This window comes from Pantoea agglomerans (genome assembly GCF_021397715.1).
Taxonomy (GTDB): domain Bacteria; phylum Pseudomonadota; class Gammaproteobacteria; order Enterobacterales; family Enterobacteriaceae; genus Pantoea; species Pantoea astica.
In genome coordinates, this window is record NZ_CP090207.1 from 1 (window position 1) to 57,181 (window position 57,181).

Annotated in this window: 53 protein-coding genes and 2 pseudogenes (1 of these 55 cut by a window edge); 24 read left to right on the plus strand and 31 right to left on the minus strand. The window is 57.5% G+C overall.

Translation table 11 applies throughout. The features are described from left to right. Positions 1-43: 43 nt before the first annotated feature. The 12 genes and pseudogenes from dnaA to LZU96_RS00060 form a co-directional block, all read left to right on the plus strand. Positions 44-1,410 (plus strand): annotated as a pseudogene (gene dnaA, locus LZU96_RS00005) (chromosomal replication initiator protein DnaA); the annotation flags it as partial. Between the two features lie 7 nt (positions 1,411-1,417). Further along, a complete protein-coding gene (gene dnaN, locus LZU96_RS00010) occupies positions 1,418-2,518 on the plus strand; it encodes a DNA polymerase III subunit beta (RefSeq protein WP_233985737.1) in 1,101 nt (366 codons plus the stop codon). A gap of 229 nt (positions 2,519-2,747) precedes the next feature. Beyond that, a complete protein-coding gene (recF, locus tag LZU96_RS00015; protein WP_233985738.1) occupies positions 2,748-3,833 on the plus strand; it encodes a DNA replication/repair protein RecF in 1,086 nt (361 codons plus the stop codon). An 18-nt stretch (positions 3,834-3,851) separates the two neighbouring features. Next, positions 3,852-6,260: a DNA topoisomerase (ATP-hydrolyzing) subunit B gene (gene gyrB, locus LZU96_RS00020; protein WP_233985739.1), complete on the plus strand. Its 2,409-nt coding sequence runs from the start codon at positions 3,852-3,854 to the stop codon at positions 6,258-6,260. A gap of 195 nt (positions 6,261-6,455) precedes the next feature. Beyond that, positions 6,456-6,935 carry a YhcH/YjgK/YiaL family protein gene (locus tag LZU96_RS00025; RefSeq protein ID WP_233985740.1) on the plus strand — a complete coding sequence of 160 codons (480 nt, stop codon included), beginning with the start codon at positions 6,456-6,458 and terminating at the stop codon, positions 6,933-6,935. Positions 6,936-7,035: 100 nt separating this feature from the next. Beyond that, positions 7,036-7,845 (plus strand): sugar-phosphatase, encoded by an 810-nt coding sequence (gene yidA / locus LZU96_RS00030; RefSeq protein ID WP_233985741.1) that lies wholly within the window; start codon positions 7,036-7,038, stop codon positions 7,843-7,845. 131 nt (positions 7,846-7,976) lie between these two features. After that, entirely contained in the window at positions 7,977-8,675 is a 699-nt protein-coding gene (locus LZU96_RS00035; RefSeq protein WP_233985742.1) for a FadR/GntR family transcriptional regulator, read from the plus strand. Further along, complete coding sequence (locus tag LZU96_RS00040; RefSeq protein WP_233985743.1) at positions 8,672-9,547, plus strand: 2-dehydro-3-deoxygalactonokinase; 876 nt, start codon at positions 8,672-8,674, stop codon at positions 9,545-9,547. The genes LZU96_RS00035 and LZU96_RS00040 overlap by 4 nt, the downstream gene beginning before the upstream one ends. Continuing rightward, positions 9,531-10,148: a 2-dehydro-3-deoxy-6-phosphogalactonate aldolase gene (locus LZU96_RS00045; RefSeq protein WP_233985744.1), complete on the plus strand. Its 618-nt coding sequence runs from the start codon at positions 9,531-9,533 to the stop codon at positions 10,146-10,148. The genes LZU96_RS00040 and LZU96_RS00045 overlap by 17 nt, the downstream gene beginning before the upstream one ends. Continuing rightward, positions 10,145-11,293: a galactonate dehydratase gene (dgoD, locus tag LZU96_RS00050; protein WP_233985745.1), complete on the plus strand. Its 1,149-nt coding sequence runs from the start codon at positions 10,145-10,147 to the stop codon at positions 11,291-11,293. The genes LZU96_RS00045 and dgoD overlap by 4 nt, the downstream gene beginning before the upstream one ends. A 113-nt stretch (positions 11,294-11,406) precedes the next feature. After that, positions 11,407-12,729: an MFS transporter gene (locus LZU96_RS00055; RefSeq protein WP_233985746.1), complete on the plus strand. Its 1,323-nt coding sequence runs from the start codon at positions 11,407-11,409 to the stop codon at positions 12,727-12,729. Positions 12,730-12,776: 47 nt separating this feature from the next. Next, positions 12,777-14,039 carry a DUF3748 domain-containing protein gene (locus tag LZU96_RS00060; RefSeq protein ID WP_233985747.1) on the plus strand — a complete coding sequence of 421 codons (1,263 nt, stop codon included), beginning with the start codon at positions 12,777-12,779 and terminating at the stop codon, positions 14,037-14,039. On the opposite strand, the gene LZU96_RS00065 is transcribed toward LZU96_RS00060, so the two are convergent. After that, positions 14,011-14,382 (minus strand): YceK/YidQ family lipoprotein, encoded by a 372-nt coding sequence (locus LZU96_RS00065; RefSeq protein ID WP_233985748.1) that lies wholly within the window; start codon positions 14,380-14,382, stop codon positions 14,011-14,013. The genes LZU96_RS00060 and LZU96_RS00065 overlap by 29 nt on opposite strands. A gap of 290 nt (positions 14,383-14,672) precedes the next feature. Between LZU96_RS00065 and ibpA the strand changes: the two genes are divergently transcribed. Beyond that, entirely contained in the window at positions 14,673-15,089 is a 417-nt protein-coding gene (gene ibpA / locus LZU96_RS00070; RefSeq protein ID WP_046289498.1) for a small heat shock chaperone IbpA, read from the plus strand. Between the two features lie 45 nt (positions 15,090-15,134). Here ibpA and LZU96_RS00075 read toward each other — a convergent pair whose 3' ends face one another. Genes LZU96_RS00075 through LZU96_RS00100 form a run of 6 tightly spaced genes read right to left on the minus strand, consistent with a single transcriptional unit; the run spans position 15,135 to position 20,856 of the window. After that, positions 15,135-16,046: an EamA family transporter gene (locus LZU96_RS00075; protein WP_233985749.1), complete on the minus strand. Its 912-nt coding sequence runs from the start codon at positions 16,044-16,046 to the stop codon at positions 15,135-15,137. A gap of 20 nt (positions 16,047-16,066) precedes the next feature. After that, a complete protein-coding gene (locus tag LZU96_RS00080) occupies positions 16,067-16,567 on the minus strand; it encodes a YbaK/EbsC family protein (RefSeq protein ID WP_233985750.1) in 501 nt (166 codons plus the stop codon). 29 nt (positions 16,568-16,596) lie between these two features. Beyond that, positions 16,597-17,397: a 2OG-Fe(II) oxygenase gene (locus tag LZU96_RS00085; RefSeq protein WP_233985751.1), complete on the minus strand. Its 801-nt coding sequence runs from the start codon at positions 17,395-17,397 to the stop codon at positions 16,597-16,599. Positions 17,398-17,402: 5 nt separating this feature from the next. After that, positions 17,403-18,110 carry a class II glutamine amidotransferase gene (locus LZU96_RS00090; RefSeq protein ID WP_233985752.1) on the minus strand — a complete coding sequence of 236 codons (708 nt, stop codon included), beginning with the start codon at positions 18,108-18,110 and terminating at the stop codon, positions 17,403-17,405. Further along, positions 18,098-19,372 carry an ATP-grasp domain-containing protein gene (locus tag LZU96_RS00095; protein ID WP_233985753.1) on the minus strand — a complete coding sequence of 425 codons (1,275 nt, stop codon included), beginning with the start codon at positions 19,370-19,372 and terminating at the stop codon, positions 18,098-18,100. Before LZU96_RS00095 ends, LZU96_RS00090 begins: the two co-directional genes overlap by 13 nt. Before the next feature lie 17 nt (positions 19,373-19,389). Next, positions 19,390-20,856 (minus strand): hypothetical protein, encoded by a 1,467-nt coding sequence (locus LZU96_RS00100; protein ID WP_233985754.1) that lies wholly within the window; start codon positions 20,854-20,856, stop codon positions 19,390-19,392. Between the two features lie 227 nt (positions 20,857-21,083). Between LZU96_RS00100 and LZU96_RS00105 the strand changes: the two genes are divergently transcribed. Further along, a complete protein-coding gene (locus tag LZU96_RS00105; protein ID WP_233985755.1) occupies positions 21,084-22,535 on the plus strand; it encodes a PLP-dependent aminotransferase family protein in 1,452 nt (483 codons plus the stop codon). Here the strand turns inward: LZU96_RS00105 and LZU96_RS00110 are convergent. The 9 genes from LZU96_RS00110 to LZU96_RS00150 all read right to left on the minus strand — a co-directional run bounded on the left by LZU96_RS00110 (position 22,532) and on the right by LZU96_RS00150 (position 31,670). After that, positions 22,532-23,782 (minus strand): valine--pyruvate transaminase, encoded by a 1,251-nt coding sequence (locus tag LZU96_RS00110; protein ID WP_233985756.1) that lies wholly within the window; start codon positions 23,780-23,782, stop codon positions 22,532-22,534. The two genes, LZU96_RS00105 and LZU96_RS00110, sit on opposite strands and share 4 nt — an antisense overlap. 81 nt (positions 23,783-23,863) lie before the next feature. Next, complete coding sequence (gene ghrB, locus LZU96_RS00115; RefSeq protein WP_233985757.1) at positions 23,864-24,838, minus strand: glyoxylate/hydroxypyruvate reductase GhrB; 975 nt, start codon at positions 24,836-24,838, stop codon at positions 23,864-23,866. Between the two features lie 83 nt (positions 24,839-24,921). Next, the gene (locus LZU96_RS00120; protein ID WP_233985758.1) at positions 24,922-26,205 is read right to left on the minus strand and encodes an MFS transporter; all 1,284 of its coding nucleotides are present in this window, start codon (positions 26,203-26,205) and stop codon (positions 24,922-24,924) included. A 33-nt stretch (positions 26,206-26,238) separates the two neighbouring features. After that, positions 26,239-27,204, minus strand: coding sequence for a sugar kinase (locus LZU96_RS00125; protein ID WP_233985759.1), 966 nt, complete (start codon positions 27,202-27,204; stop codon positions 26,239-26,241). Between the two features lie 9 nt (positions 27,205-27,213). Further along, on the minus strand, positions 27,214-27,960 hold the full coding sequence (locus LZU96_RS00130; RefSeq protein ID WP_233985760.1) for a sugar phosphate isomerase/epimerase family protein: 747 nt from the start codon (positions 27,958-27,960) through the stop codon (positions 27,214-27,216). 143 nt (positions 27,961-28,103) lie between these two features. Continuing rightward, positions 28,104-29,129: a LacI family DNA-binding transcriptional regulator gene (locus LZU96_RS00135; protein ID WP_233985761.1), complete on the minus strand. Its 1,026-nt coding sequence runs from the start codon at positions 29,127-29,129 to the stop codon at positions 28,104-28,106. Between the two features lie 72 nt (positions 29,130-29,201). Next, positions 29,202-30,182, minus strand: coding sequence for a LacI family DNA-binding transcriptional regulator (locus LZU96_RS00140; RefSeq protein WP_233985762.1), 981 nt, complete (start codon positions 30,180-30,182; stop codon positions 29,202-29,204). A gap of 148 nt (positions 30,183-30,330) precedes the next feature. Further along, positions 30,331-30,993 carry an OmpA family lipoprotein gene (locus LZU96_RS00145; protein WP_233985763.1) on the minus strand — a complete coding sequence of 221 codons (663 nt, stop codon included), beginning with the start codon at positions 30,991-30,993 and terminating at the stop codon, positions 30,331-30,333. A gap of 116 nt (positions 30,994-31,109) precedes the next feature. Continuing rightward, positions 31,110-31,670, minus strand: coding sequence for a DNA-3-methyladenine glycosylase I (locus LZU96_RS00150; RefSeq protein WP_233985764.1), 561 nt, complete (start codon positions 31,668-31,670; stop codon positions 31,110-31,112). 253 nt (positions 31,671-31,923) lie between these two features. On the opposite strand from LZU96_RS00150, the gene LZU96_RS00155 reads away from it, so the two are divergent. The 6 genes from LZU96_RS00155 (at position 31,924) to LZU96_RS00180 (ending at position 37,618) form a co-directional block, all read left to right on the plus strand. Further along, entirely contained in the window at positions 31,924-32,553 is a 630-nt protein-coding gene (locus LZU96_RS00155; RefSeq protein WP_233985765.1) for an autotransporter, read from the plus strand. Positions 32,554-32,628: 75 nt separating this feature from the next. Continuing rightward, on the plus strand, positions 32,629-33,303 hold the full coding sequence (locus LZU96_RS00160) for a hypothetical protein (protein WP_233985766.1): 675 nt from the start codon (positions 32,629-32,631) through the stop codon (positions 33,301-33,303). Between the two features lie 110 nt (positions 33,304-33,413). Continuing rightward, complete coding sequence (dnaT, locus tag LZU96_RS00165) at positions 33,414-33,950, plus strand: primosomal protein DnaT (protein WP_233985767.1); 537 nt, start codon at positions 33,414-33,416, stop codon at positions 33,948-33,950. Next, entirely contained in the window at positions 33,950-34,690 is a 741-nt protein-coding gene (gene dnaC, locus LZU96_RS00170; RefSeq protein ID WP_233985768.1) for a DNA replication protein DnaC, read from the plus strand. The genes dnaT and dnaC overlap by 1 nt, the downstream gene beginning before the upstream one ends. Positions 34,691-34,845: 155 nt before the next feature. Further along, positions 34,846-36,357, plus strand: a complete 1,512-nt coding sequence (locus tag LZU96_RS00175; RefSeq protein ID WP_233985769.1) for a sodium:solute symporter family protein — start codon at positions 34,846-34,848, stop codon at positions 36,355-36,357. 127 nt (positions 36,358-36,484) lie between these two features. Next, a complete protein-coding gene (locus tag LZU96_RS00180) occupies positions 36,485-37,618 on the plus strand; it encodes an ROK family protein (RefSeq protein WP_233985770.1) in 1,134 nt (377 codons plus the stop codon). Positions 37,619-37,650: 32 nt separating this feature from the next. Here LZU96_RS00180 and LZU96_RS00185 read toward each other — a convergent pair whose 3' ends face one another. After that, entirely contained in the window at positions 37,651-39,102 is a 1,452-nt protein-coding gene (locus LZU96_RS00185) for a sugar porter family MFS transporter (protein WP_233985771.1), read from the minus strand. Positions 39,103-39,373: 271 nt separating this feature from the next. Between LZU96_RS00185 and LZU96_RS00190 the strand changes: the two genes are divergently transcribed. Then, entirely contained in the window at positions 39,374-39,571 is a 198-nt protein-coding gene (locus tag LZU96_RS00190; protein ID WP_233985772.1) for a hypothetical protein, read from the plus strand. Between the two features lie 88 nt (positions 39,572-39,659). Here the strand turns inward: LZU96_RS00190 and LZU96_RS00195 are convergent, their stop codons facing one another. The 7 genes from LZU96_RS00195 to xylF form a co-directional block, all read right to left on the minus strand. After that, the gene (locus LZU96_RS00195; RefSeq protein ID WP_233985773.1) at positions 39,660-40,121 is read right to left on the minus strand and encodes a hypothetical protein; all 462 of its coding nucleotides are present in this window, start codon (positions 40,119-40,121) and stop codon (positions 39,660-39,662) included. After that, complete coding sequence (locus LZU96_RS00200) at positions 40,066-40,392, minus strand: polymorphic toxin type 44 domain-containing protein (RefSeq protein WP_313188811.1); 327 nt, start codon at positions 40,390-40,392, stop codon at positions 40,066-40,068. The genes LZU96_RS00195 and LZU96_RS00200 overlap by 56 nt, the downstream gene beginning before the upstream one ends. Before the next feature lie 83 nt (positions 40,393-40,475). Further along, on the minus strand, positions 40,476-40,967 hold the full coding sequence (locus tag LZU96_RS00205; protein ID WP_233985774.1) for an Hcp family type VI secretion system effector: 492 nt from the start codon (positions 40,965-40,967) through the stop codon (positions 40,476-40,478). Positions 40,968-41,199: 232 nt separating this feature from the next. Further along, positions 41,200-42,378 carry a D-xylose utilization transcriptional activator XylR gene (gene xylR, locus LZU96_RS00210; RefSeq protein ID WP_233985775.1) on the minus strand — a complete coding sequence of 393 codons (1,179 nt, stop codon included), beginning with the start codon at positions 42,376-42,378 and terminating at the stop codon, positions 41,200-41,202. A 94-nt stretch (positions 42,379-42,472) separates the two neighbouring features. Beyond that, complete coding sequence (xylH, locus tag LZU96_RS00215; protein ID WP_233985776.1) at positions 42,473-43,657, minus strand: xylose ABC transporter permease XylH; 1,185 nt, start codon at positions 43,655-43,657, stop codon at positions 42,473-42,475. Then, positions 43,650-45,170, minus strand: coding sequence for a xylose ABC transporter ATP-binding protein (locus tag LZU96_RS00220; RefSeq protein WP_233985777.1), 1,521 nt, complete (start codon positions 45,168-45,170; stop codon positions 43,650-43,652). The genes xylH and LZU96_RS00220 overlap by 8 nt, the downstream gene beginning before the upstream one ends. Before the next feature lie 28 nt (positions 45,171-45,198). After that, a complete protein-coding gene (gene xylF / locus LZU96_RS00225) occupies positions 45,199-46,191 on the minus strand; it encodes a D-xylose ABC transporter substrate-binding protein (protein ID WP_233985778.1) in 993 nt (330 codons plus the stop codon). Positions 46,192-46,531: 340 nt separating this feature from the next. Between xylF and xylA the strand changes: the two genes are divergently transcribed. The 3 genes from xylA (at position 46,532) to LZU96_RS00240 (ending at position 49,984) form a co-directional block, all read left to right on the plus strand. After that, on the plus strand, positions 46,532-47,854 hold the full coding sequence (xylA, locus tag LZU96_RS00230) for a xylose isomerase (protein ID WP_233985779.1): 1,323 nt from the start codon (positions 46,532-46,534) through the stop codon (positions 47,852-47,854). 17 nt (positions 47,855-47,871) lie between these two features. Beyond that, positions 47,872-49,314 carry a xylulokinase gene (xylB, locus tag LZU96_RS00235; RefSeq protein ID WP_233985780.1) on the plus strand — a complete coding sequence of 481 codons (1,443 nt, stop codon included), beginning with the start codon at positions 47,872-47,874 and terminating at the stop codon, positions 49,312-49,314. A 421-nt stretch (positions 49,315-49,735) separates the two neighbouring features. Then, entirely contained in the window at positions 49,736-49,984 is a 249-nt protein-coding gene (locus tag LZU96_RS00240; RefSeq protein ID WP_233985781.1) for a hypothetical protein, read from the plus strand. A gap of 383 nt (positions 49,985-50,367) precedes the next feature. Here the strand turns inward: LZU96_RS00240 and LZU96_RS00245 are convergent, their stop codons facing one another. From LZU96_RS00245 to LZU96_RS00275, 7 genes and pseudogenes are all read right to left on the minus strand, one after another. After that, complete coding sequence (locus LZU96_RS00245) at positions 50,368-51,606, minus strand: MFS transporter (RefSeq protein WP_233985782.1); 1,239 nt, start codon at positions 51,604-51,606, stop codon at positions 50,368-50,370. Positions 51,607-51,713: 107 nt separating this feature from the next. After that, positions 51,714-52,448, minus strand: a complete 735-nt coding sequence (gene phoU / locus LZU96_RS00250; RefSeq protein ID WP_003849553.1) for a phosphate signaling complex protein PhoU — start codon at positions 52,446-52,448, stop codon at positions 51,714-51,716. Between the two features lie 17 nt (positions 52,449-52,465). Next, the gene (pstB, locus tag LZU96_RS00255; protein WP_233985783.1) at positions 52,466-53,239 is read right to left on the minus strand and encodes a phosphate ABC transporter ATP-binding protein PstB; all 774 of its coding nucleotides are present in this window, start codon (positions 53,237-53,239) and stop codon (positions 52,466-52,468) included. Positions 53,240-53,283: 44 nt separating this feature from the next. Then, a complete protein-coding gene (gene pstA, locus LZU96_RS00260; RefSeq protein ID WP_031376161.1) occupies positions 53,284-54,174 on the minus strand; it encodes a phosphate ABC transporter permease PstA in 891 nt (296 codons plus the stop codon). Continuing rightward, positions 54,171-55,133 carry a phosphate ABC transporter permease PstC gene (pstC, locus tag LZU96_RS00265; protein ID WP_031376162.1) on the minus strand — a complete coding sequence of 321 codons (963 nt, stop codon included), beginning with the start codon at positions 55,131-55,133 and terminating at the stop codon, positions 54,171-54,173. Before pstC ends, pstA begins: the two co-directional genes overlap by 4 nt. Before the next feature lie 87 nt (positions 55,134-55,220). Next, positions 55,221-56,264, minus strand: coding sequence for a phosphate ABC transporter substrate-binding protein PstS (gene pstS, locus LZU96_RS00270; RefSeq protein WP_233985784.1), 1,044 nt, complete (start codon positions 56,262-56,264; stop codon positions 55,221-55,223). A gap of 668 nt (positions 56,265-56,932) precedes the next feature. Next, positions 56,933-57,181: pseudogene (locus LZU96_RS00275) on the minus strand (S1C family serine protease); its annotated part runs 651 nt beyond the window's last position; the annotation flags it as partial.

Consider the following 57,181-nt stretch of genomic DNA (forward strand, 5'->3'; position numbering starts at 1 on the left):
GTGTCACTTACGCTTTGGCAACAGTGTCTTGCCCGTTTGCAGGATGAGCTTCCTGCCACCGAATTCAGCATGTGGATTCGTCCACTACAGGCTGAGTTAAACGACAATACGCTTGCCTTGTATGCTCCAAATCGCTTCGTACTCGACTGGGTTCGGGACAAATACCTCAACAGCATTAACGCATTACTGAATGAATTCTGCGGGCCAAACGTACCGTTATTGCGTTTTGAAGTGGGGACACGCCCGGTTCAGCAAACGGCCGCTGTCAGCCAGCCGGTGATGGCCAGCGTGAGCGCGCCTGCTATTCCGGTACAGAGCCACATCCGTCCGGCCCCGACGCAGATCATGCGTCCAAGCTGGGATAACGTGCCGGCGCCCGCTGATGTGACCTATCGCTCGAATGTGAATAACCGCCATAACTTCGATAACTTCGTTGAAGGTAAATCTAACCAGCTGGCGCGCGCGGCGGCACGTCAGGTGGCCGATAATCCAGGCGGCGCGTATAACCCGTTGTTCCTCTATGGCGGCACCGGTCTGGGGAAAACTCACCTGCTGCACGCGGTGGGTAACGGCATTATTGCGCGTAAACCCAATGCCAAAGTGGTTTACATGCACTCCGAGCGCTTCGTCCAGGACATGGTCAAGGCGCTGCAGAACAACGCGATCGAAGAGTTTAAGCGCTACTACCGTTCGGTCGATGCGCTGCTGATCGATGATATTCAGTTCTTCGCCAATAAAGAGCGCTCGCAGGAAGAGTTCTTCCACACCTTTAATGCCTTATTAGAAGGCAATCAGCAGATCATCCTGACCTCGGATCGTTATCCAAAAGAGATCAACGGGGTGGAAGATCGTCTGAAGTCACGTTTTGGCTGGGGGTTAACGGTGGCGATCGAGCCGCCTGAACTGGAAACGCGCGTGGCGATCCTGATGAAGAAAGCGGATGAGAATGACATTCGTCTGCCTGGCGAAGTGGCCTTCTTTATTGCTAAGCGGTTACGCTCCAACGTGCGTGAACTGGAAGGCGCACTGAATCGCGTGATCGCCAACGCCAACTTTACCGGTCGGGCGATCACCATCGACTTCGTGCGCGAAGCGCTGCGCGATCTGCTGGCGCTGCAGGAAAAGCTGGTCACCATTGATAATATTCAGAAGACCGTGGCTGAGTACTACAAAATTAAGGTCGCGGATCTGCTGTCCAAGCGCCGCTCGCGTTCCGTGGCGCGTCCGCGCCAGATGGCGATGGCGATGGCTAAGGAACTGACCAACCACAGCTTGCCAGAAATTGGTGATGCCTTTGGCGGTCGCGACCACACGACGGTGCTTCATGCCTGCCGCAAGATAGAGCAGCTGCGTGAAGAGAGCCACGATATTAAAGAAGATTTCTCTAATCTCATCAGAACATTATCTTCCTGACGCTATGAAATTTATTGTTGAACGTGAGCAGTTACTGAAGCCGCTGCAACAGGTAAGCGGCCCGCTAGGCGGTCGCCCGACGCTGCCGATCCTTGGAAACCTGCTGTTGCAGGTGACGGAAGGAACGCTGTTGCTGACCGGTACCGATTTAGAAATGGAGATGGTGGCGCGGGTTGCCCTGACGCAGGCGCATGAGCCTGGCGCAACCACCGTGCCGGCACGGAAATTCCTCGATATCTGTCGCGGATTGCCGGAAGGCGCGGAGATCACCCTGGCGCTGGAAGGCGATCGCATGTTAGTGCGTTCCGGCCGCAGCCGTTTCTCGCTGTCGACCCTGCCCGCCAGCGATTTCCCGAATCTCGACGACTGGCAGAGTGAAGTTGAATTTACCCTGCCGCAGGCGACGCTGAAACGGCTGATCGAAGCGACCCAGTTTTCCATGGCGCATCAGGATGTTCGCTACTACCTCAACGGGATGATGTTTGAAACCGAAGGGGAAGAGCTGCGCACCGTAGCCACCGACGGTCACCGTCTGGCGGTCTGCTCAATGCCGATCGGCCAGGCGCTGCCGAGTCATTCGGTAATTGTGCCGCGTAAAGGAGTGATTGAGCTGCTGCGTCTGCTGGATGGCGGCGATAACCCGCTGCAGGTCCAGATTGGCGGCAGCAATATCCGGGCGCACGTCGGTGACTTTATCTTCACATCGAAGCTGGTTGATGGTCGTTTCCCTGATTATCGCCGCGTATTGCCGAAGAATCCCGATAAAGCGCTGGAAGCGGGCTGCGATCTGTTGAAGCAGGCCTTTGCCCGCGCGGCGATCCTGTCGAATGAAAAATTCCGCGGCGTTCGCCTCTATATCACCGAAAATCAGCTGAAAATCACCGCCAATAACCCTGAACAGGAAGAAGCGGAAGAGATGCTGGACGTCAGCTACAACGGCACCGAACTGGAGATTGGCTTCAACGTCAGTTACGTGCTGGATGTACTGAACGCACTGAAGTGCGAAAACGTTCGTCTGCTGCTGACCGACTCGGTATCGAGCGTGCAGATTGAGGATGTGGCGAGTCCGGCGGCGGCCTATGTCGTGATGCCCATGCGCTTGTAGAATATATCGGCCTGGCTTACTTGCCATTCTGATTCCGGGCAGTGCTCGTCCCTGGTCACATACTTCAGTATGCTCCCAGGGCCTGCGCGCTGGCCGGAACCAGACTGGCTGCGACGCCGACGGCCTGGTGACTGGGATACCGGGCAAACTGGCTTCGACGTTAACGCCCTGGATCGGCAGGTCAAATCCCAGGCCCAAAACTTTATTGCCCTTCACGCTGGACTGATTCATGGCTTTAACCCGCCTCCTTATCAAAGATTTTCGTAATATCGAACAGGCTGACCTGGCGTTAGCGCCCGGCTTCAATTTTCTGGTCGGCGCCAATGGCAGCGGTAAAACCAGCGTATTAGAGGCGATTTACACCCTGGGCCACGGCCGGGCGTTTCGCAGCCTGCAGGCGGGCCGCGTGATCCGTCATGATGAGGCAGCGTTTGTGCTGCATGGCCGGCTGGAAGGTAAAGAGCGGGAAATCGCTGTCGGACTGACCAAAAACCGCGCCGGTGACAGCAAAGTACGTATCGACGGCAGCGATGGTCACAAAGTAGCTGAACTGGCGCAGCTGTTGCCGATGCAGTTAATCACTCCCGAAGGGTTTACTTTGCTCAACGGTGGCCCCAAATACCGTAGAGCCTATGTCGACTGGGGCTGTTTCCATAATACGCCCGGTTTTTTCAACGCCTGGAGCAACCTGCGCCGCCTGTTAAAACAGCGTAACGCCGCGCTGCGCCAGGTGTCACGCTACAGTCAGATCCGTCCCTGGGATCAGGAGCTGGTGCCGCTGGCGGAACAGATCAGCCTGTGGCGCGCCGAATACAGTGCGGCGATTTCGGCGGAGATTACCGCCACCTGCAGCCAGTTCCTGCCTGAATTTGATCTGCGCTTTTCGTTTCAGCGCGGCTGGGATAAAGAGAGCGATTACGGCGAGTTACTGGAACGTAACTTTGAGCGCGATCGCGCCCTGACCTATACCGCCAGCGGTCCTCATAAAGCCGATTTTCGTATTCGGGCTGAAGGGACGCCGGTGGAAGATTTACTCTCACGCGGGCAGTTAAAACTGCTGATGTGTGCATTGCGTCTGGCACAGGGCGAGTTCCTGACAAGCCAGAGCGGACGCCGCTGTGTTTACCTGATTGATGACTTTGCCTCGGAACTGGATGACAGCCGTCGACGCCTGCTGGCGGAGCGGTTAAAAGCGACCCAGGCACAGGTGTTTGTCAGCGCAATTTCTGCCGAGCATGTAATCGACATGACCGATGAAAAGGGCAAGATGTTCCGCGTGGAACAGGGTAAAATAGCGGTTCAACCTGAAGATTAAAATGAGCGAGAAACGTTGATGTCGAATTCTTATGACTCCTCAAGTATCAAAGTCCTGAAGGGGCTTGATGCGGTACGCAAACGCCCGGGCATGTATATCGGCGATACCGATGACGGTACCGGTCTGCATCACATGGTATTCGAGGTCGTGGATAACGCAATCGACGAAGCGCTCGCTGGTCACTGTAGTGACATCGTGGTTACCATTCATGCGGATAACTCCGTTTCGGTGCAGGATGATGGACGCGGCATTCCAACCGGTATTCACGAAGAAGAGGGCATTTCCGCCGCTGAAGTGATCATGACCGTGCTGCATGCCGGCGGTAAGTTCGACGATAACTCCTATAAAGTCTCCGGCGGTCTGCATGGCGTCGGTGTCTCGGTGGTGAACGCCCTGTCACAGAAGCTGGAGCTGACCATTCGTCGCGAAGGCAAAGTACACCAGCAGGTCTACGTCCATGGCGTGCCGCAGGCACCGCTGTCGGTGACCGGCGAGACCGATTTGACCGGTACCCGTGTGCGCTTCTGGCCAAGCCACGAAACCTTTACCAACGTGCGCGATTTTGAGTATGACATTCTGGCGAAACGCCTGCGTGAACTCTCATTCCTCAACTCAGGCGTGTCGATTCGTCTGGAAGATAAGCGTGATGGCAAGTCTGACCATTTCCATTATGAAGGCGGCATCCGGGCGTTTGTTGAGTACCTCAACAAAAACAAAACCCCGATTCACCCAACCGTGTTCTATTTCTCTACCGAGAAAGATGGCATCGGTGTGGAGGTGGCGCTGCAGTGGAACGACGGCTTCCAGGAAAACATCTACTGCTTTACCAACAACATTCCACAGCGCGACGGCGGTACCCACCTTGCCGGTTTCCGTGCTGCGATGACCCGTACCCTGAACGCCTACATGGATAAAGAGGGTTACAGTAAGAAAGCCAAAGTCAGCGCCACCGGTGACGATGCGCGTGAAGGCCTGATCGCCGTGGTTTCGGTAAAAGTACCGGACCCCAAATTCTCTTCACAGACCAAAGATAAACTGGTCTCGTCTGAGGTGAAATCGGCGGTTGAGCAGCAGATGAACGAACTGCTGGCGGAGTATCTGCTGGAAAACCCGTCAGACGCCAAAATCGTGGTCGGCAAAATCATCGACGCTGCCCGTGCGCGTGAAGCCGCGCGTCGTGCGCGTGAAATGACCCGTCGTAAAGGCGCGCTGGACCTGGCGGGTCTGCCAGGCAAACTGGCGGATTGCCAGGAGCGCGACCCGGCGCTGTCAGAAATTTACCTGGTGGAGGGTGACTCCGCTGGCGGCTCGGCTAAACAGGGCCGTAACCGTAAGAACCAGGCGATTCTGCCGCTGAAAGGTAAGATCCTCAACGTTGAGAAAGCGCGCTTCGACAAAATGCTCGCCTCGCAGGAAGTGGCTACGCTGATCACCGCGCTCGGTTGCGGCATTGGTCGCGACGAGTACAACCCGGACAAGTTGCGCTATCACAGCATCATCATCATGACCGATGCCGATGTCGATGGTTCGCACATCCGTACGCTGCTGCTGACCTTCTTCTATCGTCAGATGCCGGAAATTATTGAGCGCGGCCACGTTTATATCGCGCAGCCGCCGCTGTATAAAGTGAAGAAAGGCAAGCAGGAGCAGTACATCAAAGATGATGACGCGATGGATCAATACCAGATCGCTATCGCGCTTGATGGTGCCACGCTGCACACCAATGCCAGCGCCCCGGCGCTGGCCGGTGAGCCGCTGGAGACGCTGGTCTCTGACTTCAACAGCACCCAGAAGATGATCAAGCGTATGGAGCGCCGTTATCCGCTGGCCCTGCTGCGCGCGCTGATTTATCACGATACGCTGAGCGATCTGAGCAATGAAGCGGAAGTAACCGGCTGGCTGAACAGTCTGGTGAGCTACCTCACCGAGCGCGAAGCGCACGGCAGCACCTACCTGGCGCAGGTGCGTGAAAACCGCGAGCTGAACCTGTTCGAACCGGTGCTGCGCGTCCGTACCCACGGTGTGGATACCGACTATCCGCTGGAAGCCGATTTCATTCAGGGTCCTGAGTACCGCAAAATCTGCGGCCTCGGCGGCAAGCTGCGTGGACTGCTGGAAGAGGATGCTTACATTGAACGTGGTGAGCGTCGTCAACCGGTGGCCAGCTTCGAGCAGGCGATTGAGTGGCTGGTTAAAGAGTCACGTCGTGGCCTCTCAGTACAGCGCTACAAAGGTCTGGGCGAGATGAACCCGGAGCAGCTGTGGGAAACCACCATGGACCCGGATAGCCGTCGTATGCTGCGCGTGACCATTAAAGATGCGATTGGCGCTGACCAGCTGTTTACTACCCTGATGGGCGATGCGGTTGAACCGCGCCGCGCCTTCATCGAAGAGAATGCGCTGAAAGCCGCCAACATCGATATCTAATCGGCTGCTGACGTAACAGGCCATCACGCGAGTGATGGCCTTTTTTTTTGCGCAGCCGTCTGAAAACCACGGCGATTGCCCCATGTTGCCTGCAGGCTGCGATCGCGATCACTTTTTAGCCTGCGTCCCTCTCTTACTCTTGTCTCTCTTTGCGCCTCTGTGGCGCACTATTCTGTTCTGACAGGGAGTTAAACCATGATTATTTGCGATCGTCGCGACTGGGCCAGAGAACGTCACGCCTTTCATCCGGTGGTTGACCAGGCGATAAGCTGGATTGCTGAGACCGATTTCAGCCAGCTCGAAACCGGCAAATATGCCATTCTGCCCGACGATAAAATGTTCTGTCTGGTGCAGGAGATGATGACCGAGCCGGCCAGTGCGCGTAAGGCTGAGTCCCATTTTAGCTACATCGATATCCAGTATCTGCTTGAAGGCACTGAAAATATCGGCGTGGCCCGGGCGCATCCGGATCAGCAGGTGACCGAAGATTTTGCCCAGCAGCGCGACGTGGTTTTTTATCAGCAGACGCTGAACGAATCGATGTTCACCCTGACGCCCGGTATGTTTGCGCTGTTTTTCCCGCACGACGTGCATCGTCCCTGCTGCGCGCCCGCCGAACCGGCCCGCATCCGAAAAGCCGTGATCAAAATCCACCGCGATCTCTTTACCGGCTAAGCTCCGGGTGTCAGTCATTTGTCATCGCTTGCCACTAAACTGGTCAATGTGAGCTGAATCGCGCTAGCATTGAGTAAAACCCAGACGCAACGAGGACCCTATGGCTATTAAATTGATCGCTATCGACATGGATGGCACCCTGCTTAATCCGCAACACGAAATCACGCCGGGCGTGAAATCCGCCCTGGATCGCGCCCGCCAGCAAGGGGTTTCGATTGTACTGACCACCGGCCGGCCGTTTGTCGGTATCCAGCGCTATCTGATGGAGCTGGATATGCAGGCGCCGGGTCAGTATGCGATCAGTAACAACGGTGCGCTGGTCCATCAGGCCGAAGACGGTGAATGCGTGGCGGAAGTGACGCTGACCTTTGACGACTATCTCTACATTGAGCAGCTGGCGCGTGAGCTGGGCGTACATTTCCAGGCCTTCGACAAATCTCACCTCTATACGCCGAACAAAGACATCAGTGAATACACCATCCACGAAGCGAGCCTGACCGGGATTCCGGTGCGCTACCGCGCCGTTGACGAGATGGATCGCGCCACCCGTTTTCCCAAACTGATGATGATCGATCGCCCTGCTCTGCTGGACGCGGCGATTGCTCGTCTGCCTGAACAGGCGCGCCAGACCTACACCATCCTGAAGAGTGCGCCTTACTACCTCGAAATTCTTGATCGCCGGGTCAACAAGGGCCAGGGCGTAAAAATGCTGGCGGAGAAACTTGGGCTGAAGCAGGAAGAAGTGATGGCGATTGGCGATCAGGAAAACGATCTGGCGATGATTGAGTATGCCGGCACCGGAGTAGCGATGGGTAATGCCATTGATTCGGTTAAGAAAATCGCCCAGTTCGTGACCAAAACCAATATGGAAGATGGCGTCGCACACGCGATTGAAGAGCTGGTATTGTAAATCGTCCGTTTTGTTGCTGACAGGCTACAGCGCAACAGATTGTCTGTTTTGTGATCAGGATTGTAGTACAACCTTGATAGGTGGTACTACAATTTTTGCTCAGGCATGGGCCGGGCAAAGGAACACAGACAGTGGAAAAGCAGGATGTCAGCAAAACCGATCGGATTCTTTTAACGCTGGGCGAAGAGATTGTCTCCGGCCAGTTTGCGGCAGGCCAGCCGTTGCCCGCCGAGGCGGACCTGTGCGAACGGTTCGCTACCTCCCGTAATATCATCCGCGAAGTCTATCGCTCCCTGACCGCGAAACGCCTGATTGAAATTAAGCGTTACCGCGGCGCCTTTGTCACTCCGCATCAGCAGTGGAACTTCCTCGACAGCGACGTGCTGCAATGGTCGTTAAAGCACAATCACGACCCGAAGCTCATCGCCGCGATGAACGATGTGCGGGTGCTGGTCGAGCCACAGCTGGCGCGCTGGTCAGCCGAACGCGCGACCTCACAGGATTTAGCCGGTATCGAGCAGGCGCTCAACGATATGATCGCCTGGCACGACGATCGTGATGCCTTTAACGAGGCCGATATGCGCTACCACGAGGCGCTGCTGGCCTCTGTGCACAATCCCATTCTGCAACAGCTCAGCATCGCGCTGGTTCAGCTACAGAAAGCAGTGTTTGCCCGCACCTACCGCGCCGATCGCGACAACATGCCGCAAACCCTGCGTGAACATCAGAACCTGTTCGATGCCATTCGTCATCAGGATGCTGACGCCGCAGAAGCAGCGGCACGCGCCATGATCGCCAGTTCAACCCAACGCCTGAAGGAGATCGTGTGAGTCACTATATCGCGCTTGACTGGGGCTCGACCAACCTGCGCGCCTGGTATTACCGCGACGGAGAGTGTATGGATAGCCGACAATCTGAATCAGGCGTGACGCGCTTAAACGGCCGCAGCCACCAGCAGGTATTTGACGAAATCACTCAGCACTGGCCGGTGGATGCGGTGCCGGTAGTGATGGCGGGCATGGTGGGCAGCAACGCCGGCTGGCTGCCCGCGCCTTATCTTTCCTGCCCACAGGCGCTGGACACCCTCGCGGCGCAGCTGACCGTGGCCGGTGAAAAGCGCTGGATCGTGCCGGGATTAAGCGTCAGCCGCCGCGATAATCACAACGTGATGCGCGGTGAAGAGACCCAGCTGCTGGGGGCGCAAACGCTGGCACCGGCGGAACTGATCGTGATGCCCGGCACCCATTCCAAATGGGTGCAATGTGAAGGACGTTACGTCACCGATTTCCGCACTCTGATGACCGGCGAACTGCATCATCTGCTGCTGAACCACGCCCTGATCGGCGCCGGTTTACCGCCACAGCAGCCGGATGCGGCGGCCTTTCAGCGCGGGCTGGAAACCGGCATCAACGATCTGTCCCTGCTGGCGCGACTGTTTGAAGTGCGGGCGCAGCATCTGCTGGGCGCGCTGGCCCCCGAGTCGGTCAGCGATTTTCTCTCCGGTTTACTGATCGGCCATGAAGTCGCCAGCCAGCAGGTGTCCCCGACGCTGAGCGGTCCGGTGACGCTGATTGCCAGCGAGTCGCTGGCCCGGCGTTATCAGGCGGCGTTTGCCCTGCTGGATATCCCGCTGCAATGGCTGGAGGGCGATCGCGCCTTCCAGCATGGAATAAGGAGAATTATCGATGACCTTACCCTTTAACCTGCCGCTGATTGCCATTCTGCGCGGCATCAGGCCGGACGAAGCCGAAGCACACATCAGCGCCCTGATTGAGGCGGGTTTTGACGCGATTGAAGTGCCGCTCAACTCACCCGACTGGCAACAGACCCTGCCGCAGATGGTGCGTCAATTTGGCGATCGGGCGCTGATCGGTGCCGGAACGGTGCTGAATGTCGCTCAGGTCAATGCCGTCGCGGCAGCGGGCGGCCGCCTGATTGTGACGCCGAATACCGATGCAGAGGTGATCGCCGGGGCGGTCAGACAGCAGATCTGGACGGCGATCGGCTGTGCCACCGCCAGTGAGGCCTTCACCGCGCTGAACGCCGGTGCGCAGGCACTGAAAATTTTCCCGGCCTCGGCCTTTGGTCCGGCCTATATCAGGGCGATCAAAGCCGTGTTGCCGCCGGAAGTCCCGCTGTTCGCCGTCGGCGGAGTAACGCCTGAAAACCTGGCGGACTATCTGGCGGTCGGCTGCGTCGGTGCCGGACTGGGCAGCGATTTGTACCGCGCCGGTCAGCCGCTGTCGCGCACTGTAGAAAAAGCCCAGGCTTTTGTTGCTGCTTATAAGGACGCCGTACGATGAAAATTACTAAACTCACCACTTATCGCCTGCCGCCGCGCTGGATGTTCCTGAAGATTGAAACCGATGAGGGCCTATGCGGCTGGGGCGAGCCGGTGATTGAAGGCCGGGCGCGCAGCGTCGAAGCGGCGGTACAGGAACTGGGTGATTATCTGATCGGCCAGGACCCGGCGCGCATTAACGACTTGTGGCAGGTGATGTACCGGGGCGGTTTCTATCGCGGCGGCCCGATCCTGATGAGCGCCATCGCCGGTATCGATCAGGCGTTATGGGATATCAAAGGCAAAACGCTGGGCGTGCCGGTCTGGCAGCTGCTCGGCGGGCAGGTACGTGACCGGATGAAGGCCTATAGCTGGGTGGGCGGCGATCGTCCCGCCGAGGTGATTGCCGGTATTGAAACGCTGCGCGCCATCGGCATCGACACCTTCAAGCTCAACGGCTGCGCCGAGATGAGCCTGATCGATAACAGCCGTGCGGTGGATGAGGCGGTTAATACCGTGGCGCAAATCCGCGAAGTGTTCGGTAACCAGATTGAGTTTGGTCTCGATTTTCATGGCCGGGTCAGTGCGCCGATGGCGAAAATATTGATCAAAGAGCTGGAGCCTTATCGTCCGCTGTTTATTGAAGAGCCGGTGCTGGCCGAGCAGGCGGAATACTATCCGCGTCTTGCCGCGCAAACCCACCTTCCGATTGCCGCTGGCGAACGCATGTACTCCCGCTTCGAGTTTAAGCGGGTGCTGGCAGCGGGCGGACTGGCCATCGTGCAGCCCGATCTTTCCCATGCTGGCGGCATCACGGAATGCGTAAAAATTGCGGCGATGGCGGAAGCGTATGACGTCGGGCTGGCGCCTCACTGCCCGCTCGGTCCGCTGGCGCTGGCCGCCTGTCTGCAGGTTGATTTCGTTTCGCATAACGCCGTATTCCAGGAACAGAGCATGGGCATTCACTATAATCAGGGCGCAGAACTGCTTGATTACGTAGTGAATAAAGCGGATTTCGCCATGCACACGGGCAGCTTTGCCCCACTGATGAAGCCGGGTCTCGGAGTCGAGATCGATGAAGCGCTGGTGATCGAACGCAGCCGCGACGCACCTGACTGGCGCAACCCGGTGTGGCGGCACGCCGATGGCGCCGTTGCTGAATGGTAACCTTCGCCGCTTTACCGTAGTCGCCACCCGCTTCACCCCATAATAAGAAACACTCGCCAGGTCCCGCGTGATGCGGGATCCGGGTCCGCTATACCCTACGTGAGGATCTCCCGATGAGTGAACATCTGCATCTGAGTACCGTGAAAAAAATGAACCGGCGCATCATGCCGTTTATCATGCTGCTCTATCTGATTGCCTATATCGACCGTGCCAATATTTCCGTCGCCGCGCTCCAGATGAATGCCGATCTGGCGATGACCGCCGAGATGTACGGCATCGCCGCCGGTATTTTTTACGTCACCTACATCATTTTCGAAGTGCCGAGTAACGTGCTGCTGACGCGGGTGGGCGCACGGCGCTGGATCGCCCGCATCATGGTGAGCTGGGGCATCATCGCCGCCGGCATGAGCCTGGTCCAGACGCCCACCCAGCTTTATGTGATGCGCTTTCTGCTCGGAGCGGCAGAAGCGGGCTTTACGCCCGGCATTATCTTCTATCTCTCCTGCTGGTATCCGCGCAGCGATCGCGCACGCGCCATGTCGATGTTCTATATCGGTGCGGCGCTGGCGTCGGTGATTGGCCTGCCGCTCTCCGGCAGCCTGCTGAACATGCACGGGATGTTAGGCGTGGAGGGCTGGCGCTGGCTGTTCCTGCTGGAAGGCATTCCCGCTTTCTTCCTTGGGATTGTGACCTGGTTTTATCTCGACGATTCACCGGCCAAAGCACGCTGGCTCTCCGGCGAGCAGCGTAGCTGGCTGCAACAGACCATTGAACGTGACGAGAAACATTCTGCGATTCACCACCATAACTGGCGGGTGGCGCTGAAAAGTGGCCGCGTCTGGGCGCTCAGCCTGCTGTGGCTGTTGCAGGCGTTTGGCACCATCGGCGTCACGCTGTTCCTGCCGCTGATCGTCAAGGGCGTGGCGGAGGAGCGCAGTAACCTGATGGTCAGCCTGCTGTCGGCGGTACCGTTCCTGTTTGCCTGTCTTTTTATGTATTTTAACGGCCGGCATTCCGACAAAACCGGCGAACGCGCGCGCCATCTGGGGTTGCCGCTGATTGCCGCGGGCCTGCTGTTGCTGGGCGCGATGGCGGTCTCGCAGCAGTGGCTGGCCTATGGCCTGCTGGTACTGATGGTGGGCCTTAACTGGGCAATCACGCCGGTCTTCTGGGCGGTCACCACCGAAACCATCTCCGGCGTCGCCGGGGCCGCCTCTATCGCCCTGATCAATGCCGTGGCGAACATCGCCGGCCTCGGTTTTCCGCCGATCATGGGCCGCATTAAAGATGCCACCCACAGTTACCATGATGGTTTGCTGATTGTGGCGGGTGCGCTGGTACTGGGTGGCCTGCTGGGTCTGCTGCTGGGACGAAAAAAAACCGTTGAGGGTGAGGAACGGGTAATCAATGAGGTGAAATCGAAGCTGCATCTTTAGCCCGTTTGGCGTAGCGTGTGGGGCAACATTTTTATCAGGTTGCCCCCATGCGCGAAAAACAGATCACCTTTGCTGCCCGCCAGCATCAGCTTACCAATATCAATGTCTGGACCGCCGACAGCCAGTGGCTGGCGTTTGATCTCCGTCCGTCCGGCGCGTCGTTTACCAGCCAGACCATTGAGCGGGTCAATGTCATGACCGGTGAGGTGGAGGTGCTCTATCAGGCGCAGCACGGTGCGCATGTCGGTGTGGTCACCGTCAGCCCCGATCTGCCGCCGCGCTATGTCTGCATTCACGGGCCGGAACATCCCGACGCCACCTGGCACTATGACTTTCACCATCGGCGTGGGGTGATCGTTCAGAACGGTGAGGCGGTCAACCTGGATGCCTGCGATATCACGCCCCCTTTCACGCCCGGCGCACTGCGCGGCGGATCGCACGTCCATGTCTTCAGTCCGGATGGATCGCGCCTCAGCTTTACCTACAACGATCATGTGATGCATGAATGGGATAGCCATCAGGATTTGCGTAACGTCGGCATCGCTGTGCCGCTGGGCGCGGTCAGGCCGGTGAAGCAGCATCCGCGCGAATATGACGGCAGCTATTTTTGCCTGCTGGTCAGCTCGACCCATCCGCAGCCTCTTCCCGGCAGCGACCAGATTAATCGCGCTTATGAAGAGTGCTGGGTTGGCGATCGCGGTTATCAGAAACCCGACGGCAGCTGGCAGCGCTGGGCCATCGCCTTTATTGGTGACACGCTGAACGCGCAGGGAGAAAAGCGGCCGGAGGTGTTTATTGTCGATCTGCCGACGGCGCTGGAGGATTACGCCCGGGCGGGCGACGCGCCGCTGGAGGGCAGTGAGCGGCAGCTTCCTGCACCGCCGGCTGGCGTGCAGCAGCGTCGCCTGACGGTCAGCAACGGGCTGGCGCTGCAACCGCGCCACTGGCTGCGCGCCGCGCCGGACGGCAGCCAGATCGCTTTTCTGATGGCGGACCGGCAGCAGGTGATCCAGCTGTGGAGCGTGTCGCCCAACGGCGGAGAACCGCGCCAGATCACCCGGCTGAGCCACAGCATTCAGTCGGCGTTTAGCTGGCACCCCAGCGGTGAGGCGATTGCTTTTGTCTGCGATAACAGCGTGATGCGATGTGAGATCGCCGATGGACAGTGCCAGCGGCTGACCGACAGAACGGAAGCGGCTCCGTCGGGCGACGCAGTGGTCTGGTCACCCGATGGACGTCAGATTGCTTATATGCGAGAGGTAAACGGCTGGCGGCAGCTGTTTACGGTTGCGGCGACGGCGGCTGCATAGTCGGCAGCGGCTGGGCCTGTGCCAGATGTTCCTGGGTATGCGCCAGCTTCTCGCTTTTCAATACCCGTTCACGCGGAGAATCGATCGATCTGTCACTGTCGTTGCGATAGTAGTCCCACGGCAGCAGCAAGGTATCCAGCACAGCGGAGAAAGGCAGATCGATCAGCGCCAGCGGTTTCAGTGCCCAGCTGGTGTCGTCATCCACCAGCAGGTCGGCGCTGGCGCGCGTGCCAGGATAGTAGCCCTGACTGGCACCGGTATGTGACATGACGCTGGAGCAACCGCTTGCCGCAACGGCGCAGCAGACGACACCCGCCAGCGGTAAAGTTTTCATCAAATTCATTATTATCATCCCTTCAGCCCCGGCAGAAGCCTGACTGAGTTGGCTTGCCAGACAACGTCATCGCTCTGGGGCAATGTCCGTTCTGGTCCGGCAAAGGTAGTCCTGAGTGTATGTCATTTCCTCAATTTGGCGAAAAAAATTGCGTTTTTCCCCCTTGAAATCTGACGTCCGGCACCCATTTTTAGATTACGGACGCACTCACCGTTGCCGCAAGGGACAGTGAGGTGCCGTATACAGCCTGTCCCGTAGTGGAAGGTTGCCAAAACTTGCTGAAACTCAGGAGTCTTAATATGCGTAATTTTGATCTCTCTCCACTTTATCGTTCTGCCATCGGCTTTGACCGCCTGTTTAACCTGCTCGAAGCGAACCAAAACCAGAGCAACGGCGGCTATCCTCCGTACAACGTCGAGTTGGTCGATGAAAACCACTATCGCATCACCATCGCGGTAGCCGGTTTCTCTCAGAGCGAACTGGAGATCACCGCCCACGATAACGTGCTGATCGTGCGGGGCGCCCATCCGGAAGAGCAGACCGAGCGTAAATACCTGTATCAGGGTATCGCCGAACGTAATTTCGAGCGTAAATTCCAGCTGGCCGACCATATCGTGGTACGTGATGCCCGCCTGGAAAACGGTCTGTTAAGCATCGATCTTGAACGCCTGGTCCCGGAAGAAGCGAAACCACGCCGTATTGAGATTCTGAAATAATCGATGAAAAGAATAAACGCCGCGCCAGCGGCGTTTTTTTTGCCTTCAGGATTGGGTTCGCATCGCTAAACGCTGGCCCACTACCCCGCCAAATACGTTCACCAGCAGTCCGAAGATAATCACCGTCGCACCCAGCATCTGCTGTCCCGACAGGTGCTCATCCAGCACCAGCACGGCGGTTACGATCCCCACCACCGGCACCAGCAGCGACAGCGGCGCGACGCGCCAGGTTTCATAGCGGCTGAGTAAATTTCCCCAGATCGCATAGCCCATAATGGTGGCGACAAACGCCAGATAGAATAGCGCCAGCACCGTCTGTAGCCCGATATGCAGCAGGCTGTTGAGGATAGCGGCCTGGCCGTCGAACAGCAGCGAACAGGCAAAGAAAGGGACGATCGGCACCAGCGCGCTCCACACCACCAGCGACATGATCGGCACCTGGCGGTTGCGCATAATGATCTTGTTGGTGATGTTGCCCAGTCCCCACGACAGCGCCGCCGCCAGCGTCAGCATCATCGTCGTCAGGGTAATGCCAGCGGTGGTCTGGCCCGCCATACCGGCCGTGGCCAGCATAAACATCCCCAGCGTGGCGATAATAATCCCGGCGATGTGATTCCAGCGCAGCTTCTCCGCCAGCAGCAACGCGCCCAGCAGCAGCGTAAAGAACGCCTGCGCCTGCAGCACCAGCGATGCCAGGCCGGCGGGCATTCCCAGCTTAATCGCCAGAAACAGAAACGCGAACTGACCAAAACTGATGGTCATGCCGTAGACCACCAGCCAGCGCAGCGGAATAGGCGGACGGCGCACAAAGAAGATGGCGGGAAACGCCACCAGGCTGAAGCGCAGCCCGGCCAGCAAAAAAGGCGGCATCCCCTGTAGTCCCAGCTTAATCACCACAAAATTGACGCCCCACGCCACCACCACGCACAGCGCTAACAGCATATCTTTTACCGACATCAGTTACTCCTTGTGCCGCCTCAGGCGGTGACCGCCACCGGCGTCGCGATATCCACACAGCAGTCGTCACCAACAATGCGAAAATAGTCCTCTACTGCCAGCGCAATCGACTTCTCCAGCGCGCCCGCGTTAAACCACAAGGTCCCGACCTGTTGCAGCCGCGTATCGACCCGCAGCGCCAGCCGGTCATCAAAACTAAACGGCGGCACCGCGCCCATGACGCAGTCGGTTAGCGCCTGCGCCGTCTCCGGCGCGGCGAAGGCGGACTTCTTGCCACCGATAGCGCGCGCCGCGCTTTTAAAATTGATCCGGCAGTCGCCCGGCACAATGGCCAGCAGGTAACGCGCTTCCGCGCCTTCCGGCATGCTGACCTCCAGCACCATCGCTTTGGCCGCCTGATTGAGCGCGTTACCGCGCATCTGACTGATCAGATCGGTCTGGCCCACCGCCTCATGCTCCACCACGCGGTAGTTCGCCTGATGCTGATCCAGCAGCGCGATAATTTTTTCAAACGTCGTCATTTCCCTCTCCTTCTCTGGCGCAACCTGAATCAACTCCAGGCGATAGCGTGCTTCATTTTTTTATCGGTCAGGCCGAAAAAGAAGCCCATAGTGATGCGGGTATCGCCTTCAACCCGGTCGATTTCGTGATAAAAGGCGGGGTTAAACAGGTAGATATCGCCGCTGCGTGGCGAGAACTCACAGGTTTCACTGCCCGCGATCACGCCGCTGCGGTAGCCCAGTTCACCTGGCGTTTTGAACTGCTCATCCTCCGGCGACCATTTTTTGTTGTAGATGCGCAGCGCGCCGCCCGCGTTGCACTCCTGCAGGCAGACCACGCAGCTGAGCTGATGCAGGATCTGCGTCACCACCAGACCGCTGCTGTCGGCATCGCGCACGATGTTGTCGTTATGCAGCGGATTCGCCACGCCGTCGGCATGAAAGCGCACGATTGAACCGGCATAGTCACCGCGGCCCGGCTCGTGCGCGGTGCGCAGGCTCTCCAGCCGCAGCGCATGTTGCACCCAGTGATAGATCTGTTCGCGCAGAACGCTCAGTGACGGCGGCAGCGACGGCTGAATATCGCGCAGTTCCGTAAAGTAGTTGTCCGGCGCGGCCGTGTGTTTTGCCAGATAAGGCCCCAGCGTCGTCAGCGCGCCGTTGGGATAGTGAGAGACGCGAATCTTCTCCCGGCAGCGCTGGAGATCCGCCACCACCGACTCACGGACGTCCGGCGTGAGGAAGTTACGCAGCACCAGCAACGGCACCCGTGCCGTCACGATGTCATCCAGCCAGGTCGACTCCACAAACATGTTGGGATTAATCACGCGGAACTGATTGAAAATAGCCATGTTTCTCACTCCCTAAACGGTATTTCATAGAGTTCATGATTGTTCATGCGCCGCCAGTTGCCAGCGCTGCCTGGTATTGCCACCGGTTCAGACGCGATCAGCGTACAATCGTCCTGTTGCCGAAAATGCATCGTGAAATAGTCGGGATACGGCGTATCGTCGGGATGCCACTGCCACGCCCAGGCCTTGTCGCGGGTAACCACAATGGCATTGCCGGCGCTGCCGCCGGGCTCAACCTGCGCCATTTTTGCCCGCAGGTAGTCGCGGGTGAAATCGGCCGGTGTGATCTGATCCACCAGATAGCGCAGATACTCTTCCGAATCGAAGCGTGATTCCGTCAGCCCAAGCTGGCGATAAACCGTCGGCAGGTAACCGTTGTGCATCATGTACCAGCAATGTTCCGCGCTGTTGCGCCACAGTGGATGAGAAAATTCCAGCCCCTGATTTTTACTCAGCGTCGCGTGGCGCACATGTACCGCCAGAAAGCGGCTGCGCAGCCGATCGACATCAATGCCCGGCAGCGCGTCGGCGAATGCGCCGGTGCCGTGTAGCGTGCGGATCTCGCCTTTCTCCAGCCACAGACAGCCCCAGCCGTTAGGATGTTGTTTAATCGGGCCATCATGAGTGGCGCTCTCGCCGCAGCTCATGGCACGCGCCGCTTCCAGAATCGCCGCGCTATCGAACCGGCCATGCGCCAGAATCATTCTGCACATACAATATTTCTCCCTGCCGCCGCGGGCTGCGCGGCGATCACCTGATGAAAGGCCGCCAGAATCGGCTCACGCGCTGCCGCCGTCAGGCAAAAGGTCGCCAGAATGCCCGCGTGACGGGTCAGATCGGCATACAGTGACGATCGCGGTGACACCTGCAGCGTCGGCAGCCTGAGGGTCGGCATCAGCTGGCCCTGCTGATGCTGCTCAATCCAGCGCTCAGCCGCCTGCAACTGCGCCGGCTGCCGTAACCGCAGCTGACCCACCGCCCGCGGCGCGGTGAAGGCAAAGGCCGGTAACACCGCGCCCGCCTCCAGGCCAAAGGTCACCTCTGCCCAGTCGATGCCGGTCGCCTCCTGCACCAGCGTCGCCACGCCCATACCGGAAAGGCGGAAGCCCATCTCCAGAAAGTGCGGAATACCGTTCATCAGAATGAAATCGATATGAAAAGCGCCCTGACGATAGCCAAAGGTTTCACAGCAAAAGGCCATCAGGCTGGTGAACGACGGCGGCAGCGTGGCGGCGGCCAGCGCCACATGCCCCGACTCACAGAAGCTGACGCAGCCGTCGGCGTCACGATGCTGTTCAATCACCTTATGACAGCAGGTCAGCGCCTGCGGATGTCCCTGATGCACCACGCCCTGTAACGAAAACTCATCGCCCGCTAATCCGCTTTCCACAATAAAACCGCTGAAGCCGCGTCCGCCGTAGTTCATGGTCTGAACCAGTTTGTTCACTACGCTGCACAGCTGCTCAGCCCGCTCAATCAGCCAGATCCCCAGGCCGCCGCCGCCATCCACCGGTTTCACCACACAGGGATAGATCAGCGCCTCTTTCGCATCCAGAATGCTGAGCGGCGAGGCGAAAAAGCGAAACTCCGGCTGCGGAAAGGCGGGCCAGGCTTTTTTCAGCGCCATACGCTGTGCATATTTATCCAGCGGAATAAACGCGGCGGGCGCATCGGGTCCGGCCAGCATTTCCCGGACCCGTCCGGCACTGGCGTTGTAGGCTTCAAAGCCAGCCAGCACCACCTGCGGATGCGACAGCAAACCGGCGTGCAGATAGGCCTGCATCACCTCCCACGGATTTTCCGGCCGATCGAGGCGAACGATCAGATCAAACGGCAGCGTCAGACTCAGCGACTGGTAATCGACAAAGTCACCCATCTCCGCCAGCACGGTAAAATATCCCTCGCGCTTCGCCACCGCACAGTAGGGATTCTGTCCGTCACGGGTCGCGCCAATCTGCAGAAAAATCTTTTTCATCGCCTCGCCTTACCGGACTATCGCCCGGAAATGATTTCGGTCACGGTATCGTTCAGCACACCGTTGTTCACCTGAATCACTGCTTTGTGGGGATCAAAACGCAGTACGCGCGACAGCGGATCGGCGCTTTTGCCGTCCAGCAGCGAACTGACCGGCAGGCTCTGCCAGCAGTGCCGCATCTGCGCCAGCGTCATGCCGGAAAGCCGGGTTAACTGCTGCGCCAGCGCGCTATCGTCGCTGCGGTTCTCCAGCAGATCGCGGATTGCCGCCTCGTCCAGCGTCAGTTGCTGCTGGCTCAGCCAGTGGCCGAGCTGTTGTCCCTGAGCGAGAAACGGCGAGTAAATCATGCAGACCAGCTGCTCTTCACTGAGATCGAACGCCTCGACAGCGAAAGCCGCCGCCCGCTGGCGCTGGCGCTGGATCGCGGCATCATCCTGATAACGCTCCGCCATTTCATCGATTAGCGACGGTGGGAAATCTTTCTGCACCATTAAGCCAAGGGCAAAGCGCACATATTCACGGATGCCTTCGGCGTAATTGCGCTGCAACAGGGTTTCCGCCCGCAGCCCGCGCAGGTGGGCCATCAGGGTCGGGTTACCGCAGTCTGATTCGGAGAAGCTGAACATCAGCTCATCAAAACGGAAGCGCATAAATTCACTGAGCAGCGCCCAGTGCGCGCCCGCTTCATAGGCGGTGTCCTGATAGATATTGAAAAACAGCGGATCGCGCGCCAGCTGATGGGTGATGCGATGCGCCGGTGTCAGTTGATCGGCACCATAGATTCGGCTGCCATAGCGTTCGGCGACGCCATCCAGCGTCTGCAGGAAACCACTGAAACCGCGGCTTTTGTCGGCCACCGGCGCATCAAACAGCCGCGACAGATGCCGCGCCCAGGCCACATAGGCCGCCTGTTCCTGGGGTGAATCGCCAGTGATGATCACATCCACACCCCCGTCGTAATCCGCCGCCAGGCCAAAGGAGTTCACCATGCTGAGGTTGCAGGCGTTGCAGAACGTGGAGCGCCCATCCGCACGAAACCGGTGGCCGTTCATCAGCACATCGCTGCGATTCTGCTGCCGCACGGCATCCGGCATCGGCAGATGCCGGGCAAACGGGCGAATCTGTAAGCCATCCACCACCAGACACTCCGCCAGCGGATCGTCATGCATCGCCAGCGATTGATAAACCCGGTTGATGTTCTCCATCACGCTGTCATTCATCGCCGCATGGCGGTTGGTGCTGACGCGCAGGCGAAAGGTAGTCCCGCGCTGTTGCCAGAGAATGCCCTGGATATAACGAACATAGGCCACCATGTAGCTGCTGTCTTTTCCTCCGCCATAGGCGAGCAGGACACGATTATTTTCAAGCTGCTGCCGATCGGGTAACGCCGCCAGCAGACGAGCAGAACAGCGCTGAGCAGAGTCGATGATGGCGGGCGAAAGGTATGCTTCAATCTCCTTCATCATGGTGGTCAGATTATTCATTTTTCACTTTTTCCTTACGCGAATAGAATCACTCAATGGCCTGAACGTCTGGGATCACAGCGGTCGGCCTGGGCGGATGACGATCACGCTCAGCACACCTCTCAGACGCACGCCAGTCCTGGCGAGAGGTCCGTTTAGCGTCATGAATAATTAAGAGATGCAGCCTAAAGTACTTTGAATGTACTCTGTTGAATATGCACAGATCAGCGCGATATGGGGTGGAACAGATGGCCGAAGTTGTCGGGGAACAGGAGAGTCAGAGCAGCCGTTACCGCCAGATAGCAGAACAGATCAAGCAAGCTATTCATGCCGGTACGCTGGCACCCGACAGCCGTCTGCCGTCGGTGCGGACGCTGGCAACGCAGTATAACGTCAGCCTCACCACCGCCCTGAAAACATTACGTACGCTGGAGGATGAGCGCTACGCCGTGGCCCGGCCTAAATCGGGCTTTTTTGTCGCACCACAGCGCCATCGGCCGCCTCAGTTGCCCGCCGTCAGTGAACAGCCGCGCGCCATCGCCCCGCTTGATGAACAGACTGAGCTGCATCTGGCGATGCTCGGTTCCGACTGCCGGGTACGGCTCGATCTGGCCAATGGCGACAGCGCGCTCTATCCGGTGAAGAAGCTCGGCTTACTGATGCGTCAGATGGGCTACAGCAAACCTGCGCTGCTCGGTAACACCGTCAAAGGCACCGGCTATGCGCCGCTAAAAGTGGAGATTGCCCGGCGGGCGGTCGATTACGGCTGCAATATCAGCACTGACGATATCCTGATCACCAACGGCTGCATTGAAGCGATCTCGCTGTCGCTGCGCGCCACCACCCAGCCAGGCGACGTGGTGGCGGTCGAATCGCCCTGCTATTTCGTGCTGTTGCAGATGCTGCATAACCTCAATCTGCGGGTGATCGAAGTCGAAGCCGGGCCGGAAGGCTATGTGAATGTCGCGAAGCTCACCGGACTGTTTCAGCGCAAAGCGGTGCGGGTATTTCTGACCCTGTGCAACATCAATAATCCGCTGGGCAAAAGCATCCCAAACGAGCAGAAAGCCTATATCGCGCGGCAGGCGGATGAAAACGATGTGGTGATCATTGAGGATGATATCTTTGGCGATACCGCTTTTGGCGAACGTCGCCCTTTCCCGATGCGCGCCTTCAGTCCGAACGCCATTCTGTGTAGCGGCTTCTCCAAAACCGTGGCGCCCGGCATCCGCATCGGCTGGGTACACAGCGTTAACTACATGCGCAAAATCGCCTCGCTGAAATATACCTCAACCATGGGCACCTCGGTGCTGTCGCAGGCGGCGGTGGCCGAGCTGCTGCGCAGCGGCGGCTACGACGCGCATCTGCGTAAACTGCGGCGTGAGCTGGCGCAGCAAATCAGCGCCATGCGTCAGTCGGTGCTGCGGGAATTTCCGGCGGGAACCCGGGTTTCTGAACCGGAAGGCGGCTATGTGTTATGGGTAGAGATGCCGCCACAGGCGCTGAACGTGCGCGCGCTGTTTCTGAAAGCGCGCAATGCGGGCATCGGCATTGCGCCGGGCCATATTTTTGCCACCGATCAGCGCTACGATCACTGTTTCCGGCTCAACGCCGGTTTTGGCTGGAATGCGGAAGTGGAGCAGGCGATACAACAGCTGGCGCAGTGGTGCCAGCTGTCGTTAACCGGGCCGCAGGATTAGGCGTCGCGCCAGGCGATTTCAACCTCTTCGGCCAGAATCTGCACCGCCCGTTCGATGTTCTCCGCATCCGGCACGTAGTTCATGCGCATACATTGATGGGTGTGCGGCCATTCATGTTCCAGGCCCGGAAAGAAGAAGTGGCCCGGCACCATCAATACGCCGCGCGCTTTGAGCCGCTGGTAGAGCATTTCGGTGCTGATCGGCAGATCGCGGAACCAGAGCCAGAGGAAAATCGCCCCTTCCGGTTTGTGGATCAGGCAGCGCTCTTCCGACAGATAGCGGCGCAGGATAGCGATCGTCTGCTGCACCTTCTGCTGATAAAACGGCTTAATCACCTCTTCCGACAGGCGCAACAGATCGCCCCGGCGGATCATTTCACCGGCAATCGCCGGTCCGATGCTGCCAGGTGCCAGGCTGATGATGCCGTTCATATTGCTCAGCGCGCCGATGGTTTTCTCATCGGCGATGATAATGCCGCAGCGCGCGCCAGGCAGGCCGAGCTTCGACAGGCTCATGCAGAGAATAATGTTGGGATTCCACAGCGGGCGAACCTCACTGAAGATGATGCCGGGAAACGGCACGCCATAAGCGTTATCGATCAGCAGCGGGACGTCATGCTGTTGTGCCAGCGCATCGAGCTGCATCAGCTCATCGTCAGTGATCACGTTGCCGGTCGGATTGGTCGGACGCGACACGCAGATCAGTCCGATATCGTCATTCATCGGCAGATGATCGAAATCGACGTGATATTTAAACTGGCCAGCCGGCAGCAGTTCAATGTTCGGTTTGGCCGATACGAACATCCCCTCTTCCAGCCCGGCATCGGCATAGCCGAGATATTCCGGTGCCAGCGGGAACAGCACGCGCTTTTTGCTGCCGTCAGCCCGACGACCAGCGAACAGGTTAAACAGATAGAAGAAGGCGCTCTGGCTGCCGTTGGTCAGCGCAATGTTCTGCGCACTGATGGGCCAGCCCAGCCGATCGCGCAGCAGCTCTGCCAGCGACTCCAGCAGCGTCGCTTTGCCACGCGGGCCATCGTAATTGCAGAGCGCCTCGCTGAGCTTGCCTTCCTCGTGCATCTGCTGCAGCAGTTGCTGAAAGTAGTCGTTCATGGCCGGGATTTGCGCCGGATTGCCGCCACCCAGCATGATGGTGCCGGGCGTGCGCAAGCCCGCGCCCATATCTTCCATCAGACGTGAGATGCCGGAATGTTGGGTAAATTTGTCGCCGAACTGAGAAAAGGACATAGCGGTTAAAAATGTGTGATAGCGAATCGGGGGTCCACCATAACGCCCGCCATCGGCGGGCGCAATGGAAAGGCGCAGGGATTACTTCAGCGCCTGCGGGTTAACACAGTTTTTATCGACCTGACCGCTGAGCGCAGCGATCAGATTATCCACCGCATCCAGCATCATGCCGTAGCGGGTTTCGTGCGTGGCGGAACCGATATGCGGCAGCGTCACCACGTTAGGCAGCGACAGCAGCGGCGAATCAGTGGGCAGCGGCTCTTTCTCGAACACGTCCAGCCCGGCAGCGTGCAGTTTTCCCGCCTGCAGGGCCGCGATCAGTGCGTTTTCATCCACCACCGGTCCGCGTCCGGCGTTGATCAGCACCGCTTCCGGCTTCATCAGGGCGATTTGCTCTGCCCCGATCAGGTGGTGAGTCTGTTCCGTCAGAGGCAGGCTGATGCAGACAAAATCACTCTGTTTCAGCAGCGTCTCCAGCTCACAGCGTTCAGCGCCGAACCGCGACTGCGCCTCCTGATGTTCCCGCCGTGCGTTGTAAAGGATCTTCATGCCAAAACCAAAGTGGGCGCGCTGCGCCAGCGCCATCCCGATGCGACCCATGCCGAGGATACCCAGCGTTTTATGGTGTACATCGATGCCAAAGCGCTCCGGACCGATACTCTTCTGCCAGTTGCCCGCTTTCACCCAGGCATCCAGTTCCGGTACCCGACGTGCGGTGCTCAGCACCAGCGCCATGATGGTATCGGCAACGGTTTCGGTCAGCACGGTCGGCGTATGCATCAGCACGACGTGACGCTGGTTCAGCGCGTCGACGTCAAAATTGTCATAGCCAACAGAGACGCTGGAGCAGGCGCGCAGTTTTGGCATTTTCGCCAGCAGCTCGCCATTCACTTTTCCTCCTGAGCCCAGCAGACCTTCCGCCTGGGCCAGCGCCTCAGCGTGCTGCTGCTGGCTGGCGGGTGACAGGTCACTGATTTCAGTAATCTCAGCGTGCGCCGCCAGGCGGGCGCGCAGATCATCAGGCAGTTTTTTATACAGAATCACAGCGGGTTTCATTCAGTGGCTCCCGGTCATTAAAACAGTGACGGGCGGCGCTCGGGCCGCCCGGAAGATGAGGGCTAACGTCTGGGCTTACGCTTTCAGGCGTGTTTCGCGCCGTGCAGCGGTGGCGTCGTCTTGTTCTGCGCCGGTTTAACAATCAGTGTCAGCCACACCGACACCAGCAGCGCCGATCCCATAAAGATGTAGGACGCCGACGGGCTGCCGGTGGCACCATTAAGATAGCCGACAATCCACGAACCGATAAACGAGCCGAGCGCACCCATGCTGTTGATCAGCGCCATCGCCCCGCCGGAGACATTGCGCGGCAGCATCTCAGGGATGATGGCGAAGAACGGGCCGTAAGGGGCATACATCGCCGCACCGGCAATCACTAACAGAGTATAAGAGAGCCAGAAGTTGCCCGATCCCAGCAGATAAGAGCCGAGGAACGCCAGCGCGCCGATCAGCAGCAGTGGCCAGACAAACAGCTTACGGTTTTGCGTCTTATCAGAGGCCCATGACACCACCACCATCGCAATGGTCGCGGCCAGATAAGGCACCGCTGACAGCCAGCCCGCTTCGACCATCCCCATCTGGGTGCCGTTACGCAGAATCGACGGCAGCCACAGCACGAAACCGTAAACGCCAATGCTCCAGGCAAAATATTGCAGGCAAAGAATGATCACGTTGCGGTTACGGAACGCTTCGCTGTAGTTACGCACCGCTTTGATGTTGTCCTGCTCTTTCTGCAGTTCCGCCTGCAGTGCAGCTTTCTCGGCATCGCTCATCCAGCGCGCCTGAGCCGGTTTGTCCTGCACCATAAACCACCAGGCGATGGCCCAGACAACGGCCGGAATCCCTTCGAAAATAAACATTTCACGCCAGCCGAAGGATTCGATCAGGTAGCCTGACACCACCGACATCCACAGCACCGTCACCGGGTTACCGAGGATCAGGAAGGTATTGGCGCGGGACCGTTCAGATTTGGTGAACCAGTTACTGATGTAGATCAGCATCGCCGGCATCACCGCCGCCTCAACCACCCCGAGGATAAAGCGGATCGCCGCCAGCATCGGAATGTTGCTGACCACACCGGTCAGCGAGGCACAGCCGCCCCACAGGATCAGGCACCAGAAAATCAGTTTTTTAACGCTGCGGCGTTCGGCGTAAATCGCCCCGGGGATCTGGAAGAAGAAGTAGCCGAGGAAGAACAGCGCGCCCAGCAGAGAGGACATGCCTTTAGTAATGCCGAGATCGTCGTTAATTCCCGCCGCCGAGGCAAAGCTGAAATTGGCGCGGTCGAGATAGGCCAGGCTGTAGGTGATAAACACGATGGGCATGATGAACCACCAGCGTTTTGGCGCGATTGTCTGCGTTTTCATCGAGAACTCCTGTGTCAATATGTGAGGCGCGGGCTACGCGTCGCCAAGTTGCTGACGCGTCGGCAGACCTTCGCTGTCGCCAATCACCTGAATCGCCATCGAACCAATTTTGTTACCGCGCTGAATCGCCTGCGGCAGGCTCAGGCCTTCCAGCAGCGCACTGATCACCCCAACGGCAAACCCGTCGCCAGCGCCCACGGTGTCGACCACGTTATCGACTTTAACCGCGGCAACCTGACCTTTTTCGCCTTCAGCGGTTTTATACCAGGCACCGTCACAGCCGGTTTTAATCACCACCGCTTTCACCCCTTTATCGAGGTAGAAATCGGCAATGGCTTCCGGCTGACGATAACCGGTCAGAATCAGCCCCTCTTTTTCACCCGGCAGCACCCAGTCGGCGTACTCCGCCAGCAGATTAAGCTGCTTACGCATCTCCTCTTCGCTGCGCCACAGCACCGGCCGCAGATTGGGGTCGAAGGAGATCGTTTTCCCGCGCGCGCGCATCTCTTTGGCCGTATGTTTCAGCAGCGCCAGCGAACTGTCGGAGATCGCCGCCGCAACACCGCTAAGATGCAGATGGCGGGCTGAGCCAAAATAGTCCGCGTCGAAATCCTCAACCGACAGATGGCTGGCCGCCGAGCCCTTACGGAAATACTCCACCAGCGGATCGGAGCCGTCATCGACTTTGGATTTAAGCTGGAAGCCGGTCGGATAGCGGTTATCGACCGTCACCTGGCGGTGATCGATACCCTCTTTCTCCAGTTGCTGACAGATAAAACGGCCAAAGGCATCATCGCCAACGCGACTGACCCAGCCCACTTTCAGACCAAGACGCGCCAGGCCGGTCGCCACATTCAGTTCGGCACCCGCTGCGCGTTTAATAAAAGTTTCTGCCGCTGCCAGATCGCCGGTTTCACGGGCGATAAACATCGCCATCGCTTCTCCGATGGTGACAACATCAAGCGGACCGTTGTGATGCGTAGTGTAATGCGTCGTCATCTTCACTCCTCAAACGTTGCGCAGCAGCGACACATAGTGGCGGGTGACCGCAATCAGATCGTCGCCTTCCAGCGGAAATTCAATGCCGCGCGGTGCCGTGGCGGGCAGCTGTTGCAGCAGCGCACGCCACGCATCACCGGCCTCATCAAGCGCAATCGCCCGGTAGCTGTCATGGTGTGGGATCGCCGCTTTCACATGCACATAACTGACCTGCGACGCCAGCCGTTGCGCGGCCTTCAACGCATCTTCGCCGGTCCAGCACCAGTTGCCCATATCAAACGTCATGCCGATCGGCAGCGCCGCCGCGCGGACCGCCGCAAAAAACTGCTCGCTGGGATCGAGCCTGCCGTGCTCCGTCTGATCATTTTCCACCGTCAGCGGCAGCGGCTGGTCTGCCAGCAGCGAGTGCAGCGACGCCGGAATCGTACCGTTGAAAGGGCCCAGCGCCAGTTTCAGACGTTGTGCGTTTAACTGGCGTGCTTCTTCAAAGTAGTGAGTTATGCGCGGATTTACGTCACCGCCGTCACAAAACAGCGTATCCGGCACCGAATAACTGGCGTGCAGCTGATGCTGCGCCACTGCGGCGGCCAGCGCCGGCAGATCGGCCAGCGTGGCGTCATCGAACAGTTCACGACGGATTTCGACACCGTCAGCGCCTGCCTGCTGGATAATCGGCAGCAGTGCGGTCTGACCGCCGAGTGCGGCAATCTGCGAATGGCCGTAAGCGGCAGTCACCACGATAATGTCAGGCTTCATGTTGTGCTCCATCGGGGCTTTTAGCTTAAGTTCTGTAAAAACCCTAGATGGAACCGGTTCCAAAGCAAAGCAGCAAAGGATGAAATTATGATCGTGCTCACGAAGCGAGCACGCAGTTGACGCGTAAAAGTCTGAAAATCAGATTAGCGGAGCGGCTGGCTGGAACCGCGAACGATCAGTTCACCCGAGAAGACCTGCTCGCTGACCGGCAGATCGCTGCCTTCAATGCGGGCGATGACTCTTTCCAGCGCGCTGTAGCCAATCTGCCAGGTGGGCTGTTTCAGCGTGGTAATGCCGACGCCTGCCAGCGCGGCCCACTCCAGCTCGTCGAAGCCGAGCAGACCGATATCGCGGCCCCAGTGCAGATTGATGCGCTGCAGCGATCGCGCAACCTGCAAAGTCAGCGCACCGTTCGCCACCATTACCGCGCTGCGTTTGCCCGCATGGCGCTGGTGAAAGTCACGCAGCGCCTGATCCAGCGCGGCAGGCTGATGCAGCGCCAGCTCGGCGTTTTCATGCTGCACCTGCGGATGGGTCGCCAGCACCTGGCGGAAAGCCTGCAAACGTTCACGACGCGTATTGACGCTGCCCAGCGGCTCGCTGAGAAACAGCAGCGCCTCGTAGCCGTTATCGACCAGATGGCGCGTTGCTGTCTCCGCCGCTTCGGCATTATTCAGGCCCACTACGTCGCAGGGAAAATCGGGGATTTTGCGGTCAATCAGCACCATCGGCAGCAGGGATTGTTGCAGATGACTCAGCACCTCTTCACGCATCCCCACCGCGTTAACCACAATGCCTTCCACCTGATAGCTACTCAGCAGCTGCAGATAGTGCTGTTCCAGGTCCACTTCATTGTTGGTGTTACACATCAGCAGGGTGAAACCCTGTTCGCGGCAGGCCGCTTCAATACCGCTCATCACATCGACCGAATAGGGATTGGTAATGTCGGCGATGATCAGCCCAATCAGTCGGGTACGGCCACGCTTCAGGCCGCGCGCCATCTGGCTTGGACGATAGCTGAGGTCAGCAATGGCCTGCTCAATCCGGGCTTTGAGATCGGCTGACAGCAGATGCAGCTCGCCATTCAGATAGCGTGAAACGCTGGTTTTTCCGGTTCGTGCCGCGTGAGCAACATCGCTGATGGTGGCGCGAGGCGGCCTGATTTTCATGAAATATCCTGCAAAAGTAGAAACCAGGCAGAGACTAGCACAGCAACGTCCAGTCGCAAAAAAGCACGCCCGCTAGGCTGGCAATTGCAGCCAGGGCTGCCACAGCATCTGTAATTGCGACGGCGGCGTGCCATCCAGCAGCTGTAATACCATCTCCGCCAGCTGCTCGCCCACCTGTTGCTGCGCCGCCTGCCGAATGGTGATCAGCGGGTAATCGAGAATCGCATCCTGCGGTAGCCCGTCCCAGCCAATCAGCATTATGGCATCGTCGCCCTCTGCCCGTCCGGCCTGCTGCAGTGCGACCACGGCACCTTCCGCCAGCGGGCCGCAATCGGTAATGATGGCGTCGGGCGGATTCTGCTGTGCCAGCCAGGCACGGGTCTGCTGGTAGCCGGCACGCCGCGTCGCGGGTACCGCAGCCTGCGCATAAGGCGCGGTGGTACCGAGCGCATCCAGATAGCCCTGACGACGATCGCGTACCCCGGTGCGGGTTTCATTGCTGCCGAGCCAGGCAATCTGCCCTTTTTCCTGTGACAGACAATAAGCAACTGCCAGTTGCGAACCGGCCGCATGGTCAACATCGAACCAGGCATAGTGTGGCGGCAGATCGCTGCGCCCCAGCGCCAGAAAGCGAAAGTCAGTCTGCAGCAGCGTGGAGAGCCGCCTGTCCTGCGGGGTGATATGGGTAACAACGATGGCATCCACGGCGCGACTGCGCAGCAGACGGGTCAGGAAGGGCTGGCTCTGCGGCTTATCCGCCAGCAGCAGCAGATCGATTTCATGATGGGCAAGGCGTTGATCCAGCGCCAGCAACATCTCACTGAAGTGACCGTCGCTCAGCGGCGATGTCCCGATGGGATAGAGCAAACCAACCGCATTGGCGCGGCCGGTTTTCAGACGACGGGCGGCCGCGTTAGCCCGGTAGCCACGACGTTGCGCCTCTTCTTCAATCCGTTTACGGGTCGCCTGCGCGACATCCTGATACCCATTGAGCGCGCGACTGACCGTGGTGACAGAAAGCCCTAATGCCGCAGCAATCGCTTTAAGTGACATAAGACACGACCCGCTGATCAATTTTTGATCAGACTACCATAAAGCCTGAAGTGGCTCTATGGATAGAAACCTTACTGGAACCTTTAACGTGCATCTTTACAGAAAAGGTCAGTCGTGTGAATGCGCCCCCGTTCGGGGGCGACAGCCATCAGCCGAGCGGGCTGAGGGTAATTTCTACACGACGGTTTTGCGCTTTTCCGGCCTCGGTACTGTTGCTGGCGACCGGATTATCAGGGCCTGCGCCCTGAGTACGCAGACGATTGCTGGCAACACCCTGGACGATCAGGGCGCTGGCGACGCTCTCGGCACGCTGCTGTGACAGACGCATATTCAGGGCGCGCGTTCCGGTGCTGTCGGTATAACCCACCACGTTTACCGCGGTTTTCGGATACTCTTTCAGTACCATTGAAACGCCGGTCAGGGTATTCGCGCCCGCCGGTTTCAGGTTGCTGCTGTTGGAGTCAAACGTCACGTTGTTCGGCATATTAAGAACGATGTTATCGCCTTCACGGGTCACGCTGACGCCCGTACCGCGCATCTTGTCGCGCAGCTTCGCTTCCTGCACGTCCATGTAATAGCCGACACCGCCACCCAGTGCTGCGCCGCCTGCGGCACCAATCAGCGCACCTTTGCCGCGATCTTTCTTCGAGGAGGAGAGTACGCCAACGCCAGCACCCACTAAGGCACCCAGACCGGCGCCCACGCCTGACTTACCCGCCTGCGATTCGCCGGTGTAAGGGTTGGTGGTACAGCCGGACAGGGCCAGGCTTCCGCTTAATAACAAGGTGACCGCGATTAATTTCTTCTGCATTTTTGTTCCCTTACGTTCGACACACAGGGGAAAAGCTCTCCCCATAATCGGCACGATTATGCCGCGTAACCGTCAGGAAAGGATAAGGGAAAGTCTTAAATTGCCCGCCGCGGCGCTTAAAGATTGTCAGGATGGCAAAAACAATCGGTCTGGTGATCGTTTATCAGCCCGCACGCCTGCATAAAGGAATAACAAATTGTCGGGCCGATGAATTTAAAACCACGCAGTTTAAGCGCCTTAGAGAGCGCAATGGCGTGCGCTGAGGTGGTGGGCGCCAGTTTGTAGTCAGGATAATGGTGGACAATTTGCGCGTTATCGACAAATTGCCAGACGAAGCGGGCAAAATCCTCGCCTTTCGCTTCCATCGCCAGAAAAGCCCGGGCGTTGGCGATAATGGCGGCAATTTTGCCGGGATGACGAATAATACCGCTGTTCTGCAGCAGCGCCGCAACATCCTGCTCGTCCATTAACGCGATCGCCTGCGGGTCAAAATGGTGAAACGCCGCACGGTAATTCTGCCGCTTTTTTAATACCGTGATCCAGGATAACCCCGCCTGCTGCCCTTCAAGGCAGAGCATCTCAAACAGCGCGCGCTTGTCGGTTTGCGCCACGCCCCATTCGGTATCGTGGTAGGTCAGATAGAGGGGATCCTGGGTTACCCAGCCGCATCGTTGCATTTTCGGATTCCTTATCGCAGAAAAATTTTATCGGGCCGCTTGATCTTAGAAACAATCGGTTAATAGTTAAACAACTGACAACAATATGATGATCGGTACTCTCACGACGAGTAAACAGGCTCACAAACCGGTGGTTAATCCAGACGCCCGGGAATAACTTCAGCCTCCGACTGGAGAGGGTATGGTGCAGAAAAGTGGGTGGAGAGGCCAGCGCTATCGGATACGCGCCTGGTGTGGTGCAGGACTTTTATTTTTGACGCAACCGACCTTTGCCTGGGGCGGCGACTTTGCTGCGCCCGCAATGACCGTAGCTAAACCCGATTACGACACTATTCTGGCAGAGAAAATCTCCCGCACGTCGCTCGACTTCAGCGATGAGAATCGCGCCCTGTTCGAGGCCGCGCTCAATTCACCGGCCAGCCTGCCGGTAGAACTGCACAGTGAAACCGGCACCGTTGGCAGTACGCCGCTGGGAAAACGCTATCGCGCCGGAGTGGAACTGCCGGTCGGCGAATCCCTTACCACCGGTCCGGTGGCGCAATATGCGGTCGATCCGCAGCAGATGGGCTGTCTGCAATGCGACTACAGCGATCAGCAGAGCCGTGAGCAGGTTGCCAGCGTCGGCTGGCGTGTCGATCTGCAGCAGGGATGGATTACACCGTGGGCTCAGCTCAGCTACAGCCGTCCCCTGAACGAGTCGTCACAAAACGATCGGCGCGAGACGGCAATCGGTCCCCATCAGGAGAGCGGAATTGATCTGAGCGTGGGGGCACAGCTGCCGCTCAACCGTAATCTGGCCGCTTTCGCCTCGTTTTCACAAAACAGCGCGCTGAATAGTGATGAGCCGTTGCTGTATAGCCTCGGCCTCAGCGCCAGCTTCTAGGCGGGGCATAAAAAGAGAAAGGACGTCAGTCGTTTAAAATATAATGAGTCCGCTAATCATTATACTGGTAACACTATGCGCAACGATTTGACAATTATTGGCCGTGAAATCACGGTCTTCGTACTGGCAGCACTCTTTCTCGCCCTGATGATTTTGCCCATCTATATCGATGTGGCCTGGATGAACGATGCGCTGCACGAAACCTCTTTTACTGAAACCACCCAGGAAATTATGCTGGCGGTGATTGCCGCCCTGTTCTTTATCACTGCCCATCGCCGTCCGGCACAGCGCGGCGCGCTGACCTTAGTGGCGGGCTTCTACAGCTGTATGCTGATCCGCGAACTCGACTTTGTGTTTGATGCTATCCAGCACGGCAGCTGGATCTGGTTCGCGCTGGCGGTGACGGCCGGTTGTCTGGCCGTCGCGCTGCGGACGCCGAAAAAAACCCTGCACGCGCTGGCCAGGCTGCTGCAACACCGCAGCTGGCCGGTGATGGCCTCCGGCTTTCTGGTGGTGCTGGTCTTCTCCCGCCTGTTTGGCATTCATGCGCTGTGGCAGCATCTGATGCTGGGGGATTACAACCGCGTGGTGAAAAACATGGCGGAAGAGGGTACCGAGCTGCTGGGTTACGGCCTCTGCTGGCTGGCTTCAGTACGTTATTTATGGCAAACGCGCCCGGCGGCTGTCGCCGTCAGTGCGACCCAGCCCGCCGCTGCCCGTCATACCTCTTCTCCGGTAACCTCTTACTGATAATGCTCGCGCTTTTTGAGCGATCCGCACCATTAAAAAAGGTACAATAAACACTTCTGCGTCGGCGGCTGTGCCCCGGCGCAAGGTGTTTGTTAACCTCAGGTCTTTTCATGTCAGTCAAAATCTTAACTTCAACGCTCATTGGCCTGGATGCCTTCCGCCAGGACCCGCTGACTGCACTGCAGCAGGCGGAGAACGGTACGCTGGCGGTGTTAGAGGATTACGCGCCGGTGATGTACGCCATCACCCCGACGCGCCTGGCACAGCTGCTGGCGCTGGAAGCCGCTGCCCGACAGCCGAATGATGTGGCGCTGGATGACAGCCTGTATGACGATGCGCCTGCGGCCATCTCTGCGCCGGTCGGTAAGTTCGCCATGTATGCTGGCTGGCAGCCCGACGCCGACTTTACCCGCCAGGCCGCCATCTGGGGCGTGGCGCTGAGCGAACCGGTAACCGCCACCGAGCTGGCGGCCTTTGTCGCCTACTGGCAGGCAGAAGGCCGGTTGTTTCACCATGTGCAGTGGCAACAAAAACTGGCGCGCAGCATTCAGATGAACCGCGCCGCCAACGGCGGGCAACCGAAGCGTGATATCACGCAGTTGCCTGACCCTGACCGTACCATTCCCGATGGTTTCCGAGGTGAGTGATGAAAACGCCGAACGATCTCTTTAGCCGTCTGAAAAGAATGATGCCTGCCGGCACCCGACCGAAATTTGCTAATGGCGAAGAGCTGCTGGCGTGGAATCAGGAACAGGGCCGCCTGCGCTCTGAAGCGATTGTGCGTGAAAACCGCGCCATGAAAATGCAGCGCATTATGGGCCGCTCCGGCATCCGTGAACTGCATATGAACTGCTCGTTTGATAACTACCGGGTGGAAAATGAGGGCCAGCGCAAAGCGCTGGATCTGGCGCGGCAGTATGCCGCCGAATTTGATGGCAGCATCGCCAGCTTTGTTTTTTCAGGCCGTCCCGGCACCGGCAAAAACCATCTGGCGGCGGCGATTGGTAACGATCTGATCCTGCGCGGTAAGAGCGTGCTGATCGTCACGGTCGCCGATCTGATGTCGAGCATGAAAGGCACCTTCAGCGGCAGCAGCGGCATTACCGAAGAGCGTCTGATTCAGGACCTCAGCAGCGTTGATCTGCTGGTGATTGATGAGATTGGCATGCAGAGCGAATCCCGCTACGAGAAAGTCATTATCAATCAGATTGTGGATCGCCGATCCTCCTCCAAGCGTCCGACCGGCATGCTTTCTAACCTCGACCATGCCGGTATGAACGCACTGCTCGGTGAGCGGGTGATGGACCGGATGCGGCTGGGTAACAGTCTCTGGGTGCGCTTCGACTGGGAAAGTTATCGCAGTCGGGTACGCGGCGACGAATATTAATTCCCTGCCCGTCCCGCCGGGCTGTCCACACGGCTGAGCCGCGTCTCCGCACTCAGCCGGCGTAACGCCGCCGGACCGATTTATCATCAGTCGCCCTGCTGTTGACCTGCCTGCGCCGCGTTGCGCGCCAGGCGGCAAACCGGGTGGAGTCCGCCATGAACCTGCTTGATTACGCTGTAATTGCGCTCTACGCGCTGATGATTGTGCTGATCACGCTGTGGGCGATGCGCAGAGTCGGCAATACCCGTGACTTCTTTACCGCCGGTGGCCGCATGCCCTGGTGGCTCTCTGGCATTTCCCACCATATGTCTGGCTACAGCGCCGCCGTCTTTGTGGCTTATGGCGCGGTGGCGTACAACATGGGCATTACCATCTGGTTCTGGTGGGCGCTGCCGATCTCGCTGGCGGTGTTGATCGGTTCTTCGCTGTTTGCCCCGCGCTGGGCCCGGCTGCGGGGTTATATGCAGATTGAATCTCCCACCGAGTATCTGCTGACCCGCTATAACCTGCCGACCCAGATGGTGCTGGCCTGCAGCGGCGTGCTGTTAAAAACGGTGGATGTCGGGGCGAAATGGGCCGCCATTGCGGTGATTATCAACGTCTTTACCGGCCTTGAACTGCCGGCTGGCATTGCCATTGCCGGCGGGCTGAGTCTGTTTTACAGCATCATCGGCGGCCTGTGGGCCGATGCCTGCAACGATTTTGGTCAGTTTCTGGTGCAGTTTGTCGCCGCGCTGGTGATGCTGGTGGCGGTTGGGCTGCAGCTCGGCGGCGCTGGCGCACTGTTGACGATCTGGGATCGGCTGCCGGCCAGCCATCTGCAAATCGTGCAGGGCCCTTACACCACCGGCTTTATCTTCTCCTGGCTGCTGATCCACACCCTGAGTTACAACGGCGGCACCTGGAATCTGGCGCAGCGGTTTATCGCCGCACCGGACGGACGCGAAGCGCGCAAGGCGGCGCTGCTGTCGGCGGCGCTCTATCTGATCTGGCCACTGATACTGTTCTGGCCGATGTGGGCCGCACCGCTGCTGTTTCCCGACCTGGCCGACCCGTCGCGTGCCTGGTCGATGATGGCGATGCAGTTACTGCCCAACGGTCTGATCGGACTGATGCTGGTGGCGATGTTTACCCATACGCTTTCCATGACCTCTTCTGACGCTAACGCCATTACGGCGGTAGTCACCCGCGATATTCTGCCTGCCGTCTGGCCGCGTGCTTTCCCGCGCGGCCAGAGTTCACTGCGGGTGGCGCGCTGTATTACCTTCCTGTTTATTATCACTACGCTGCTGATCGCCCTGAATGCCAGCCGGTTCGGCGGCGTACTGTCGCTGCTGATTATCTGGTTTGGCGGGCTGGTCGGCCCGATTTCAATTCCGATGCTGCTGGGCCTGCTGCCCGCTTTCCGTCGCTCTGGCAGCACCGCGGCGCTGGTCAGCTGGGCGACAGGCGTTGGCACCTTCTTCTGCGTACGCTTTGTAATCGACGACGCCAGTCTGGCGACCCAGGTAGCGGCGCCGGTGTTTTCCTCGTTGCTGTTGTTTACCCTGATGGGCTGGCTGCGTCGCTCGCCGGTCAGCCCGCAGGTTGATGCGCTACTGGAGGCGCTTAATCAGGATCGCCCCCTGCCGGCTGCCGCCCAGGAGCAACAGAAAATCCTGCGTTAAGCCTTTCTCGCCCAGCCAGCCAGCGGGATCTCACCTCGTTGTGTGAAACAGCGCGCAAAAGTGTGGGATGACGAACCGGCACAGGCTGATACACTGAATTATTCCTCCTCTGTTGGGTGAATCCGCCATGAAAGCAAACGGCAAAGGTCCCGCCTTACTGCGACTTAATAACCAGAAACGGGTGATGACCCAGTTGCGGAGACTGCGCGTCACTTCGCGCCAGGATCTGGCCCAGGCCTTATCGCTCAGCAAAAATACGGTCTCACTGATCATTGATGATTTGCTGGAGCAGGAGCTGATCGAAGAGCTGGGGCCGGTCAGCGTGGCTGCGGCCGGACGGCCCAAAATTGAAATTAGCCTGCGGCCAGAGAAGCTGAAAAGCGCAGGCGTGATGGTGGAACGCAATGTGATCCACTGGCGGGTCTGTGACTACTTTTCCCAGGTGCTGGCGGAACAGACGCTGCGTACCGATACCGAAAACCCGACCCGTCTGCTGGCCGAACTGGCGATGCTGTGCCGGGAACTGGCCGAAGGCTATCCCGATTTACTGGGTATCGGCCTGGGTTTTCCCGGCATTGTCGATCCCCGGCGCGGCTGGATGCATCTCTCTTCGCACCTCAACTGGCAGGATGTGGATCTGCTGACTGCGCTGCGTAAGCACGTCCGGTTACCGATCCGTATCATGAATAATGTGAAAGCGGCGGCACTGCTGGCGGTGCAGCAACGAGGTCTGTCAGTCGACAGCGGTCATTTTTATCTGCGTATCTCTGAAGGGATTGGCGGGGCACTGGTGCAGCACGGCGAAGTCTTTACCGGACAAAGCTGGACCGCCGGTGAAGCGGGCCATCTGACGGTGCAGCCTGATGGCCCGCGCTGTAGCTGCGGCCGCCGCGGCTGCCTTGAGGCGTTGATCAGCCAGCCGGCAGTAAAACAGCAGCTGGCGCAGCGCCAGCCTGGCCTGAGCTGGCAGAACCGCGACAGTGCGCCGCGGATAGTGGATGAGGTGATGGCGCAGGCGGGCAGCTATCTGGGCCTGGCGCTCAGCCAGATTATGCTGCTGCTCAATCCGGCGACCATCATGATTGATTGTCCGTGGAATGCCAGCCCGGCCTTTTGCAAGGCGGTACGCGATAACACCCAGGCCAGCGCCCTGGCCTTTACCGCCGCGCACACCCAGCTGCTTTTTCTTGATAACCGCATCGATCCGGCCAACGGGCTGGCGCTGGCGGTGATTGAGCAGACCGAGCAGCGGGTCGGTTAAGCCGGATGATCAGGCAGCGTGAGCTGCCTTTTTTATGATCGGACGTCACTAACCGGCACGCTGATCGCCTTATCCGCTTCGCGCGGGTCGATATTAAACTTCTCCAGTACGCGCGCATGGATTTTCTCCAGCGGGAGTCCGGCCGTTTCTGGCAGATAGCGAAAAGTGAAGAAGTACATACCCAGTGAAAACAGCGCAAACAGCAACAGAGGGAAACCGCCGTGGAACATTTCGAGCAGGAAAGCGTTGCTGTTGAGGATTGGGAACGTGGTACTGATAACAAAGTTTGCCATCGACATGGCGCAGATGGAGATGCCGACGCAGATTGATCGAATTTCGGTGGGAAACAGCTCGCCAAGTACGGTCCAGACGATCTGTCCCCAGGTCATGCCAAAGAACACCATGTAGGCAAACAAGCCCACCACCGCCAGCAGCCCCGGCAGTCGGTAATAGAACGCGATAAAGGTATAGGCGAGGAAAACGGCGGAGGTAATTGCACCCAGCAGCAACAGCTTACGCCGCCCGACCTTATCGATCAGCGCCATCCCCATCAGCACGCCGACAAACTGGCAGACCGACAGCCAGAACGTCTGCAGCAGCGCCGAATCAGTGCTGCCAGAGACATTTTTCAGCAGCGTCGGGCCGAAATACTGAATCACGTTGATGCCGCTGATCTGGTTGCCCACCGCCAGACCAATACCGATGATCAACAACGGCAGCGTGGTTTTATTCAGACGGAAGCGGGATTGATGACGGCTGGCGGCTTCATCAGAAAACGACTGTTTAATCTCATCGAATACGCTCGCTGCGTGTGCCGGGTTAGAAATTTTACTCAGGGTATCCAGCGCCTCTTTGTCTTTGCCTTTCAGTACGTTCCAGCGTGGCGACTCCGGGATAAAGGCAATGAAAAAGATGAACAGCGCGCACGGCACCAGCGCGGTAGCCAGAATGTAACGCCAGCCGATATCAACCATCGCCTCGGGCAGCATCGATTTATTGATGAAGTAGTTAGTCAGTAGCACCACCGATTGTCCACCGACGCAGCAGACGGCGTAGAGCGCGCTGGTGCGACCGCGAAACTTCGACGGAGACAGTTCTGCCAGATAGATTGGCGAGATCACCGAGGCCAGGCCAATCGCTAATCCGCCAAGGATACGGAACGCGACAAAGGTGAAAAAGTTGTGTGCGATAGCGGTGCCGACCACCGAGGCGGTGAACAGCAACGCGGTAATGGCGAGTGATTTTTTGCGGCCAAATTTATCACTGAGCTTCGGGGCAATAAAACAGCCCACCAGGCTGCCCAGCAGGATGTTTGACACGGCCCAGCCGGTTTCAGCCGGGGTGAGTTGAAAATAGTCACTGAGCGGTTCGATGGCACCAGAGATAATCGATGAGTCGTAGCCCATCAGCAGACCGCCAAAGGCGGCGACGGTGCAACAGAGCATGACATATTTCATGTTGTAGCGTTTTTGCCGGGTTTCCATTTTTCAGGCTCCTGTTCTCTACTGCCTGAACCGGATCGGTTCAGAAAGAGGAGGTATGATTGTCCGTGGTTTAAGTGTTTCAGCGCTTGGGTACTGGTGAAATATATTTTCTAAATAAGAGAATTTGGATTAATTCTTTCGGAAGTGTGAGCCGCGTTGGAATTTTTTTGCGCGCGATGAGGAAAAACCATCATTAAATCTATTAATAATCAACATCATGAAACCTAACTGCGCCATTCACCTCACTATACGCATGATTGCGGCGGCGACGGTGGGTGCCGATAAGAAAGTGAAAAAGAGCAAGTCTGGTGAAAAAGCGCGCGAAATGAGACCGGAGAAGGCTGTTGCCATCCGCCTGATTTTTAAGGGTATGCGGGTCGGTGCAGAGAGCGGTTTGCGGCCGCCGGGCGGGCGGCGTCTCAGAATCAATGTCCCTGCCCGGCTGATGAAATATAATTTCCAGTCATGATACTTTCAGAACGAAAAACCGTTCTGGCTATTGGCGGTCTGTTTAAAAAGAGCTGCTCCTACAAAAATGTCCGATAGCCTTACCGCGCTCAGAAAGGTGAGGATGAGAGGTAAACCGGAACGGAATAGATTGCTCCGCCTGCCCGATAATCCGCAGGACTATGAAATGCATAAACGGTTCCTTTCACCGCCAAAAAGACCGCGTTATTGCTGATCTTCTTCAGGGCCTCTTTATCCGTGGTGATGATGAAAGGTGCATTATCATCATCGTTCAGACTTGCCATAAACGCGTTGTCATCTTTGGAGGCATCATACAAATAGAAGCGATACGAGAAGCCGGTAGTGGCACCGGCACTGGCTTGTGTGATGTAAAGATTCGCCAGGTTGTTTACCTTCTCTTTCCTGACCAACTCTTGCTTAAGCGGTGAGAAGTGCCACATCCGGTAAGCGCCGAAAACGGCCGCGACCAGCAGCATCAGGAGAAGGTATCGCTTCTTAAAAGCCCGCACGTTTTGCATAATCAATGCCCGCCCTAATCCAATACTGATCATCAGGATCATCACCGTAAGGCGCTGAGCCTGTCCAGCTCCCCCAGGCTGGGTCAGCTGTTCCTGCCCTGCTTTGTGCCCATCCTGCGCCTCTGAGTAACACCTCATCGGTAATCCCGGCAGCATGACCAACAGCACCGTAATGAAAGTTACCGAAGTTTTCGAATTGCGGGCCGCGCTGTTTGTAATCCCATGGGCCATGTCCTCTCACCTGCTGATAAAACCATACATAGGTCAGCGCTGAGGGTCCGCGATGAAATCGCGCCATCATCATGTTATTGACAATGCTGACTCCAGAAGGTGTAAAAGAGGCGACATCATAGGGAGGATGAGGTGATGCAGCTAAAGTTGGGTATCTCACGCCTGAACTCTCTCGTTCCAGCTATCAGTAAACATGATGTTGCCGTCGCAGTGCTTCCAGGTGATTTTTTCGTAGCGAAGTTCTACACACTCAAGGTGGTTATGTTTTTCTTTGGTCGGATCTTTCGTGTCATGCATCACAGGAGAGATGCCGACAATCCTCACACCTTCAAGCAGCATGTTGAAGTATTCCCTTTCCTGTCCAGCGTCATCAATGCGATACCATTTAAACTCTGCTGACCTGAGGGTTTGTCCCGTGGCAACGGCTTTATAGAGCCAGGGGCTGGACCTATCAAACTCTTTTTGAATAATCACAGCGGAATGCCTGCGTGTCCCGGTAATCTTTCCGGTCATTCCATCTGTCGGGATGCTCAGGTTATGGGAAAAACCGTTGATCTCAATGCTGCCATCGCGGCCCTGAACATCCACCGATCCTTGAATGTGAGTGCCGCCGTCGTCCTTGAGCCATAAGTAGGCAGGAATAGCCATGTTCCTTCATCCTTGTGTTGTGATTAAATCCCTACAAAAAGTGTATGTAATTGCCATTGCTGAGTAAATAACCAAATTGAACGGCACGCTATTATGAAATAAGGTTGCCCGGGAGGGCGACGGGACAGGTAAAACCCCCATTGAGCCGGTTCATAAAAACACGCTTTTCCAGGGCTATCTCCTGATTCCCAGCCTCTTCCTATCGATTACCCTGATCAGGCCTGCCGCGCTGTTACAACACATTTTCACCATAAAGCTGGCGATATTCTTTCGGCGTAGTGTCATAGCCTTTCCTGAATACCGAATAGAAATACTGCAGCGACGGATAGCCGCACATCTGTGAGATTTCGTTGATATTGAGTGACGACGACGCCAGCAGTTCACGGGCTTTTTCCAGCTTCTCGCGGTGGATCATCGCATGGATAGTGTCGCCGGTTTCATCGCGAAAGCGTTTTTCCAGATTGGATCGGGACATACCGATAGCATCCAGCACCTGCTCGACTTTGATGCCCTTGCAGGCGTTAAAGCGAATGTAATGCATCGCCTGGATAACCGCGGGATCGCGCAGTGAGCGGAAGTCAGTAGAGCGGCGGGCAATGACTTTCACCGGCGGCACCAGGATGCGCTGAAGCGGCAGTGACTGCTTATCCAGCAGGCGATGCAGCAGTTTGGCGGCCTGATAGCCCATCTGCCGCGATCCCTGCGCCACCGATGAGAGCGCAACGCGCGACAGATAGCGCGTCAGCTCTTCGTTATCAATACCGATCACCGCCAGCTTTTCCGGCACCGGAATTTTCAGATGCTCACAGGCCTGCAGCAGATGGCGCGCCCGTGAATCGGTGACGGCGATAATGCCGGTTTGCGGTGGCAGCGTCTGCAGCCAGTCGGCGAGCCGGTTCTGGGCGTGTTGCCAGTTTTCCGGTGCGGTCTCCATGCCCTGATAGACCACGCCCTGATAGCGCTCACGCATCACCAGCTGACGAAACGCCTGTTCCCGCTCCTGCGCCCAGCGCTTACCGCCTGAGGCGGGCAATCCGTAGAAAGCAAAGCGGTTGATGCCTTTCTCTTTGAGATGCATAAAGGCCCGCTCCACCAGCGCCGCATTATCCGTGGCGATGTAATGCACCGGCGGATAATCCTCCTGGCGGTGATAAGAGCCACCGACGCCAACGATCGGCACCGGCACATTCGACAACAGGGTTTCAATGGAGCGATCGTCATAATCGGCGATCACGCCGTCACCCAGCCACTCGCGAATGTTGTCGATGCGGCAGCGAAAATCTTCCTCGATGAAAATGTCCCAGTCGGTTTGCGACGCCTGTAGATATTCCCCGACGCCTTCGACAACCTGGCGGTCATAGACCTTGTTGGCGTTGAACAACAAGGTAATGCGGTAACGTTTATCATGCATAATGGCGCGTTCCCTTAGATTCTCAGCGCATTGCATAGCACGGCTGACAGCGGGCATAAAAAGGGTTTGCGCCACAATGTGATCGTCCGCGCGATTACACCCGACGCCGCGTGGCGGTATCCATCCACACCGCCAGCAGCAGAATGGCGCCCTTGACGATGTACTGCCAGAAGGTCGGCACATCCATCATACTCATGCCGTTATCCAGCGAGGCCATGATAAAGGCGCCCATCACCGCGCCCGCCACTGAGCCAACGCCGCCAGCCAGGCTGGTGCCGCCAATCACACAGGCGGCGATGGCGTCGAGCTCGGCAATGTTGCCCGCCGAAGGCGAACCGGCACCCAGTCGCGAACTAAGGATCAGCCCGGCAATCGCCACCATCACGCCGTTAATCGCAAACACCGCCAGTTTGGTGCGCGCCACGTTAATCCCTGACAGCCGCGCCGCATCAATATTGCCGCCAATAGCATAAATGCGACGGCCAAACGCGGTACGCGTCGCCATAAACATCCCGGCCAGCAGCAGCAAAGCAAGCAGTAACACCGGAGTCGGTACGCCGCGATAATCGTTCAGCAGCCAGATCGCGCCCAGCACCAGAATGGCGGTGATCGCCTGACGCGCGACGGTGCCGCTGGCGGCGCTCTGTGTCAGCCCGAGTTGCTGACGGCGCAGACGCAAACGCCATTGCCACAGCATAAACAGCGCCAGTCCGGCAAAGCCAAACCCAAACCCGACGCCGCCCGGCAGATAACTCTGCCCAATCTGCGACATGCCCGGCGTGATGGGCGCTACCGTGGTGCCGTCGGTAATGCCGACCAGGATGCCGCGAAAAGCCAGCATGCCGGCCAGCGTGACGATAAATGACGGCACTTTGCGGTAGGCGACCCACCAGCCGTTCCAGGTGCCGAGCAATAGCCCCATGACCAGCGTCACCACAATGGTCAGCGGCAGCGGCCAGCCCAGCCAGACGTCAAAAATTGCCGCAGCACCGCCCAGCAGCCCCATCATAGAGCCGACCGACAGATCGATCTCCGCTGAGATAATCACAAATACCATTCCCACCGCCAGAATGCCGGTAATGGCGGTCTGGCGCAGCAGGTTAGAAACGTTACGCGGGCTGAGCCAGGCACCGTCGGTAGTCCAGGTGAAGAACAGCGCCAGCAGCACAATCGCCCCCAGCATCACCAGCACCTGTAGGTTGGGCAGGGAGAATTTGCCGGGCGACGGCTTACCCGGCGTGCCGGACAGGCTGCTTTGGGTACTTTCACTTTTAAGCATAATGTTCACTCCGCAGGGCGGCTTCCATCACCTGCTCCTGAGTCAGGTTATCGTTGATCAAATCAGCTTTGATTTGCCCTTCATGCATCACCAGCACCCGATCGCTCAGGCCCAGCACTTCAGGCAGCTCGGACGAAATCACAATCACCGCAATGCCCTGCTGCACCAGCGCATTAATCAGCAGGTAGATCTCCTGACGCGCGCCCACGTCAATGCCGCGCGTCGGTTCATCCAGAATCAGGATTTGCGGATTCAGCAGCAGGCATTTCGCCAGAATCGCCTTCTGCTGATTACCGCCACTGAGCCGGCCAATCGGCAATTCGGATGAGGAGGTCTTCACCCGTAAGCGGGTGATCGCCGCGTTGATCGCCTGCTGCTCCTGCGCTTCATCCAGCGTGGAGAGCCGATGGCTGAACTGGTCCAGCGCCGCGAGGGTAATATTTTTCCCCACCGCCATCAGCGGCACGATGCCATCCTTTTTACGATCTTCGGGCACCATGGCGATGCCGTGCGCGATGGCGGCACGGCAATCGGTGATGTTGACCTGTTTGCCATTAATCCAGATATCGCCCTGCCAGCGTCCCGGCCAGACGCCAAACAGACACTGCACGGTTTCGGTCCGGCCCGCACCGACCAGCCCGGCGATACCGAGAATTTCGCCGCGCTTCAGGCTGAACGAGACGTTGCTGACGCGGCGGATATGGCGGTTAACCGGATGCCAGGCCGTCAGGTTCTCCACCTTCAATACCGTGTCGCCAATCTGATGCGGCGCATGAGGATAGAGCGCGGTCAGTTCACGTCCCACCATCATGGTGATGATGTCATCTTCGCTCAGGCCCGCCGCCGGACGGGTAGCGATATGCTGGCCGTCACGAATCACGCAGATGGTGTCGGAGATCGCTTTGACTTCGTTCAGCTTGTGGGAGATGTAGATGCAGGCGATGCCGTGTTCACGCAGGTTACGGATGATGCCGAGCAGCACCTCCGTTTCCTGTTCGGTCAGTGAAGAGGTCGGTTCATCCAGAATCAGTAACCGCACCTGTTTGTTCAGCGCACGCGCGATCTCCACCAGCTGCTGCTGCCCCAGGCCCAAATCCCCTACCCGAGCGGCGGGCGAGACGTTCAGCCCGACCCGCGCCAGCAGCTGCTGGCAGCGTAGCGTCATGGTTTCATCGTCCACCAGGCCGAAGCGGCCCAGCTCGGCACCGAGGAAAATGTTCTCCATCACCGTCAGCTGCCGCACCAGCGCCAGCTCCTGATGAATGATCACAATGCCTTTGCGTTCGGTATCCCGAATGGTCTGCGCCTGAATTTCGTCACCGGAGAAGTGAATCTGGCCGTCAAAATCGCCGTGCGGGTAGAGTCCGCACAGGATTTTCATCAGGGTCGATTTACCCGAGCCATTTTCGCCACACAGTGACATCACTTCACCCGCATCCAGCCGCAGGCTGACATCGTTCAGCGCTTTCACCGCGCCGAAGCGCTTAGTGATGTTGTTCATTTCCAGCAGCATCGACTGTTCTCCCTCACGCCAGGCGCGGTCAGAGTTCGCTCTGTTTGTGGAAACCGTCTTTCACCACGGTGCTTTCGATATTGTCTTTGTTGACCTGAATTGGCGTCAGCAGCCGCGACGGCACCTCTTTAAGTCCGTTGTTCAGCTTGCTGTTGCTGGACGGCGTTTTGCCATTGCCCAGTTCGACCGCAATTTTTGCCGCCTCGGTGGCGAGTTCAGTGATCGGCTTATAGACCGTCATGGTTTGGGTACCGGCTTTAATCCGTTTGATGGCGGCCAGATCGGCATCCTGACCGGAAATGGCGACTTTGCCCGCCAGCCCCTGCGCGCTCAGCGCCTGAATCGCACCGCCTGCTGTGGCATCATTCGAAGCCACCACCGCATCGATATGGTTACCGTTGGCGGTCAGCGCATTTTCCATAATTTTCAGTGCGTTTTCCGGCAGCCAGGCATCGACCCACTGATCGCCGACAATTTTAATGCTGCCGTTATCAATAAAAGGTTTTAAAACTTTCATCTGGCCGGCGCGGAACAGGCGGGCGTTATTATCGACCGGTGAACCGCCCATTAAAAAGTAGTTACCCTTAGGCACCTGTTTCACAATGCTTTCGGCCTGCATTTCACCCACTTTTTCATTATCAAAAGAGAGATAAAAATCGATGTCGGCGTTATTTATCATGCGGTCGTATGCCAGAACTTTAATCCCTTCCCGTTTGGCTTCTGCCACGACATTACTCAGTACCTGGCCGTTGTAGGGAATAATCACCAGCACATCGACGCCGCGGTTAATCATATTTTCAATCTGCGACATCTGCGTCTCTTCATTGCCGTTTGCCGACTGAACGAACACCTGCGCGCCCAGCGACTCCGCCTGTTTGACGAAAATATCGCGGTCTTTTTGCCAGCGTTCCAGACGTAAATCATCAATTGCCATGCCGATCTTCACTTCTTTGGCCACGCTGGTCTGGCTGAACAGAGCCAGCGCAGCGCAGGCGGCTAACAGCGCATGTTTTATCTTCATTGAGTTCATCCTGTAGGTTGAGGCTATTGTCGTTGGCCCATGAACCAGGCGGATGAATTGTTGCCCTGATTTTCCCGCCACATCAATTACTGATTTTTATCCGGCTATTACGTTTTTTGGTTTATTTCTTTTTTTATGAGCGCGATCGATATTTCATCTTTTTCGGAGTAACCAATATCGCTGGCCCGGCGGCGTGAAAAAGCGGGTTATTTTGCGAGCCAGCCCACAAATAATAATTATCTGACCGTCAGTGTGAAATATCGTAATTGAGACGCGCCGACAGCCATTATCAAATATCGCTTCAATAGACCATTCGGGTCCTGATGCTAAGGAGCAAACCATGCACGCTTATTTCGATCAGATCGATCGCGTCCGTTATGAAGGCACCAAATCCACTCAGCCTCTCGCCTTTCGTCATTACAATCCTGACGAGGTGATCCTCGGCAAGACCATGGCCGAACATCTGCGCTTTGCGGCCTGTTACTGGCACACCTTCTGCTGGAACGGTGCGGATATGTTTGGCGTCGGCGCGTTTGATCGTCCATGGCAAAAGAACGGGGATGCGCTGCAGCTGGCGAAGCAAAAAGCGGACGTCGCCTTTGAGTTCTTTCACAAGCTGAACGTGCCCTATTACTGCTTCCATGACGTTGATGTCTCGCCGGAAGGCGATTCGCTGCGCAGCTATCAGGATAACTTTGCCGTGATGACCGATAAGCTGCTGGAGAAGCAGCAGGAGACCGGCGTGAAGCTGCTGTGGGGCACGGCGAACTGCTTTACCCATCCGCGCTACGGTGCCGGGGCCGCCACCAATCCCGATCCGGACGTTTTCGCCTGGGCCGCAACTCAGGTGTGCAGCGCGATGCAGGCTACCCAAACCCTCGGCGGTGAAAACTATGTGCTCTGGGGCGGTCGCGAAGGGTATGAAACCCTGCTGAATACCGATCTGCGTCAGGAGCGTGAGCAGATTGGCCGTTTTATGCAGATGGTGGTTGAGCACAAACACAAGATTGGCTTCCAGGGCTCACTGCTGATTGAACCTAAGCCACAGGAGCCGACTAAACATCAGTACGACTACGACGTGGCTACCGTGTATGGCTTCCTCAAACAGTTCGGGCTGGAGAAAGAGATCAAGGTCAACGTCGAGGCGAACCATGCCACGCTGGCGGGTCACTCTTTCCATCACGAAATTGCGACCGCCATTGCGCTGGGCATTTTCGGCTCGGTCGATGCCAACCGTGGTGACGCGCAGTGTGGCTGGGATACCGATCAGTTCCCGGTCAGCGTGGAGGAGAATGCGCTGGTGATGTATGAGATCCTCAAGGCGGGCGGTTTCACCACCGGCGGCTTAAACTTTGATGCCAAAGTGCGGCGTCAGAGCACCGACAAATACGATCTGTTCTACGGTCATATCGGCGCGATGGATACCATGGCGCTGGCGCTGAAGGTCGCGGCCCGGATGATCGGCGATGGCGAGCTGGATAAGCGCGTGGCGCAGCGATACAGCGGCTGGAATGGTGAGTTCGGCCAGCAAATTTTAAAAGGCGAGTTTTCCCTCGCCTCGCTGGCGGCGCATGCTCAGCAACAGCAGCTCAATCCGCAGCATCAGAGCGGACGCCAGGAGCAGCTGGAAAACCTGGTGAATCACTATCTGTTTGATTTCTAAAAATTCAGGAGCAGAGCATGTTTATCGGGATCGATTTAGGCACCTCCGGCGTCAAAGTGGTGCTGGTGGATGCTGCCGGTCAGGTGATGGCGACAGAAACAGCGCCGCTGCAGGTTTCACGTCCACAGCCGCTGTGGAGCGAGCAGGATCCCGAAAGCTGGTGGCAGGCGCTGGATCACGCCATGCAGGCGCTCAGCGGGCAGCACGATCTGCACGCCGTCGAGGCGATCGGGCTGAGTGGCCAGATGCATGGCGCAACCCTGCTGGACAGCGCCGGTCGCGTTCTGCGTCCGGCAATACTGTGGAATGATGGGCGCAGCGAGGCGCAGTGTCGTGAGCTGGAGCGGAAGGTGCCGGACGCCCGGGCGATCACCGGTAACCTGATGATGCCCGGTTTTACGGCGCCCAAGCTGCTGTGGGTGCAGCAGCATGAACCGGCCATCTTTAGTCAGATTGCCCAAGTGCTGTTGCCGAAAGATTACCTGCGCTGGCGGATGAGCGGCGACTTCGCCACCGATCTGTCAGACGCGGCCGGCACGCTGTGGCTGGATGTGGCGCAGCGTGACTGGAGTGATGAGATGCTGCGAGCCTGTGACCTCAGCCGTGCGCAGATGCCGCAACTCTATGAAGGTAGTGCGTTGACCGGCACGCTGGATGCTGACCTGGCGGCGCGCTGGAAGATGAATCCGGTGCCGCTGGCGGCGGGCGGTGGCGACAACGCGGCGGGCGCGGTTGGCGTCGGCATGACCGAGCCGGGTCAGGGCATGCTGTCGCTGGGCACCTCTGGCGTCTACTTTGTGGTGAGTGAAGGCTATCTGAGTAATCCAGAGCGGGCGGTTCACAGTTTCTGTCATGCCTTACCGCAGCGCTGGCATCTGATGTCAGTGATGCTCAGCGCGGCCTCCTGCCTCGACTGGGCGGCTGCGCTGACCGGCTGCAATGATGTGCCCACGCTGCTGGATGAGGCGGCACGGGCGAGAGAGGATGTGCCGCCACTGTGGTTTTTGCCCTATCTCTCGGGTGAGCGCACGCCGCATAACAACCCCAACGCCCGAGGCGCTTTCTTTGGCTTTACCCACCAGCATGGTCGGCCGGAACTGGCGCGGGCGGTGCTGGAAGGTGTCGGTTTCGCGCTGGCGCAGGGCATCGACGTGCTGCACGACTGCGGCGTACAGCCGAAAAGCATTATGCTGATCGGTGGTGGCGCGCGCAGTGCAATGTGGCGTCAGATGCTGGCGGATATCAGCGGCCAGACGCTCGATTACTGTCACGGTGGGGAAGTCGGTCCGGCGCTCGGTGCGGCCAGGCTGGCCCAGCTGGCGCTGGACCCACAGGCGGTCGCGCCCACGCTTCACCTGGTGCAGCGCCACCAGCCAGACGCCGCGCGTACTGCGCACTATCAGCCGCTGCGGCAGACGTTTGCCACGCTCTATCAGCAGTTACTGCCGCTGATGAACTAAACAGGCATGGACGTTCTCGCCAGAAACCGGCTTTACCCTGGCGAGGCGTCCTGTTTGAAGGCGGGTGTAAAACAGCAACGCCGGGCGGATATTTCGCTTTGGTTACCTTATTTACCAGGAAAGCAGATAAATAGATTTAACGCTTCATCATTCTTAATAAACTTATTTAATCAACCTTGCTCGACTGAGTATTCCGCTTTAATAAAGACAACTACCTTTAATAAAAATAAATTGACTTACTTCTGAATGTCTGTGCAGCCTGAAAGAGAATAAAATGGATATTTTACTATGCCGCCGCACTACGAATTAGCGATTAATGCTAATAAACTGAATTATATTTTGTTTCTTATTTACTTATTTTCTTATTGCGCTATAAATAAGCCACCCCAATTCAGGGGCTCACGTAAATAAGGACATAACAATGAAAGAATTAAACAGCAATGAAATCCAGTCAGTCAGCGGTGCCGGTCTGCAACAGTTTCTGGCTGGCCTGAACAACGCCCTCAGCAACGTCAACACCGCGCTGACGGAGACCACCTCAGCACTGGAAAGCTCCACCAGCAAGGGCGAAACCATTGGTCTGACCCATAAGCAATTTGGCCTGAACATCGCATCAGGTCATATGACCAGCCTGTATAACTTTTTATCTTCTTTCAGCAAAAGCGCATAATTTATTTTAACTGCCGTGTGAGCTGAAAAATTAATTAATAAGGTTGTTATAGGCTGACTATAACAACCTGATTTGCTATTTGCCCGCTCCGGTTAATATCTTTCTAAATTCCGACATCTTTATTAACTCCCTTGCACCGTCATCAGACCTTTCCCTCGCCTGACACCCTAAATAACGTCACATTGAACAAACGTTAGCGGCGTAATAATAAATCCGTTTTCTCTGCATCTCTGCACGCAAAGGATGGTGCCTGCAACAGCCATGTTATTGCTCGCTGCTGAAAATGAATAAACGTCGACAGGATTCAGGTTGCCGGCTTTCTGGCAGGCAGTGGCTGGGATGAGACGGCAACGTCGTCATCCCAGCCATTCAGGCGGATACAATCAGCCAATTGCGCCCAGCGCATCTTCCTGACTCTGCTTTTTCGGCAGCAGGAATAACGTCGCCGCGATATCCAGCAGGTAAATCAGCGCCAGCAGCGTAATCGCCGCGGCAAACGAGAACTGGCTCGCCAGCAGGCCTATCACCACCGGGCCAAAGCCGCCGACGCCACGTCCAAGGTTAAACAGAACGTTTTGTGCCGTGGCCCGCACCTGCGGCGGAAAGGTATCGGAGATCAGGGCGCCGTAGCCGCCAATCATGCCGTTGACGAACATCCCCATGATCGCGCCGGTGAACAGCATGATGTTCGGGTCGCGCAACTGAGCATAAACCACCACCATCACCACCGCGCCAAACTGATAGAGCAGGAAAATTTTCCAGCGCGCAAAGCGGTCAGCCAGCACGCCAAACAGCCAGATACCGAAGGTCATACCCACCACCGTCACCGCCGTCCACAGCCCTGATTTAGTCAGGCTGAAGCCAAAGCTGGAGGAGAGGTAGCTTGGCATCCAGATCATCAGCCCGTAGTAGCCAAAGTTCTGCACCGAACAGAGAATAAAGATGCCGAGGCTGGCTTTCGCGGTAGCCCGATCGCGGACCAGCAGTTTTAGCCGGGCCGGAAAGGAGAGCGACGGCACGTTTTTCACCTGAGCCTGAAAGGCTTCCGGTTCGCCCATGCTGCGGCGAATAACAAACGAGACCAGTGCAGGCAGCAGCCCCACCAGAAACATGCCGCGCCAGCCGATCACGGTCAGCAGCGGCGGCGTAATGAATGCCGCCAGCAGCACGCCCAGTTGCCAGCCGATACCGACCCACGCCGAGGCGCGGTTACGCTTCTCCGCCGGCCAGGCTTCGGCAATCAGCGCCATACCGATACCAAATTCGCCGCCCAGGCCGACGCCTGCCAGCGTGCGCCAGGCCAGCAGATCCCAGTAGCCCTGCGCCACCGCGCATAAGCCGGTAAACACCGAGAACACCAGAATCGTGACGGTCAGCATACGGATACGGCCAAAGCGATCGCTGAGATGACCAAACACAATGCCGCCGATCACCGCGCCAATCAGCGTCCAGGTGACCAGCGATCCCGCCTGCGAGGGATCGAGCGCCAGCGACACGCTGATCGCGGGCAGCATAAAGCCGAGGATCAGCAGATCAAAACCGTCCATCGCATAACCGCTGACGGCAGCCAGCATCGCTTTACCGGGCGTGACGCCGGGTTTACCCTGGGGAGAAGGAGACATTATTCAGCACCTCAGAAAGAAAAGTGCCGCAAGTATAAAGAGTGTTGCTGGAGGGACCAATCGAAAACGCGCAACCGTACGCCAGCGCGGCGTACGGTTGAGGTCATTCAGGACGGTTTGTTGCTGCCGTCATCACCTGACAGCAGTTCGTCGAGCCGATCACCGCCAACGTGGCGGAAATCCTGACCTTTGACGAAATAGAAGATGATTTCACAGATGTTCTGGCAGCGGTCGCCGATGCGCTCAATCGCCCGGGCGCAGAACAGTGCCGTCAGTACGCTGGGAATGGTGCGCGGATCTTCCATCATGTAGGTCATCAGCTGACGCACAATGCCTTCGTACTCTTTATCGACCTTCTTGTCTTCGCGGTAGATGGTAATTGCTTCGTTGAGATCCATGCGCGCAAAGGCATCCAGCACATCGTGCAGCATCTGCACGGTATGGCGTCCCAGCGACTCCAGGCTGACCAGCAGCGGCAGATGTTGCTGGCCAAACTTCTCCAGCGCGGTGCGGCTGATTTTCTCCGCCACGTCACCAATCCGTTCCAGTTCAGAGATGGTTTTGATGATCGCCATCACCAGCCGCAAATCGATCGCGGTTGGCTGACGTTTGGCGATGATGCGTACGCAGGCTTCATCAATCTCCACTTCCATCATGTTGACCTTCTGGTCACCGTCGATCACCCGCTGTGCCAGTTCACCGTCCAGGTTATGCATCGCGGTGATGGCATCGGTCAGCTGCTGCTCAACCATGCCACCCATGATCATCACCTGGGTGCGAATGTGCTCCAGCTCGGCGTTGAACTGACCGGAGATGTGTTTGTTCAGATTCAGATTATCCATGGCGATCTCCTGTCAAATCAGCCGTAGCGGCCAGTAATGTAGTCTTCAGTTTGCTTCTGTGCCGGCTTGGTGAACAGCGTGTCGGTATCGCTAAATTCAATCAGTTCGCCCAGATACATAAATGCGGTGTGGTCGGAACAGCGTGCGGCCTGCTGCATGTTGTGCGTCACGATCACCACGGTGTAATCCTGTTTCAGCTCGGTAATCAGCTCTTCAATACGCCCGGTGGAGATGGGGTCGAGCGCCGAGCAGGGTTCGTCCAGCAACAACACTTCCGGGCGAATCGCGATGCCGCGCGCGATGCAGAGACGCTGCTGCTGACCGCCGGAGAGACTGTAACCGCTCTGATGCAGCTTGTCTTTGGTTTCATTCCACAGCGCCGCTTTGGTCAGCGCCCACTGCACTCGCGCGTCCATATCGGCACGGGACAGTTTTTCAAACAGGCGGACACCAAAGGCGATGTTGTCATAAATCGACATCGGAAACGGTGTAGGCTTCTGAAACACCATGCCGACCCGGGCGCGCAATAACGCGATATCCTGTTGCGTCGCCAGAATGTTGTCGCCATCCAGCAGAATATCGCCTTCCGCCCGCTGATCCGGGTAGAGCGAATACATTTTGTTGAAGGTGCGCAGCAGGGTCGATTTACCACAGCCGGATGGCCCGATAAAGGCGGTCACCTGATTTTTGGCGATATCCAGATTGATATTCTTTAACGCGTGAAACTTGCCGTAATAGAAGTTCAGATTACGGACCTGAATTTTATCGGCTGGTGCAGTCGCGATACTCATTGCTCGTCTCTCTTATACGGCGCCGCGCAGGGCAGCGCCGGAAGTTAACCGTGTTTACCCTTGGCGAAAATCACCCGCGCTACGATGTTCAGCAGCAGCACGCACAAGGTAATAATCAGTACGCCAGCCCAGGCCAGGCTCTGCCATTCGGCGAACGGGCTCATGGCGAACTTAAAGATGGTGACCGGCAGGTTCGCCAGCGGCTGCATCATGTCGGTGCTCCAGAACTGGTTCGACAGCGCAGTAAACAGCAGCGGTGCGGTCTCACCAGCGATACGGGCAATCGCCAGCAGTACCCCGGTGATAATGCCGGAAACGGACGCCTTCAGGGTGATCGCCGAGATCATCTTCCACTTCGGCGTGCCCAGCGCGTAAGCTGCTTCACGCATACTGTCCGGCACCAGCCGCAGCATGTTCTCGGTGGTACGAATCACGATCGGAACCTGCAGCAGCGCCAGCGCAATCACACCGGCCCAGCCGGAGAAGTGCTGCATCTGCGACACCACAATGGTGTAGACGAACAGCCCGACCACAATGGACGGGGCCGACAGCAGGATGTCGTTGATAAAGCGGATCACTTCCGACAGAAACGACTTGCGGCCATATTCCGCCAGATAGATACCGGCCATGATGCCCAGCGGCGTGCCGAAAAAGGTGGACCAGAAAATCAGCAGTCCGCTGCCCGCTAAGGCGTTGGCCAGACCGCCGCCGGCGGTATTCGGTGGCGGCGTTGATTCGGTAAACAGCGACCACGACAGCCCATCAAGGCCGCGCGATACGGTGGTAAACAGGATCCACACCAGCCAGAACAGGCCAAAGGCCATGGTCAGCAGCGACAGCGTCAGCGCTATCTTGTTTTTGGTGCTGCGCCAGGACTGCATCTTACGCCGGGATGCGTCCAGTTCGGCGCGCGCCTGAACTTCAATCGTGGTCATGATCGCGCTCCTTCACTTTTCGCCAGCCGCATAATCATCAGTTTTGAAATCGCCAGCACGATAAAGGTAATCACAAACAGAATCAGGCCCAGCTCCATCAGTGCCGCTACGTGCACGCCGGACTCCGCTTCAGCGAACTCATTGGCGAGGGCGGAGGTGATGCTGTTGCCCGGCATAAACAGCGACGGGCTGTCGAGCTGGTAGGTGTTGCCGATAATGAAGGTCACCGCCATGGTTTCACCCAGTGCGCGGCCCAGGCCCAGCATCACGCCACCAATCACGCCATTTTTGGTGAACGGCAGGACGATGCGCCAGATCACTTCCCAGGTGGTGCAGCCGATGCCGTAGGCAGACTCTTTCATCATCACCGGCGTCTGCTCAAACACATCACGCATCACCGAAGCGATATAGGGGATGATCATGATCGCCAGAATCACGCCGGCTGCCAGAATACCGATGCCGAACGCCGGGCCGGAGAACAGCTCACCGACAATCGGAATACCTGACATCACGTCGTTGACCGGCGTCTGGAAATATTCGGCAAACAGCGGGGCAAACACGAACAGGCCCCACATGCCGTAGACGATGCTGGGGATCGCAGCCAGCAGCTCGATGGCGGTGCCCAGCGGACGTCGCAGCCAGCCTGGCGCCAGTTCGGTCAGGAACAGCGCGATACCAAAACTCACCGGCACCGCAATAATCAGCGCGATGATTGAGGTGACGAGGGTGCCGTAAATCGGTACCAGCGCACCAAACTGTTCGTTGGGTGCATCCCAGGTTTTGGTCCACAAAAAGGAGAAACCAAACTTCTGAATGCTTGGCCACGAGGAGATGATCAGGGAGACGATAATGCCGCCCATCAGTAACAGCACAATCAGCGCAGCCAGTTTAACCAGCGCACCGAATATTCTGTCACCTTGCTTGCCTGGGGCTTTGAATGCCGGCTTGGTTGCAGCCATAGAAGTCTCAGTCTTCAGGAGTTATCAGGGCGGCAGTGCGCCGCCCGTTGGGTCTGACCGAACCGCAGTCCGGTCAGGGTCGGTCAATTACTGATAAAGCGCCTTACCAGAACTGTCTTTGATATTGGCTTTCCAGGCAGCGCGAATCTGTTCGGTCACGCTCTCTGGCAGGGCGGCATAATCCAGCGCGGTGGCGGTTTTGCTGCCATTTTTGTAAGCCCAGTCAAAGAACTTCAGCACTTCGCTGCCTTTGGCCGCATTAGCCTGATCTTTGTAAACCAGGATAAAGGTGGTTGAAGAGATTGGCCAGGCATCCGCGCCTTTCTGGAAGGTCAGGTCCTGAGCAAAAGATTGGCTCCAGTCAGCCCCTTTCGCCGCGTTGCTGAAGCTGGTTTCGCTTGGTGCGACCGGCTTGCCATCGGCATCCATCAGTTTGGTGTAGGTCAGGTTGTTCTGTTTGGCGTAAGCGTATTCCACATAGCCGATTGAACCTGGCAGACGCTGAACAAAGGCGGCCACGCCGTCATTGCCTTTACCGCCCAGACCGACCGGCCAGTTTACGGTGTTGCCTTTACCAATTTTGCTGTTCCAGTCCGGGTTCACTTTCGCCAGGTAGCTGGTGAAGACAAACGAGGTGCCAGAACCATCGGCGCGGCGTACCACGTTGATATTGGTGTCTGGCAGTTTCACGCCCGGATTGAGCTTAGCGATCGCCGGATCGTTCCACTTTTTGATGGTGCCGAGGTAGATGTCGCCGACGGTTTTGCCATCCAGCGTCAGTTCACCCGATTTGATACCCGGCAGGTTAACCGCCAGTACCACGCCGCCGATCACGGTCGGGAACTGGAACAGGCCATTTTTCTGCAGATCTTCATCTTTCATTGGCGCATCGGACGCACCGAAATCGACGGTTTTGGCGATGATTTGTTTCACGCCGCCAGATGAACCGATGCCCTGGTAGTTAATCTTGCTACCGGTGGCTTGCTGATACTCTGCTGCCCACTTGGCATAAACCGGCGCCGGGAATGTCCCGCCTGCGCCCGTCAGATCGGTGGCCGCAAAAGCAGATACCGCGCTGACTGCAAAGGTGGCGGCGAGGATTCGGGCTACGGTGCTACGCATCAGTGTCATGTTCCCTCCAGGGGAGAAAATTCAGGCTCGGGGCCGTTTTAGTAAGAGTCAGTGATTGCTGCAGGAGGGAAAATAGGACAGTTTGATGACAGTGAAATGTACGAAATATGACAGTTATATGACAGCGGGCGAAAATGAAGCGGGCCTGTGGGATGCAAATAAAGTTTCATCCTAACCCTAAAAACAGAGAGAAACGTCGCGCGCTCTCCTATTCATAAAAAATCCCTTTTATATCAGTATGTTGTGAGCACTTACACCCGAGACTGGATCGTTTTGCCTTTCATGGGAGAGTGATTAAGGGCGCTAAAGTATCATCCTAATTTTCGCCCAGGCTCGAAAAATACGGTAAATGGTGAAAATAAAGATTCATCCTTTTCCGATGTTGCCCGTTCCAACATGTAAGCAGTCAGTCAGAAAAAACACATAGATCCAATCCCTAGCGAGCATTGAGCTCTCTCATCCGTGCCAACTGCTCCAACCCTTGGACGCCCTAAATGCTTACCCAAAAAAATCAACACCTTCTTTTAAAAACACAATCAAAAATGACTCCCTTATATCCATTTAACCTAAACAGCCTTCCCCCCACTGCACTAGCTAGGGCTCGTAGTTCGGCGCAAGGCTGAAGTCGCTTGGCTGCTTCGCTGTGCAGATCCATGACCCACTTTCCATCAAACTCCCGGTTGTAGTTCCACAAGCATCTCGCGAGTCTTGCCGGCCCGCTCCACTAACAAGACCACAACATCTCCAACGTTCTTGTCGTCTAGCCGGGCCTGTAATGTGGTGACGTCGTCGACGGCGATACCGTCGATGCTGATAACGCGATCGCCGGGCACGATGCCGCCTGCGGTGACCTCGACGCCGACGAGCCCGGCCCTGTGCGCCGCCGAGCCCGGCGTCACGCGCAATACGAATACGCC

Excerpts from the sequence above, each read along its gene's own strand:
- dnaN (WP_233985737.1), top strand. The coding sequence starts at position 1,418 with ATGAAATTTATTGTTGAACGTGAGCAGTTACTGAAGCCGCTGCAACAG.
- recF (WP_233985738.1), top strand. The coding sequence starts at position 2,748 with ATGGCTTTAACCCGCCTCCTTATCAAAGATTTTCGTAATATCGAACAG.
- gyrB (WP_233985739.1), top strand. The coding sequence starts at position 3,852 with ATGTCGAATTCTTATGACTCCTCAAGTATCAAAGTCCTGAAGGGGCTT.
- LZU96_RS00025 (WP_233985740.1), top strand. The coding sequence starts at position 6,456 with ATGATTATTTGCGATCGTCGCGACTGGGCCAGAGAACGTCACGCCTTT.
- yidA (WP_233985741.1), top strand. The coding sequence starts at position 7,036 with ATGGCTATTAAATTGATCGCTATCGACATGGATGGCACCCTGCTTAAT.
- LZU96_RS00045 (WP_233985744.1), top strand. The coding sequence starts at position 9,531 with ATGACCTTACCCTTTAACCTGCCGCTGATTGCCATTCTGCGCGGCATC.
- dgoD (WP_233985745.1), top strand. The coding sequence starts at position 10,145 with ATGAAAATTACTAAACTCACCACTTATCGCCTGCCGCCGCGCTGGATG.
- LZU96_RS00055 (WP_233985746.1), top strand. The coding sequence starts at position 11,407 with ATGAGTGAACATCTGCATCTGAGTACCGTGAAAAAAATGAACCGGCGC.
- LZU96_RS00060 (WP_233985747.1), top strand. The coding sequence starts at position 12,777 with ATGCGCGAAAAACAGATCACCTTTGCTGCCCGCCAGCATCAGCTTACC.
- LZU96_RS00065 (WP_233985748.1), bottom strand. The coding sequence starts at position 14,382 with ATGAATTTGATGAAAACTTTACCGCTGGCGGGTGTCGTCTGCTGCGCC.
- ibpA (WP_046289498.1), top strand. The coding sequence starts at position 14,673 with ATGCGTAATTTTGATCTCTCTCCACTTTATCGTTCTGCCATCGGCTTT.
- LZU96_RS00075 (WP_233985749.1), bottom strand. The coding sequence starts at position 16,046 with ATGTCGGTAAAAGATATGCTGTTAGCGCTGTGCGTGGTGGTGGCGTGG.
- LZU96_RS00080 (WP_233985750.1), bottom strand. The coding sequence starts at position 16,567 with ATGACGACGTTTGAAAAAATTATCGCGCTGCTGGATCAGCATCAGGCG.
- LZU96_RS00085 (WP_233985751.1), bottom strand. The coding sequence starts at position 17,397 with ATGGCTATTTTCAATCAGTTCCGCGTGATTAATCCCAACATGTTTGTG.
- LZU96_RS00090 (WP_233985752.1), bottom strand. The coding sequence starts at position 18,110 with ATGTGCAGAATGATTCTGGCGCATGGCCGGTTCGATAGCGCGGCGATT.
- LZU96_RS00095 (WP_233985753.1), bottom strand. The coding sequence starts at position 19,372 with ATGAAAAAGATTTTTCTGCAGATTGGCGCGACCCGTGACGGACAGAAT.
- LZU96_RS00100 (WP_233985754.1), bottom strand. The coding sequence starts at position 20,856 with ATGAATAATCTGACCACCATGATGAAGGAGATTGAAGCATACCTTTCG.
- LZU96_RS00105 (WP_233985755.1), top strand. The coding sequence starts at position 21,084 with ATGGCCGAAGTTGTCGGGGAACAGGAGAGTCAGAGCAGCCGTTACCGC.
- LZU96_RS00110 (WP_233985756.1), bottom strand. The coding sequence starts at position 23,782 with ATGTCCTTTTCTCAGTTCGGCGACAAATTTACCCAACATTCCGGCATC.
- ghrB (WP_233985757.1), bottom strand. The coding sequence starts at position 24,838 with ATGAAACCCGCTGTGATTCTGTATAAAAAACTGCCTGATGATCTGCGC.
- LZU96_RS00120 (WP_233985758.1), bottom strand. The coding sequence starts at position 26,205 with ATGAAAACGCAGACAATCGCGCCAAAACGCTGGTGGTTCATCATGCCC.
- LZU96_RS00125 (WP_233985759.1), bottom strand. The coding sequence starts at position 27,204 with ATGACGACGCATTACACTACGCATCACAACGGTCCGCTTGATGTTGTC.
- LZU96_RS00130 (WP_233985760.1), bottom strand. The coding sequence starts at position 27,960 with ATGAAGCCTGACATTATCGTGGTGACTGCCGCTTACGGCCATTCGCAG.
- LZU96_RS00135 (WP_233985761.1), bottom strand. The coding sequence starts at position 29,129 with ATGAAAATCAGGCCGCCTCGCGCCACCATCAGCGATGTTGCTCACGCG.
- LZU96_RS00140 (WP_233985762.1), bottom strand. The coding sequence starts at position 30,182 with ATGTCACTTAAAGCGATTGCTGCGGCATTAGGGCTTTCTGTCACCACG.
- LZU96_RS00145 (WP_233985763.1), bottom strand. The coding sequence starts at position 30,993 with ATGCAGAAGAAATTAATCGCGGTCACCTTGTTATTAAGCGGAAGCCTG.
- LZU96_RS00150 (WP_233985764.1), bottom strand. The coding sequence starts at position 31,670 with ATGCAACGATGCGGCTGGGTAACCCAGGATCCCCTCTATCTGACCTAC.
- LZU96_RS00160 (WP_233985766.1), top strand. The coding sequence starts at position 32,629 with ATGCGCAACGATTTGACAATTATTGGCCGTGAAATCACGGTCTTCGTA.
- dnaT (WP_233985767.1), top strand. The coding sequence starts at position 33,414 with ATGTCAGTCAAAATCTTAACTTCAACGCTCATTGGCCTGGATGCCTTC.
- dnaC (WP_233985768.1), top strand. The coding sequence starts at position 33,950 with ATGAAAACGCCGAACGATCTCTTTAGCCGTCTGAAAAGAATGATGCCT.
- LZU96_RS00175 (WP_233985769.1), top strand. The coding sequence starts at position 34,846 with ATGAACCTGCTTGATTACGCTGTAATTGCGCTCTACGCGCTGATGATT.
- LZU96_RS00180 (WP_233985770.1), top strand. The coding sequence starts at position 36,485 with ATGAAAGCAAACGGCAAAGGTCCCGCCTTACTGCGACTTAATAACCAG.
- LZU96_RS00185 (WP_233985771.1), bottom strand. The coding sequence starts at position 39,102 with ATGGAAACCCGGCAAAAACGCTACAACATGAAATATGTCATGCTCTGT.
- LZU96_RS00195 (WP_233985773.1), bottom strand. The coding sequence starts at position 40,121 with ATGATCAGTATTGGATTAGGGCGGGCATTGATTATGCAAAACGTGCGG.
- LZU96_RS00200 (WP_313188811.1), bottom strand. The coding sequence starts at position 40,392 with ATGATGATGGCGCGATTTCATCGCGGACCCTCAGCGCTGACCTATGTA.
- LZU96_RS00205 (WP_233985774.1), bottom strand. The coding sequence starts at position 40,967 with ATGGCTATTCCTGCCTACTTATGGCTCAAGGACGACGGCGGCACTCAC.
- xylR (WP_233985775.1), bottom strand. The coding sequence starts at position 42,378 with ATGCATGATAAACGTTACCGCATTACCTTGTTGTTCAACGCCAACAAG.
- xylH (WP_233985776.1), bottom strand. The coding sequence starts at position 43,657 with ATGCTTAAAAGTGAAAGTACCCAAAGCAGCCTGTCCGGCACGCCGGGT.
- LZU96_RS00220 (WP_233985777.1), bottom strand. The coding sequence starts at position 45,170 with ATGCTGCTGGAAATGAACAACATCACTAAGCGCTTCGGCGCGGTGAAA.
- xylF (WP_233985778.1), bottom strand. The coding sequence starts at position 46,191 with ATGAAGATAAAACATGCGCTGTTAGCCGCCTGCGCTGCGCTGGCTCTG.
- xylA (WP_233985779.1), top strand. The coding sequence starts at position 46,532 with ATGCACGCTTATTTCGATCAGATCGATCGCGTCCGTTATGAAGGCACC.
- xylB (WP_233985780.1), top strand. The coding sequence starts at position 47,872 with ATGTTTATCGGGATCGATTTAGGCACCTCCGGCGTCAAAGTGGTGCTG.
- LZU96_RS00240 (WP_233985781.1), top strand. The coding sequence starts at position 49,736 with ATGAAAGAATTAAACAGCAATGAAATCCAGTCAGTCAGCGGTGCCGGT.
- LZU96_RS00245 (WP_233985782.1), bottom strand. The coding sequence starts at position 51,606 with ATGTCTCCTTCTCCCCAGGGTAAACCCGGCGTCACGCCCGGTAAAGCG.
- phoU (WP_003849553.1), bottom strand. The coding sequence starts at position 52,448 with ATGGATAATCTGAATCTGAACAAACACATCTCCGGTCAGTTCAACGCC.
- pstB (WP_233985783.1), bottom strand. The coding sequence starts at position 53,239 with ATGAGTATCGCGACTGCACCAGCCGATAAAATTCAGGTCCGTAATCTG.
- pstA (WP_031376161.1), bottom strand. The coding sequence starts at position 54,174 with ATGACCACGATTGAAGTTCAGGCGCGCGCCGAACTGGACGCATCCCGG.
- pstC (WP_031376162.1), bottom strand. The coding sequence starts at position 55,133 with ATGGCTGCAACCAAGCCGGCATTCAAAGCCCCAGGCAAGCAAGGTGAC.
- pstS (WP_233985784.1), bottom strand. The coding sequence starts at position 56,264 with ATGACACTGATGCGTAGCACCGTAGCCCGAATCCTCGCCGCCACCTTT.